44 protein-coding genes (1 of these 44 running past the window's edge) are annotated in these 57,671 nt (G+C 61.9%); 29 read left to right on the top strand and 15 right to left on the bottom strand.

Annotation, left to right across the window (positions count from 1 at the left end; genetic code table 11):
• The 3 genes in view from KW825_RS03180 to KW825_RS03170 are tightly spaced (at most 52 nt apart) and all read left to right on the top strand, a layout consistent with a single transcriptional unit that may run on beyond the window.
• Positions 1-115, top strand: the 3' portion of a protein-coding gene (locus KW825_RS03180; protein WP_042654687.1) for a FeoA family protein. The gene continues 113 nt to the left of window position 1, outside the view; the window shows 115 of its 228 coding nt (coding positions 114-228); the start codon falls outside the window, past its left edge; the stop codon is at positions 113-115.
• 52 nt (positions 116-167) lie between these two features.
• Positions 168-2,438: a Fe(2+) transporter permease subunit FeoB gene (gene feoB, locus KW825_RS03175; RefSeq protein ID WP_218328197.1), complete on the top strand. Its 2,271-nt coding sequence runs from the start codon at positions 168-170 to the stop codon at positions 2,436-2,438.
• Positions 2,439-2,463: 25 nt separating this feature from the next.
• Positions 2,464-2,706: a FeoC-like transcriptional regulator gene (locus KW825_RS03170; protein ID WP_042654689.1), complete on the top strand. Its 243-nt coding sequence runs from the start codon at positions 2,464-2,466 to the stop codon at positions 2,704-2,706.
• Positions 2,707-2,799: 93 nt separating this feature from the next.
• Here KW825_RS03170 and glgC read toward each other — a convergent pair whose 3' ends face one another.
• The 3 genes from glgC to KW825_RS03155 form a co-directional block, all read right to left on the bottom strand.
• Positions 2,800-4,071 (bottom strand): glucose-1-phosphate adenylyltransferase, encoded by a 1,272-nt coding sequence (gene glgC, locus KW825_RS03165; RefSeq protein WP_042654690.1) that lies wholly within the window; start codon positions 4,069-4,071, stop codon positions 2,800-2,802.
• Positions 4,072-4,332: 261 nt separating this feature from the next.
• Positions 4,333-5,472 carry a type IVa pilus ATPase TapW gene (gene tapW / locus KW825_RS03160; RefSeq protein ID WP_042654691.1) on the bottom strand — a complete coding sequence of 380 codons (1,140 nt, stop codon included), beginning with the start codon at positions 5,470-5,472 and terminating at the stop codon, positions 4,333-4,335.
• Positions 5,473-5,530: 58 nt separating this feature from the next.
• On the bottom strand, positions 5,531-5,887 hold the full coding sequence (locus KW825_RS03155; protein ID WP_042654692.1) for a DMT family protein: 357 nt from the start codon (positions 5,885-5,887) through the stop codon (positions 5,531-5,533).
• 112 nt (positions 5,888-5,999) lie between these two features.
• On the opposite strand from KW825_RS03155, the gene KW825_RS03150 reads away from it, so the two are divergent.
• The 3 genes from KW825_RS03150 (at position 6,000) to KW825_RS03140 (ending at position 8,586) form a co-directional block, all read left to right on the top strand.
• A complete protein-coding gene (locus KW825_RS03150) occupies positions 6,000-6,731 on the top strand; it encodes an ABC transporter substrate-binding protein (protein ID WP_218291889.1) in 732 nt (243 codons plus the stop codon).
• Positions 6,732-6,818: 87 nt separating this feature from the next.
• The gene (gene btuC / locus KW825_RS03145) at positions 6,819-7,820 is read left to right on the top strand and encodes a vitamin B12 ABC transporter permease BtuC (RefSeq protein WP_042654694.1); all 1,002 of its coding nucleotides are present in this window, start codon (positions 6,819-6,821) and stop codon (positions 7,818-7,820) included.
• Positions 7,807-8,586: an ATP-binding cassette domain-containing protein gene (locus KW825_RS03140; protein WP_218328196.1), complete on the top strand. Its 780-nt coding sequence runs from the start codon at positions 7,807-7,809 to the stop codon at positions 8,584-8,586. The genes btuC and KW825_RS03140 overlap by 14 nt, the downstream gene beginning before the upstream one ends.
• Before the next feature lie 393 nt (positions 8,587-8,979).
• Here KW825_RS03140 and KW825_RS03135 read toward each other — a convergent pair whose 3' ends face one another.
• Entirely contained in the window at positions 8,980-10,047 is a 1,068-nt protein-coding gene (locus tag KW825_RS03135) for a 3-deoxy-7-phosphoheptulonate synthase (RefSeq protein ID WP_218328195.1), read from the bottom strand.
• A gap of 142 nt (positions 10,048-10,189) precedes the next feature.
• On the opposite strand from KW825_RS03135, the gene KW825_RS03130 reads away from it, so the two are divergent.
• On the top strand, positions 10,190-10,570 hold the full coding sequence (locus KW825_RS03130; protein WP_218291886.1) for a diacylglycerol kinase: 381 nt from the start codon (positions 10,190-10,192) through the stop codon (positions 10,568-10,570).
• A gap of 85 nt (positions 10,571-10,655) precedes the next feature.
• Here KW825_RS03130 and serA read toward each other — a convergent pair whose 3' ends face one another.
• The 4 genes from serA to KW825_RS03110 all read right to left on the bottom strand — a co-directional run bounded on the left by serA (position 10,656) and on the right by KW825_RS03110 (position 15,059).
• Positions 10,656-11,888: a phosphoglycerate dehydrogenase gene (serA, locus tag KW825_RS03125; protein ID WP_042654698.1), complete on the bottom strand. Its 1,233-nt coding sequence runs from the start codon at positions 11,886-11,888 to the stop codon at positions 10,656-10,658.
• Positions 11,889-12,097: 209 nt separating this feature from the next.
• Positions 12,098-12,751, bottom strand: coding sequence for a ribose-5-phosphate isomerase RpiA (rpiA, locus tag KW825_RS03120; RefSeq protein WP_042654699.1), 654 nt, complete (start codon positions 12,749-12,751; stop codon positions 12,098-12,100).
• A gap of 225 nt (positions 12,752-12,976) precedes the next feature.
• Positions 12,977-13,585 (bottom strand): 5-formyltetrahydrofolate cyclo-ligase, encoded by a 609-nt coding sequence (locus KW825_RS03115; RefSeq protein WP_218328194.1) that lies wholly within the window; start codon positions 13,583-13,585, stop codon positions 12,977-12,979.
• 127 nt (positions 13,586-13,712) lie between these two features.
• Positions 13,713-15,059 (bottom strand): Na+/H+ antiporter NhaC family protein, encoded by a 1,347-nt coding sequence (locus tag KW825_RS03110; RefSeq protein ID WP_218328193.1) that lies wholly within the window; start codon positions 15,057-15,059, stop codon positions 13,713-13,715.
• A gap of 313 nt (positions 15,060-15,372) precedes the next feature.
• Here KW825_RS03110 and dapB point away from each other — a divergent pair, with 313 nt between their 5' ends.
• The 6 genes from dapB (at position 15,373) to KW825_RS03080 (ending at position 25,861) form a co-directional block, all read left to right on the top strand.
• Positions 15,373-16,185 carry a 4-hydroxy-tetrahydrodipicolinate reductase gene (gene dapB / locus KW825_RS03105; protein ID WP_218328192.1) on the top strand — a complete coding sequence of 271 codons (813 nt, stop codon included), beginning with the start codon at positions 15,373-15,375 and terminating at the stop codon, positions 16,183-16,185.
• 650 nt (positions 16,186-16,835) lie between these two features.
• A complete protein-coding gene (gene carA / locus KW825_RS03100) occupies positions 16,836-17,972 on the top strand; it encodes a glutamine-hydrolyzing carbamoyl-phosphate synthase small subunit (protein ID WP_042654703.1) in 1,137 nt (378 codons plus the stop codon).
• Positions 17,973-17,990: 18 nt separating this feature from the next.
• A complete protein-coding gene (gene carB / locus KW825_RS03095; protein ID WP_042654704.1) occupies positions 17,991-21,215 on the top strand; it encodes a carbamoyl-phosphate synthase large subunit in 3,225 nt (1,074 codons plus the stop codon).
• Positions 21,216-21,767: 552 nt separating this feature from the next.
• Positions 21,768-23,426: a 2-isopropylmalate synthase gene (gene leuA, locus KW825_RS03090; protein WP_218291880.1), complete on the top strand. Its 1,659-nt coding sequence runs from the start codon at positions 21,768-21,770 to the stop codon at positions 23,424-23,426.
• 188 nt (positions 23,427-23,614) lie between these two features.
• Positions 23,615-24,517 carry a GGDEF domain-containing protein gene (locus KW825_RS03085; protein WP_218328191.1) on the top strand — a complete coding sequence of 301 codons (903 nt, stop codon included), beginning with the start codon at positions 23,615-23,617 and terminating at the stop codon, positions 24,515-24,517.
• A 174-nt stretch (positions 24,518-24,691) separates the two neighbouring features.
• Entirely contained in the window at positions 24,692-25,861 is a 1,170-nt protein-coding gene (locus KW825_RS03080) for a DUF1615 domain-containing protein (protein ID WP_218328190.1), read from the top strand.
• Between the two features lie 146 nt (positions 25,862-26,007).
• Here the strand turns inward: KW825_RS03080 and KW825_RS03075 are convergent, their stop codons facing one another.
• From KW825_RS03075 to KW825_RS03060, 4 genes are all read right to left on the bottom strand, one after another.
• Positions 26,008-26,865, bottom strand: a complete 858-nt coding sequence (locus KW825_RS03075) for a nuclease-related domain-containing protein (protein WP_218328189.1) — start codon at positions 26,863-26,865, stop codon at positions 26,008-26,010.
• 213 nt (positions 26,866-27,078) lie between these two features.
• Entirely contained in the window at positions 27,079-27,651 is a 573-nt protein-coding gene (locus KW825_RS03070; protein ID WP_042654708.1) for a DUF4256 domain-containing protein, read from the bottom strand.
• A 402-nt stretch (positions 27,652-28,053) separates the two neighbouring features.
• Complete coding sequence (locus tag KW825_RS03065; protein WP_218328188.1) at positions 28,054-28,578, bottom strand: hypothetical protein; 525 nt, start codon at positions 28,576-28,578, stop codon at positions 28,054-28,056.
• Positions 28,579-29,040: 462 nt separating this feature from the next.
• Positions 29,041-30,000: a hypothetical protein gene (locus tag KW825_RS03060; protein WP_218328187.1), complete on the bottom strand. Its 960-nt coding sequence runs from the start codon at positions 29,998-30,000 to the stop codon at positions 29,041-29,043.
• A gap of 335 nt (positions 30,001-30,335) precedes the next feature.
• Between KW825_RS03060 and KW825_RS03055 the strand changes: the two genes are divergently transcribed.
• From KW825_RS03055 to KW825_RS03035, 5 genes are all read left to right on the top strand, one after another.
• On the top strand, positions 30,336-30,986 hold the full coding sequence (locus KW825_RS03055; protein ID WP_218328186.1) for a DedA family protein: 651 nt from the start codon (positions 30,336-30,338) through the stop codon (positions 30,984-30,986).
• A 332-nt stretch (positions 30,987-31,318) separates the two neighbouring features.
• Positions 31,319-32,614, top strand: a complete 1,296-nt coding sequence (locus tag KW825_RS03050) for a DEAD/DEAH box helicase (protein WP_218328185.1) — start codon at positions 31,319-31,321, stop codon at positions 32,612-32,614.
• A 101-nt stretch (positions 32,615-32,715) separates the two neighbouring features.
• Positions 32,716-33,360 (top strand): DUF2913 family protein, encoded by a 645-nt coding sequence (locus KW825_RS03045; protein WP_218328184.1) that lies wholly within the window; start codon positions 32,716-32,718, stop codon positions 33,358-33,360.
• 277 nt (positions 33,361-33,637) lie between these two features.
• Positions 33,638-34,681: a M35 family metallo-endopeptidase gene (locus KW825_RS03040; protein ID WP_218328183.1), complete on the top strand. Its 1,044-nt coding sequence runs from the start codon at positions 33,638-33,640 to the stop codon at positions 34,679-34,681.
• Between the two features lie 45 nt (positions 34,682-34,726).
• A complete protein-coding gene (locus tag KW825_RS03035) occupies positions 34,727-35,161 on the top strand; it encodes a protease (protein ID WP_218328182.1) in 435 nt (144 codons plus the stop codon).
• Here the strand turns inward: KW825_RS03035 and KW825_RS03030 are convergent.
• The gene (locus KW825_RS03030; RefSeq protein ID WP_218328181.1) at positions 35,158-36,135 is read right to left on the bottom strand and encodes a questin oxidase family protein; all 978 of its coding nucleotides are present in this window, start codon (positions 36,133-36,135) and stop codon (positions 35,158-35,160) included. The two genes, KW825_RS03035 and KW825_RS03030, sit on opposite strands and share 4 nt — an antisense overlap.
• Positions 36,136-36,207: 72 nt before the next feature.
• Here KW825_RS03030 and soxR point away from each other — a divergent pair, with 72 nt between their 5' ends.
• The 4 genes from soxR (at position 36,208) to KW825_RS03010 (ending at position 39,213) form a co-directional block, all read left to right on the top strand.
• Positions 36,208-36,666: a redox-sensitive transcriptional activator SoxR gene (gene soxR / locus KW825_RS03025; RefSeq protein WP_218328180.1), complete on the top strand. Its 459-nt coding sequence runs from the start codon at positions 36,208-36,210 to the stop codon at positions 36,664-36,666.
• Between the two features lie 301 nt (positions 36,667-36,967).
• Positions 36,968-37,741 carry an amino acid ABC transporter substrate-binding protein gene (locus KW825_RS03020; RefSeq protein WP_218328179.1) on the top strand — a complete coding sequence of 258 codons (774 nt, stop codon included), beginning with the start codon at positions 36,968-36,970 and terminating at the stop codon, positions 37,739-37,741.
• Positions 37,742-37,798: 57 nt separating this feature from the next.
• On the top strand, positions 37,799-38,455 hold the full coding sequence (locus tag KW825_RS03015) for an amino acid ABC transporter permease (RefSeq protein WP_218328178.1): 657 nt from the start codon (positions 37,799-37,801) through the stop codon (positions 38,453-38,455).
• Positions 38,452-39,213, top strand: coding sequence for an amino acid ABC transporter ATP-binding protein (locus tag KW825_RS03010; RefSeq protein ID WP_218328177.1), 762 nt, complete (start codon positions 38,452-38,454; stop codon positions 39,211-39,213). Before KW825_RS03015 ends, KW825_RS03010 begins: the two co-directional genes overlap by 4 nt.
• Positions 39,214-39,308: 95 nt before the next feature.
• Here the strand turns inward: KW825_RS03010 and KW825_RS03005 are convergent, their stop codons facing one another.
• Together KW825_RS03005 and gltB are read right to left on the bottom strand one after the other, a co-directional pair.
• The gene (locus KW825_RS03005; protein ID WP_218328176.1) at positions 39,309-40,724 is read right to left on the bottom strand and encodes an FAD-dependent oxidoreductase; all 1,416 of its coding nucleotides are present in this window, start codon (positions 40,722-40,724) and stop codon (positions 39,309-39,311) included.
• A 12-nt stretch (positions 40,725-40,736) separates the two neighbouring features.
• Positions 40,737-45,194 (bottom strand): glutamate synthase large subunit, encoded by a 4,458-nt coding sequence (gltB, locus tag KW825_RS03000; RefSeq protein ID WP_218328175.1) that lies wholly within the window; start codon positions 45,192-45,194, stop codon positions 40,737-40,739.
• Positions 45,195-45,807: 613 nt separating this feature from the next.
• Here gltB and KW825_RS02995 point away from each other — a divergent pair.
• The 7 genes from KW825_RS02995 to KW825_RS02965 form a co-directional block, all read left to right on the top strand.
• Positions 45,808-46,752, top strand: coding sequence for a TIGR01212 family radical SAM protein (locus KW825_RS02995; protein WP_218328174.1), 945 nt, complete (start codon positions 45,808-45,810; stop codon positions 46,750-46,752).
• A 373-nt stretch (positions 46,753-47,125) separates the two neighbouring features.
• Positions 47,126-49,270, top strand: coding sequence for a type I secretion system permease/ATPase (locus KW825_RS02990; protein ID WP_218328173.1), 2,145 nt, complete (start codon positions 47,126-47,128; stop codon positions 49,268-49,270).
• The gene (locus KW825_RS02985; RefSeq protein ID WP_042654725.1) at positions 49,263-50,672 is read left to right on the top strand and encodes an HlyD family type I secretion periplasmic adaptor subunit; all 1,410 of its coding nucleotides are present in this window, start codon (positions 49,263-49,265) and stop codon (positions 50,670-50,672) included. Before KW825_RS02990 ends, KW825_RS02985 begins: the two co-directional genes overlap by 8 nt.
• A gap of 35 nt (positions 50,673-50,707) precedes the next feature.
• Positions 50,708-52,039, top strand: coding sequence for a TolC family outer membrane protein (locus KW825_RS02980; RefSeq protein ID WP_218328172.1), 1,332 nt, complete (start codon positions 50,708-50,710; stop codon positions 52,037-52,039).
• Between the two features lie 148 nt (positions 52,040-52,187).
• The gene (locus tag KW825_RS02975) at positions 52,188-52,907 is read left to right on the top strand and encodes a transglutaminase-like cysteine peptidase (RefSeq protein WP_042654727.1); all 720 of its coding nucleotides are present in this window, start codon (positions 52,188-52,190) and stop codon (positions 52,905-52,907) included.
• Positions 52,908-52,910: 3 nt separating this feature from the next.
• Positions 52,911-54,836 (top strand): EAL domain-containing protein, encoded by a 1,926-nt coding sequence (locus KW825_RS02970; protein WP_218328171.1) that lies wholly within the window; start codon positions 52,911-52,913, stop codon positions 54,834-54,836.
• Between the two features lie 268 nt (positions 54,837-55,104).
• On the top strand, positions 55,105-57,671 hold a 2,567-nt coding region (locus tag KW825_RS02965; protein ID WP_256353754.1), incomplete at its 3' end, for a retention module-containing protein.

Here is a 57,671-nt window from a genome sequence, read left to right as displayed (position 1 = left end):
AGTCATCTACCTGCGGGCGGCGCCGCTGGGTGACCCGCTGCAGATCCAGTGCCAGGGCATCTGTCTCTCCATGCAGAAGAGCCTTGCGCAGCAGATCGAGGTCGAACCGGTATGAGCCACTTGCAACAGAAGAAGAGCCTGATTCAACTCATCGAGGTCGAGCCGGTATGAGCTACTCCCTGGTAACCGTCGGTAATCCCAACAGCGGCAAGACCTCCCTGTTCAACGCCCTGACCGGCTCCCGCCAGCAGGTGGGCAACTGGAGCGGGGTCACGGTCGACAAGAAGATGGGCGAGTTCTCCGCCGCCGGTCATGACTATCAGCTGATGGACTTGCCCGGCATCTATGCCCTGGCCAACCAGGAGGCGAGCCTGGACGAGCAGATCGCCAGCCGCTTCGTGCAGGGCCAGCAACCGGATCTGCTGCTCAACGTCATCGATGCCGCCAATCTGGAACGCTCCCTCTACCTCACCCTGCAGCTGCGTGAGCTGGGCCTGCCCATGGTGGTGGTGCTCAACAAGATGGATCTGCTGCAAAAGCGCCGGGTCACCATAGACGAGACGCTGCTCAGCCAGGCGCTCGGCTGCCCCGTGGTGTCGCTGTCGGCCCACAATCGCCAGCAGGTGGCGGCCTTCAAGGCGCAGATCCACCAGTTCATCGGTCAGGCGCAACCCGCCCTGGTGCTCGATTATGGCCAGCCGCTGGAGCATGACATCGCCGAGCTGGAGAGCCTGCTCGCCCCCCATCACCTCGCCTCGCGCGGTCGCGCCCTGCGCCTGCTGGAGGAAGATGACATCATGCAGGAGACCCTGCTGCCGGGCCAGCAGGCCGCGGCCAGCAACCTGGTCAAGCGGGCCCATCATACCCAGGACATCGACCTGCAGCTGGCGGATCTGCGCTACGGCCACATCCATCACTGGAGCCAGCAGGCCTGCCAGCAGAAGGGCCGGCTCACCATAGCCCAGAGCGAGCGGCTGGATCGGGTGCTGCTGAACCGCTGGGCCGGTATCCCCTTCTTCCTGCTGGTGATGTACCTGATGTTCATGTTCGCCATCAAGGTGGGCAGCGCCTTCATCGACTTCTTCGACATCATGGGGGGCGCCCTGTTCGTGGACGGGGTGCACCACCTGCTGGGGCTGATCGCGGCCCCCGACTGGCTGGGGGCCGTGCTGGCGGACGGCATAGGCGCCGGCCTGCAGACGGTGGCCACCTTCATCCCGGTGGTGGGCTGCCTGTTCCTGTTCCTGGCAGTACTGGAGAGCTCCGGCTACCTGGCCCGCGCCGCCTTCGTGGTGGATGCCCTGATGCGTCGCCTCGGCCTGCCCGGCAAGGCCTTCGTGCCCATGCTGATGGGCTTTGGCTGCACCGTGCCGGCGGTGATGGCCACCCGCACCCTCAACTCGGAGCGGGAGCGGCTGATGACCACGACCATGGCGCCGTTCATGTCCTGCGGCGCCCGTCTGCCGGTCTATGCCCTGTTCGCGGTGGCCTTCTTCCCGGCATCCGGCCAGAACCTGGTGTTCGGTCTCTACCTCATCGGCATCCTGGTGGCGGTGCTCACCGGCTTGCTGCTGCGCAGCACCCTGCTGCCGGGCAAGAGCGACTCCCTGGTGATGGAGATGCCGGATTACGAGTGGCCCCGTCCGGTGGACGTGGGGATCCGCACCTGGCAGAAGCTCAAGGCGTTCATCTTCGGGGCGGGCAAGACCATAGTGCTGATGGTGGCGGTGCTGAGCGTGCTCAATTCCCTGGGGACAGACGGCAGCTTCGGCAACCAGGATCAGGAGCGCTCGGTGCTGAGCAAGCTCAGCCAGGCGGTGACCCCGGTGCTGCACCCCATAGGCGTGCGGGAAGAGAACTGGCAGGCCACGGTCGGCATCCTGACCGGCATCTTCGCCAAGGAGGCCGTGGTCGCGACCCTCAACAGCCTCTATGCCGGCGGCGGCGATGACGAGGAGGCGGCGGAATACTCCCTGCTGGGCAGCCTGCAGGAGGCGCTCGCCACCATCCCCGCCAACCTGGCGGACATAGACCCGACCGATCCCATGGGGCTCAAGGTCGGGGAGCTGGAGGATCAGCAGGCCGCCGCGCAGGCGCAGGAGGTCGACACCTCCACCTACGGCAACATGCAGACCCACTTCGACGGTGCGGCCGGTGCCTTCGCCTACCTGCTGTTCGTGCTGCTCTACATGCCCTGCGCCGCCGCCATGGGCGCCCTGGTGCGGGAGACCGGCCGCCAGTGGGCCCTGTTCACCGCCGCCTGGTGCAACTACATGGCCTTCCTGTGCGCCACCGTCTTCTACCAGGCGGCCACCTTCGCCGCCCACCCCGAACAGAGCCTGCTGTGGATCGCCAGCTACGGCCTCTCCCTGCTGCTGCTGTGGTGGTTCGGTCGGCGCCACGGTGACATAGTCGCCCGCAAGGTGGTGGCCCTGTGATGGATTATCGACGGGAGGTGCGACCATGATATTGCGAGAGTTGGGAGACTACCTGGCCACCCAGAAGAGGGTGAGCCGACGGGAGCTGGCTCGCCACTTCCACACCTCGGAAGATGCGGTGGAGGCCATGCTCGGGGTCTGGATGCGCAAGGGGCGTGTCACCAAGCAGGAGAGCCAGCAGTGTGGCGGCAGTTGCTGCGGCAAGAGCCTGGAGGTGATGTTCGAGTGGTGTGAACCCGGCCGGATCGGCCTGATCCAGCGGTGTTGATCCCCGAACATCTGCGCGCTTCATCAGTAAAAAAGGACCCGCCGATGGCGGGTCCTTTTTGTTTTCGTGCCGTGCCCGGAGGGTGGCCCGGGCTCACAGCGCGGCCAGCATCTCCTGGGTGACCAGCACTATGCCCTGCTCGGAGCGGTGGAAGCGGCGGGCATCTTCGCAGGCGTTTTCACCCACCACCAGCCCATCCGGCAGCTTGCAACCCTTGTCGATCACCACCCGGCGCAGCCGGCAACCGGCCCCTATCTCGACCCCGGGGAAGATCACCGCCTGATCCAGGGTGCAGAAGGAGTCGACCCGCACGTTGGTGAACAACACCGAGCTCACGATGAAGGAACCGCTGACGATGGTGCCGCCGGAGAACAGGGAGTTGATGGTCATGCCGTGCTGGCCGTTCTGATCCTGCACGAACTTGGCGGGGGGCGTCATCTTCTGGCTGGTCCAGATGGGCCACTCCTGATCGTAGATATCGAGCTCCGGGGTCACCGAGGCGAGATCCATGTTCGCCTCCCAGAAGGAGTCCACCGTGCCCACATCGCGCCAGTAGGGGCGTTGTTGCGGGTCGCCACCGACGCAGGAGAGGCCGAACGGGTGGGCATAGGCGGTGCCCTCCTTGACCACCCGCGGGATCACGTCCATGCCAAAATCGTGGTGGGAGTCGTCGTTGGCGAGATCCTCTTCCAGCAATTGGTAGAGATACTCGGCCTCGAAGATGTAGACCCCCATGGAGGCCAGCGCGGTGTCGGCCTTGCCGGGCATGGCGGGTGGGTCGGCGGGTTTCTCGACGAAGGCGTGGATCTTGCGATCCTCATCCACCGCCATCACGCCGAAGGCGCTCGCCTCCTGGCGGGGCACCTCGATGCAGGCCACCGTCACCCTGGCACCCAGGTTGACGTGATCGAGCAGCATGGCGGCGTAGTCCATCTTGTAGATGTGATCCCCCGCCAGCACCACCACGTATTTGGGGCCGTGATCGCGAATGATGTCCAGGTTCTGATAGACCGCATCGGCGGTGCCGCGATACCAGTTGACCTCATCCACCCGCTGCTGGGCGGGGAGCAGGTCGATGAACTCGTTCATCTGGTAGCGCAGGAAGGACCAGCCCGATTGCAGGTGACGCAGCAGGCTGTGGGACTTGTACTGGGTGACCACGCCGACCCGGCGGATGCCGGAGTTGATGCAGTTGGAGAGCACGAAATCGATGATGCGGAACTTGCCGCCGAAGTGCACCGCCGGTTTCGCCCTGTTGTCGGTCAACTGCTTGAGGCGACTGCCCCGCCCTCCTGCGAGAACCAGGGCCATGGTCTCGTTCAGCAGCTGTCTGGATTTTGCTGTATTGGCAGGTTGTAACAACATCGAGTACCCCTTTGTTGATATATCCCCTTGATTGTGCCTCCTTTGAAGCCTACGCGAAAGGGCTTTCATGCGAGCTCGGGATTCAAATTGATTTTTTTGTCATTTATGTGAGCGAGCGACACTGCCGAGAGGGGGATTGCGCGCCCAGTGGGCGTATGGAGAGTAAAGGGGCGTGCGCAGAGGTGGGGCGTCAGCGACGCCGTTGTTGAACACATAGCCGTCATGGCGGCTATGTGTTCACGGGGGAGGGGCAGTTCCTGACTAGAACAGCTCGTCCTTGTCATCCTTGGTGGGCTCCAGGCTCCAGCCGCTGGCATCCGCACTGTTGGCGAGAGAGCCCTTCTCCTGCCACAGCTTGATCTTGAGGCGCAAGTTGTTGGCCGAGTCGGCGTTCTTCACCGCCTCCTCCTCGTCGATCACCCCCTCGACCACCAGATCGAACAGGGTGCTGTCGAAGGTGACCATGCCGAGCGCCCTGGATTTCTCCATGATCTCCTTGAGGCTGCCAAACTCGCCACGCTTGATGAGGTCGCGGATGGTGTGGGTGCCGAGCATGACCTCCACCGCCGCCCGCCGGCCGCCATCCGTGGTCTTCACCAGCCGCTGGGAGACGAAGGCCTTGAGGTTGTTGCCCAGATCGTTGAGCAGCTGGGGGCGGCGCTCCTCCGGGAAGAAGTTGATGATGCGATCCAGCGCCTGGTTGGCGTTGTTGGCGTGCAGGGTGGAGATGGCGAGGTGCCCGGTCTCGGAGAAGGCCAGCGCATGCTCCATGGTCTCGCGGTCGCGGATCTCGCCGATCAGGATCACATCCGGTGCCTGGCGCAGGGTGTTCTTCAGCGCGGCGTGGAAGCTGCGGGTATCCACCCCCACCTCCCGCTGGTTGATGATGCTCTTGCGGTGGCGATGGACGAACTCCACCGGATCCTCGATGGTGATGATGTGGCCGCTGTGGTTGCGGTTGCGATGGTCGATCAGCGCCGCCAGCGAGGTGGACTTGCCGGAGCCGGTGCCGCCGACGAACAGCACCAGGCCGCGTTTCTCCATGATGGTGTCGAGCAGCACAGGGGGCAGCTTGAGATCCTCGAAGCGCGGGATCTCGGTCTTGATGTTGCGCGCCACCAGGGAGACCTCGTTGCGCTGCTTGAAGATGTTGATCCGAAAGCGCCCTATCTGGGGCAGGGAGATGGCGAGATTCATCTCCAGCTCCTTCTCGAACTGCTGCTTCTGCTCCGAGTCCATGAGATCGGCGGCGATCCTGGCCACCTCACCCGGCTCCAGGCTGGTCTCGCTCAGGGGGCGCAGGGCGCCGTTGAACTTGGCGCAGGGAGGCGCACCGGTGGAGAGGTAGAGGTCTGAGCCATCCTGGCTGGCCAGCGTCTGTAGCATGTCTCGCAATTCCATGTTTTGCCTCGTCGCTCAAAGGGATGCGGTGGTTATCGATGTGGTTGAGTGTATAGCGTCAGGCACCGGTGAGTTTCTCGCGAAACACAAAAAACACCGCCCCCAGGATGCAGAGCCCGGCCCAGAGGTAGTCCCACTTCAGGTCCTCTTTCAGATAGAAGATGGAGAAGGGGACGAAGACCGTCAGGGTGATCACCTCCTGCAGTATCTTGAGCTGGCCGACCGTCAGCACAGTGTGGCCGATGCGGTTGGCGGGCACCTGCAACAGGTACTCGAACAGCGCGATGCCCCAGCTCACCAGGGCGGCGATGATCCAGGGTTTGTGATTCATGCTCTTGAGATGGGCATACCAGGCGAAGGTCATGAAGACGTTGCTGCAGATCAGCAGGCCTATGCTGGTGATGATTGGGTTCATTAGGTTCTCCTTTAAAATCAATCGCATTTTATCTCTTCTTTGCGGGTTTCCATAAGTGGGGCCAAGGGGTATTTTTAGCTCACAAGGATGGCACAACAAAGGTTGGACAGGGATGGGCAAGGCAAGCTGGGGAGTGCTTGGTCTGCTGTTTAGTTGCCTGGCGCAGGGAGCGCCGACGCTGACGGTGGCGACCGACGTCTGGCCGCCGTTTCGCATGCTCGGCCAGGATGGGGAATTTCAGGGCCTGGATATCGATATCCTGCGCCAGTTGCAGGCCCGCAGCGGCATCCGGCTGGAGATCAAGCGGGTGCCCTGGGGACGGGCCCTCAAGCAGATGCAGAGCGGTCAGGCCGACTTGATGATAGGGCTGGCCCATACCCGGGAGCGGGCCGCCTTCATCGACTACCTGCAACCGGCCTACTACCAGTGTCGCCCGGCGTTCTACGGCAAGGCCGCGGCGGTCTCCGCCCTGCACCGCTACGACGATCTGCAGGGGCAGGAGGTGGGCTATGTACTCAACTCGGCCTATTTCGCCGCCTTCGACGGTGACGAGCGGCTCGACAAGCACGGGGTGCCGACCGAGGATCAGCTGCTGCGCATGGTGGCGCGCGGCCACCTGCCGCTGATGATAGGCACCGACTGCCAGGTGGACTACGCCCTGCGCCAGCACAACGAGGCCGGCCTCATCAAGGCGGCCTATCGCCCGCCGCACCCTGTGATGCTCTATCTGGGGATGAGCAAGCACTCACCCCATCAACCCCTCAGGCAGCCGCTGGCGCTGGCGCTGCAGCAGATGATCGCCAGCGGCGAGATAGAGGCGCTGGCACGGGCTTACCATCCTTGACCTCGGGTGGCAACTCGCTGTTATCATGCACCTTTCGCGCCTGCTCCCGACTCGGAGCCGGCCCTTGTCTCACTCCGGGGATCCCCTGTGTATCTCGCTCTCGTCCATCGCCAGCAGCGCTGGCAGCGCCGCTGGCTGCTCGTCCTGTCGCTGCTCGTCCTGTCGCTGTTCCTGCTCTCCCTCGCCTGGGGGGAATTCCTGCTGCTGCCCTGGCACCCTCTGGGTGAGCTGGAGCAGCGCATCCTGCTGGAGTTGCGCCTGCCGCGGGCCCTGTTGGCCCTGCTGGCGGGGGCGGCGCTCGCCTGTGGCGGCGCCGTGCTGCAGGTGATGCTGCACAATCCGGTGGCCGAGCCCGGCCTGCTCGGCGTGTCGAGCGGGGCCGGACTCGCGGCCATGGTGGCGATGGCAGTGGCGAAATCCCTCGGCGTCTACCTGCCAGGCTGGGGGCTGTCGCTGGCCGCCTTCGGCGGCGCCCTGCTGGTGACCATGCTGCTGATCCGCCTCGCGCGGCGGGCCAGGCTCGGCCACACCAAATTACTGTTGTTCGGGGTCGCCATCGGCATCCTCACCAACGCCGCCATGACCTGGCTGATGTACTTCGCCGACGATGGCTCCCTGCGCGAGTTCATGTTCTGGATGATGGGCAGCCTCTCCTATGGCAGCCAGCAGCTGGCCTGGTGGTGGCTGGTGCTGCCGCTGACCCTCGGCTGGCTCTGCTGGCAGGGGCGGGCCCTGCAACAGCTGCTGCTGGGGGAGGCCCAGGCGCGGCTGATGGGGCTGGATGTGGACAGGGTGCGGGTGCGACTGGTGCTGGCGGTCTGCCTGCTCACCGGCCTCGCGGTCTCTTTGTGCGGCGTCATCGGCTTCGTCGGCCTGGTGGTGCCCCATCTGCTGCGGCTGTGCGGCGGCAGCGATCAGCGCTTCCTGCTGCCCGCCTCGGCGCTGGGGGGCGGCGCCCTGCTGCTCGGCGCCGATCTGCTGGCCCGCTCCGTGCTGAGCGCCGGCGAGCTGCCCATCGGCGTCATCACCGCCTCGGTCGGGGCCCCGCTCTTTATCTATCTGCTACTGAGGCAAGATGCCGATGCCTGATCTGGCTGGATCCCCCCTGCTCGAGGCACGAGGCCTCAGCATTCCCGCGCGCCTGGCGCCGCTCGATCTCGACTGGCAGGGCGGCCAGCTGGTGGCCCTGCTCGGCCCCAACGGCAGCGGCAAGTCGACCCTGCTCGGCGCCCTGGCCGGCATACTGCCCGCCGAGGGCAGGGTGCGGCTCGGCGGGGAGGCGATCGCCGACCTGAGCTGGCCAGAGCTGGCCAGGCGCCGCGCCATGCTGCCCCAGCGCCAGCCCCAGCTGTTCCACATCCCGGTGTTCCAGGTGCTGAGCCTGGGGCTGGATGAAGGCACTGAGCCCGAGGTGCGCAACCGGGCGGTGGTGAGCCTGTGCGAGGCGCTCGAACTGGAGGCGCTGCTGGCACGGGACTTCAGCCGCCTCTCCGGCGGCGAGCAGCAGCGGGTGCTGATCGCCCGCACCCTGCTGCAGCTGTGGCCCAGCCTCAACCCGGACGGGCGGGTGCTGCTGCTGGACGAGCCGCTGGCAGGGCTGGATCTGCATCATCAGCTGGCGCTGCTGCGCCTGCTCAAGAGCCTGGCCCGGCAGGGCTTGCTGGTGGTGCTCGCCATCCACGACATCAACCTGGCCATCGACTGGGCGGATCGCATCCTCTGTTTGCAGCAGGGGCGGCTGGTGAGCGAGGGGGGGATCGCGCTTATCGACGAGGCCCTGCTGGAGCGGGTGTTCCAGATAAGGACGGATCGCATCGAGGCCGGTGGCCGGGTCTGGTTTATGCCGAGCCTGTGAGGGGTGGCTTGGCGTAGGTTGGTGCTGAGCCCAACGTTGATTAACAGCGAAGCCCAACGTTGGTCGACAGCGAAGTCCAATGTATCTGGGTTCGCCGGGCAAAACAGGTACGAGTGGTGGGTTACGCCGCTGCGCGGCTAACCCACCCTACGACAATGACGACAGCAGCTTCACGCCGCAGCGAGAGCTTGCGGTGAGGTGAGCCGGAAAAGAGAAAGGGCCAGGCATCTATGATGCCTGGCCCTTTCGTATTGAGCCGCTTGCTTAGCTTGAATGCTTGCTCAGCCGCACCTGCGCCGCCTGGGCCAGCATGGCCAGCAGGGTCTCGGTGTCGGTCCACGCAAGATAGACAGGCATCGGTGATGCGCTGGCTGAAGGGTGATGACGCAGCCGTTACCGCAGGTTTGCTTTGTTCAACCGTACCTGCGCCGCCTCGGCCAGCATGGCCAGCAGGGTTTCTGTGTCTTCCCACGACAGGCAGGCATCGGTGATGCTCTGGCCGAAGGTAGCGGCGCAGCCATTCTCCACGTCCTGACGCCCTTCCACCAGGAAGCTCTCGGCCATGATGCCGGCGATGCCGGTGCGGCCACGGCGCAGCTGATCGCAGATGTCCTGCGCCACCAGCAGCTGGCGGCGGTGATCCTTCATGCTGTTGCCGTGGCTGAAGTCCACCACCAGCCGCTCGGGCAGGCCGACATCGGCCAGGGCCTCGCAGGCCTCGTCGACGCTGGCGGTGTCGTAGTTCGGCCTGTGGCCGCCACGCAGGATCACGTGGCCATAGGGGTTGCCGGCGGTGCGGTAGATGGTCATCTTGCCGTCCTTGTCCGGGGAATAGAAGATGTGGCTGTGGCGGGCGGCGCGCACCGCATCGATGGCGATGCGGGTGTTGCCGTCGGTGCCGTTCTTGAAGCCGACCGGGCAGGAGAGGGCGGAGGCCATCTCGCGGTGCACCTGGGATTCGGTGGTGCGTGCGCCAATGGCGCCCCAGGTGATGAGGTCGCTGATGTACTGGCCGGTCACCATGTCGAGGAATTCGGTGGCGGTGGGCATGCCCATAGCGTTGATGTCCACCAGCAGCTGGCGGGCCAGTTTCAGCCCCGAGTTGACGTCGAAGCTGCCGTCGAGGCGCGGATCGTTGATCAGCCCCTTCCAGCCGACTATGGTGCGCGGCTTCTCGAAATAGGTGCGCATGACGATGCAGAGGCTCGCCTTGTATTGCTCGCGCAGCTGGTTGAGGCGCTGGGCGTATTCGCGGGCGGCGGCCGGGTCGTGGATGGAGCAGGGGCCGACGATGACCAGCAGGCGCTGATCCTCACCGGCCAGAATGGCTTCTACATCGCGGCGGGCATCCAGCAGGTTCTGGGCAATGCGGTCGTTGATCGGGAAGGCGTGCGCGAGTTCGCTCGGAGTGATCAAAGACTCCAGACGGCGGGTGCGCAATTCATCGGTGTGAATGGACATACGACTCAATTCTCGGGTGGTGGCGTGGATAGGGATGCCAAAAATGCAAGGGGATAAAATAAAGCAAAACACGCCGGATGGAAACCTTGGCGGGCTCTGTTAGGATGTGGGCCCAAAAGCCATTTCAAATGAGGTAGTTATCGTGGCAAAGCCAGGTGCGACCGGGGTTACCCGCATCATCAATGCAACCGGTTACAGCATGAAAGGGCTCAAGTCGGCCTGGATCAACGAGGCCGCCTTCCGCCAGGAGCTGGTGCTTGTGCTGCTGTTGATGCCGCTGGCCTGCTGGCTCGGTGACTCCCTCAATCAGATCCTGCTGCTTATCGTCATCAGCTGGCTGGTGGTGATCGTCGAGGTGCTCAACTCCGCCATCGAGGCGGTGGTGGACCGCATCGGCTCCGAGCATCACGAGCTGTCGGGGCGTGCCAAGGATCTCGGCTCCGCCGCCGTCTTCATCGCCTTAGGCTTGAATGCCCTGGTGTGGGGCGCCTTGATTGGCCGCAATCTGCTCGGCTGGTGGTAGCTTGCGAAGCAAGCTTCCTCCTGACATGAAAAAAGCCCGTCATCGAGACGGGCTTTTTGTTGGCTGAGCGCAGGGGCTCAGGCCATCAATGCAGGATCCGGGCACGGATGGTGCCGTTGATCTCCTTGAGCTTGGCGAGCGCCTTCTCGCTGTGCTCGGTTTCCACATCGATCACCACGTAACCGATATGGCTGCTGGTCTGCAGGTACTGACCGGCGATGTTGATCCCCTCTTCGGCGAAGATCTGGTTGATCTGGTTCATGACGCCCGGCTGGTTGCGGTGGATGTGCAGCAGCCGGCTGGAGCCCTTGTGGCCCGGCAGTGAGACTTCCGGGAAGTTGACGGCGGAGAGGGTGGAGCCGTTGTCGGAGTACTTGACCAGCTTGTTGGCCACCTCCAGCCCGATGTTCTCCTGCGCTTCCTGGGTCGAACCGCCGATGTGCGGGGTCAGGATCACGTTGTCCAGGCCGCGCAGCGGGGTCAGGAACTCCTCGTCATTGGACTTGGGCTCGCTCGGGAAGACGTCGATGGCGGCGCCGGAGAGATGGCCGCTCTTGATGACGTCGGCCAGGGCCTCGATGTCCACCACGGTGCCGCGGGAGGCGTTGATGAAGATGGCGCCCGGTTTCATCATGCGCAGCTGCTCGGCACCGATCAGATCCTTGGTGGAGGCGGTCTCAGGCACGTGCAGACTGATGACGTCAGACATGTTGAGCAGCTCCACCATATTTGGCACCTGGATGGCGTTGCCGAGGGAGAGCTTGTTCTCGATGTCGTAGTAGTAGACCTTCATGCCGATCATCTCGGCGATGATGCCAAGCTGGGTGCCGATGTGGCCGTAGCCGATGATGCCGAGCTTCTTGCCACGGGCTTCCACCGAACGGTTGGCGAGCTTCTCCCACACGCCGCGATGGCACTTGGCATTTTTCTCCGGGATGCCGCGCAGCAGCAGCAGGATCTCTCCCAGCACCAGTTCGGCCACGGAGCGGGTGTTGGAGAAGGGGGCGTTGAACACCGGAATGCCGCGCACATGGGCGGCGTCGAGCGCGACCTGGTTGGTGCCGATGCAGAAGCAGCCGATGGCGACCAGCTTGCCGGCGGCATCCAGCACCTTCTCGGTGAGCTGGGTGCGCGAGCGCAGGCCGACGAAGTGTACGTCACGAATGCGCTCGATCAGATCCTCTTCCGACAGGGAAGTCTTGAGATATTCCACACTGGTGTAACCGGCTGCACGGAAGGTCTCTACCGTGTTGGGATGGACTCCCTCCAGCAGCAGTACCTTGATTTTGTCCTTTTCCAGCGAAAACTTGGCAGTCATGACGATCCCTCTATATGTGCAAAGAATGAGTGCGGATATGGCGTGTGAAGAAAACCGTAAAGTAGCAAAAACGTGTGGGAGAGGGAATATTTGTGACGAAAGTCAAATTCTTTGAAGTTTTCAACGTTTGTTGTAGACGGGGACGGGCAACTTGTTGAGCCATAAATAGAAACGGCGCCATCGGGCGCCGTCATCCATTCATGCTGTGATTATTGGGTCACAACCCCATCCGGGGTGCCGATCAACACAACGTCCGCGCCACGGTGGGCGAACAGACCATTGGTGACCACGCCCACTATGCCGTTGAGCTGAACTTCCAGCCCCTTGGCATCTTCGATGGCCATGCCCTTGACGTCCAGGATGATGTTGCCGTTGTCGGTGACCACCCCTTCACGCCACACAGGATTGCCGCCAAGCTTCTTGATCTCGCGGGACACGTATTCGCGGGCCATGGGGATCACTTCCACCGGCAGCGGGAAGGTGCCGAGCACCTCGACCGTCTTGGTGTTGTCGATGATGCAGATGAACTTGTCGGCCACGGCCGCCACTATCTTCTCGCGGGTCAGGGCCGCGCCGCCGCCCTTGATCATGTCGCGGCTGGCGTTGATCTCGTCGGCGCCATCCACGTAGACGCTGAGGGCATCGATGTCGTTGAGGTCATAGACGGTGATGCCGAGGCCCTTGAGGCGCTCGGTGGAGGCAACCGAGCTCGATACCGCGCCCTTGATCTCGTCCTTCATGGTCGCCAGTGCGTCGATGAAGTGATTGACGGTAGAGCCGGTGCCGACCCCGACTATGGTGCCGGGAATCACGTATTTGAGCGCAGCCCAACCGGCCGCCTTCTTCATTTCATCTTGAGTCATGATGGATCCTTATGGAAAAAGCGGGCGCATTATATCCAAGCATCCGCCCCAGAGCGACCTTGGCGCTCACGTTCCGGGCCAAAAAGCCCCAAGATGTAAATCGTTTGCCTGTTTATTGGTCATAGGGACGAGCAAATGCGGCCGACGGCGACTGAGGGCATCAGCCGGGCCGCTGTTTGGCCTCATTCGCCCGGCGCCGACCGGGCGAATGAGGAGCCGGGCGAGTCAGGAGAACTGCCAGCAGCGGGCGGGGGTGATGATCTCGGGCAGCGGCACGTCCCACTGCTCCTGCGGCACGGCATCCACCCGCTGGCAGTCGTGGGCGAGGCCGAGGGGCTTGGGGCCGAGCCGGTGCTCGTGCCAGCAGGCGAGGGTGCGATCGTAATAACCCCCCCCCATGCCGAGCCGGTTGCCCCCGGCATCGAAGGCCACCAGCGGGGTACAAATAAGGTCGAGCGTGCTGTGGGGCACCACCTGGAGCATGTCGAGCTCGGGCTCGGCGATGCCGTAGCGGTTGTGGGTCATGGGGCTGGTGGGGGTATAGCGCTGGAACAGCAGGTGACCCGGGGTGAAGGGGTGCAGCACCGGCAGGAACACCTCTTTTTGCTGGGCCCAGAGCCAGTGAATGGTCGGCAGGGGATCGAGTTCACCGTCGTTGGCCAGATAGAGCGCGATGCGTCTGGCCGCCAGGATCTCGGTATGCTGCTGGAAGCGAAGGACCAGCTGCTGGGCCGCCGCCTGTTGCTCGGCCTGGCTCAGGCTCTTTCTGCGTTGGCGGATGAGTTGACGCAGACTCTGTCGCTCATCGGGATGCGCGGGCTGATGATCTGGCATGGGGGCTCCTGTGAGGGGTTGGGCTCTGAGGCTACCTTAACAAGGGCAAAACGGGATGAAAAGCGGGAGGGGACAGGTTGGCATCTGGCCGGACACGCAGGGCGCGTGCCCGGCCAGGGGAGGTGGCTTAGGCCTGTGCCGACGGCTCGGCCGCCGCGCGCAGCTGGTGCTTGACGAACACCGCCACTATGGCGGCCAGCGCCAGCGCCATGGGGTAGAAGCTCATGCTCACCACCGAGAGCGGCGACAGTGCGAAGATGGAGCCGAGCAACAGCGCCTGGGCGCCCCAGGGGATTAAGCCCTGCACCACGCAGGAGAAGATATCCAGCATGGAGGCGGCGCGGCGCGGGGTGACGCCGTGCTGCTCGGCCAGATCCCGTGCCACCTTGCTGGCGACTATGATGGCCACAGTGTTGTTGGCGGTGCAGAGGTTGGTCAGCCCCACCACCCCGGCGATGCCGAGCTCGGCCGCCTTCTCGTTCTGCTCGCCATCGTGCGCGCGGGTGAAGCGCGCGATGAGGGCGGCGATGCGGGCGCTGATCCAGGCCAGCCCACCCTGGCGCTCCATCAGGGCGCCGAGGCCGCCGATCAGCATGGAGAGCAGGAAGATCTCCTGCATGCTGGTGAAGCCCTGATAGATATCCTTGCTGAACTGGCCGAGGGGATAACCGCTGATCATGCCGACCGCGCCAGCGGCCAGGATACCCAGCCCCAGTACCACGAACACGTTCATGCCGGCCAGCGCCAGCACCAGGATCAGCAGGTAGGGCATCACCTTGAACAAGTCAGCGCTGGCGGTGGCGGCGGGGGCCTCCCCGGTGGAGCCCAGCAGCAGGTAGAGCAGGATCACCAGCACGGCGGCGGGGGCGGCAATCTTGACGTTCTCGCGAAACTTGTCCTTCATCTCGCAGCCCTGGCTGCGGGTCGCGGCTATGGTGGTGTCGGAGATGATGGAGAGGTTATCGCCAAACATGGCGCCGGAGAGGATGGTGCCCGCCATCAGCACGGGATCGATGCCGGTCGCCTGGGCGACCCCGAGCGCCACCGGTGCCACTGCCCCTATGGTGCCCATGGAGGTGCCCATGGCGGTGGCAATAAAGGCGGAGATGAGGAATAGACCCGGCAGCAGGAACCAGCCCGGGATCAGGGAGAGGCCGAGGGCGACGGTGGCATCCACCCCGCCGGTGGCCTTGGCCACGGTGGCGAAGGCGCCCGCCAGCAGATAGATGAGGCACATGGCCATGATGTTGCTGTCACCCACCCCCTTGAAGAAGGTCTCAAGGTTGCGGTTGAAGCCTTCCTTGCCCAGCATCAGCGCCAGCATGACGGCGGGCAGGGCGGCCACGGGGGCGGGCAGTTGATAGAAGGCGAATTCGACCCCCTGCAGGGTGAGCCAGGTACCGGTACCGATGAAGAGAGCGAGAAAGACCAGGAGGGGCAGCAGGGCTCTGGCACTGGGTTGGGTCTGGATCATGTGTTCCTCTGTGGTTGAACATGACCTCCCTGTCGCAGCCAGCCCGGATAATGGGTGAGCGTGGCGGGCTTCCTGCCGCTATGGGGCGCCCACAGTAGTGAGTCGGGGCCTGTCGGTCAAGATAGACGTCCAGATGGATAACTGTTTTTGTGTTGTGATTCTGTGTTTTTAATTAAATCTGTTTGATATTCGGATTTTATTAAAAATACCGTCTATTCGTTGGCTTCATAACGACGGCCACGCCGGGCTTTTCAAAGGGTGCGCAGGCTGGTAAAACGGTCATCTTTCCATAAAAACAGATGAGAGGGTGGAGATGGACAATCCGATCCGTGTGGCCGTGATGGGCTGTAATGGTCGTATGGGCAAGGTGCTGCTGGAGGCCATCACCAACGCCGAGGGCGCCGTGGTCGGTGCGGCGCTGGAGCGGCCGGGCTCTGCCGTGATAGGGCTCGATGCCGGTGAGCTCAACGGGCTCGGCAAGCTTGGGGTGAGCATCAGCGACAGCCTGGACAAGGTGCGCGATGAGTTCGATCTCATCATCGACTTCACCCGCCCCGAGGTGACCCTGGCCAACCTGGCGTTCGCCCAGGCGCACCACAAGCAGATGGTGATCGGCACCACCGGCTTCGACGAGGCCGGCAAGGCCGCCCTGAAACAGGCCGGCAGCCAGATCGGCATCGTATTCGCCTCCAACTACTCGGTGGGTGTCAACCTGGTGTTCAAGCTGCTGGAGCAGGCCGCCAAGGTGATGGGGGACTACACCGACATCGAGATCATCGAGGGGCACCACAGGCACAAGGTGGATGCACCGTCCGGTACCGCGCTCTCCATGGGGGAGGTGGTGGCCAAGACGCTCGGACGTGACTTGAAAGAGTGCGCCGTCTATGGCCGCGAAGGGATCACCGGCGAGCGGGATCGTAACACCATCGGTTTTGCCACCATTCGCGCCGGCGATCTGGTGGGGGAGCACACCGTCATGTTCGCCGATATCGGCGAGCGGGTGGAGATCAGCCACAAGGCCTCCAGCCGTCTCACCTTCGCCAATGGCGCGGTGCGGGCGGGCAAGTGGCTCAGGAGCCAAGCCGCCGGACTCTACGACATGCAGGATGTGCTCAACCTGAAGTAAGGGGCCGGGCGCGCTACGCGCGAGATCTTGCCAAACCCCGGTGCGCCGGGGTTTTTTGTACCTTTTTGTATAAATGATGGTTACACATCAATTTTTCTTCGAATAAGCCTAAATCCCACCTTTATCAAATCCCCCTCCCGCCCTCATTGCGCAGATGTCATCAAAGGGTAACGGGATAGGGTCTCAATCTCCCCTGTACCCGCATTTTTTTACATGACGCAAAAAAGACTAAAAATTCAAAACCAGAAAAACGTTTTCTATTTTTATCTGTCAATCTTCTGCCATAAAATGGCCTTTTTAATGTCTGGTGAGTTTTTTTTGTAAATCGTAGATAGTTGTTTTGTAAGGTTTAAATATTAGTTTTTGTACTTTGAGTGGCACAGGGTGCCGCTTTTGCAGCAGGTTTTGGCTTTTCTTTTGCGGGAGGGGGTTGCAAAGCAATCAAGTGCATAGATAATGGGTAATGTTGCTTTTTTATTGAATTTAGATGCATTTAAAACGAGAAAAGACGTTGAAATGCGATCGTTTTTAAGTAGAATGCGCCCAATTTGCCAGAAATCTGCCGGGTTTGAGCCCTGTTTCAAACAGCGTCCGGACCCGCAACACCCAGGTAAATTGCTGAATTTAAAGCTAAATAACTGGAGGTTGTCTTGAATCACACTGCATTGCTAGTGCTGGAAGATGGAACTGTGTTCAAAGGCGTGTCGATAGGCGCCGAGGGATGTTCCGTTGGTGAAGTGGTTTTCAACACGTCGATGACGGGCTATCAGGAAATCCTCACCGATCCCTCTTATTCCCGTCAGATAGTCACCCTCACTTATCCTCATATAGGCAACACCGGCACCAACAGCGAAGATGAAGAGTCCAGTCAAATCCATGCACAGGGATTGATCATCCGGGACCTTCCGATACTTGCCTCCAATTTCCGCAGTCAGCAATCCCTCTCCGATTACCTCAAGTCTCACAACATCGTTGGCATCGCCGACATCGACACCCGCAAACTGACCCGCATCCTGCGCGAGAAGGGTGCCCAGGCCGGTTGCATCCTGGCCGGCAAGCAGGCTGATGAAGTGTTCGCCCTCGAGCAGGCGCGCGCCTTCCCCGGTCTCAAGGGGATGGACTTGGCCAAGGAAGTGACGGTTAGCGAAGCCTACGCCTGGACCGAAGGCAGCTGGCAGCTCGGCAAGGGACACATCACCCCGGCGGCCGATGAGCTCAAATACCACGTGGTGGCCTACGACTTTGGCGTCAAGCGCAACATTTTGCGCATGCTGGTGGACCGTGGCTGCCGCCTGACAGTGGTGCCGGCCAAGACCCCGGCCGCCGAGGTGCTGGCGATGAATCCGGATGGCATCTTCCTCTCCAACGGCCCGGGTGATCCCGAGCCCTGCGACTACGCCATCGAGGCCATCAAGGCCTTCCTGAATACCAACACCCCGGTGTTTGGCATCTGCCTGGGCCACCAGCTGCTGGGTCTGGCCTCCGGTGCCAAGACGATGAAGATGAAGTTCGGCCACCACGGTGCCAACCACCCGGTGAAGAGCCTGGATGACAACACCGTGATGATCACCGCCCAGAACCACGGTTTCGCGGTCGATGAGCACAATCTGCCGGATTGCCTGCGCGCCACTCACGTCTCCCTGTTTGACGGGTCGCTGCAAGGCATCCACCGCACCGACCGTCCGGCCTTCAGCTTCCAGGGTCACCCCGAGGCGAGCCCGGGCCCGCACGACTGTGCCGGTCTGTTCGACCACTTTATTGAATTGATCAAGCAGTATCGCGCCTAAGAGGAAAAGAGAGAGACCATGCCAAAACGTAACGACCTACAGAGCATTCTGATCCTCGGCGCCGGCCCCATCGTCATCGGTCAGGCCTGCGAATTCGACTACTCCGGCGCCCAGGCCTGCAAGGCCCTGCGCGAGGAGGGTTACCGTGTCATCCTGGTGAACTCCAACCCGGCCACCATCATGACCGACCCCGAGATGGCCGATGCCACCTACATCGAGCCCATTACCTGGGAAGTGGTGCGCGAGATCATCAAGAAAGAGCGTCCGGATGCCGTGCTGCCCACCATGGGTGGCCAGACCGCGCTGAACTGCGCGCTGGATCTGGAGAAGCACGGCGTGCTGGCCGAGTTCGGTGTCGAGATGATCGGTGCCACCGCCGACGCCATCGACAAGGCGGAAGATCGCCGCCGCTTCGACATCGCCATGAAGAGCATCGGTCTGGAGTGCCCGCGCGCCGGCATCGCCCACAACATGGAAGAGGCTTGGGGCGTGCAGCAGATGGTCGGCTTCCCCTGCATCATCCGTCCCTCCTTCACCATGGGTGGCTCCGGTGGCGGCATCGCCTACAACACCGAAGAGTTCGTCGAGATCTGCGAGCGCGGTCTGGATCTCTCGCCGACCAAGGAGCTGCTCATCGATGAGTCGCTGATCGGCTGGAAAGAGTACGAGATGGAAGTGGTGCGGGATCGCAACGACAACTGCATCATCGTCTGCACCATCGAAAACTTCGACCCCATGGGCATCCACACCGGTGACTCCATCACGGTCGCGCCAGCCCAGACGCTGACCGACAAGGAGTTCCAGATCATGCGCAACGCCTCCATGGCGATACTGCGCGAGATCGGGGTCGAGACCGGTGGCTCCAACGTCCAGTTCGGCATCAACCCGAAAGATGGCCGCATGGTCATCATCGAGATGAACCCGCGGGTGTCCCGCTCCTCCGCGCTGGCCTCCAAGGCGACCGGTTTCCCCATCGCCAAGATCGCCGCCAAGCTCGCCATCGGTTACACCCTGGACGAGCTGATGAACGACATCACCGGCGGTCGCACCCCGGCCTCCTTCGAGCCGGCCATCGACTACGTGGTCACCAAGGTGCCGCGCTTCAACTTCGAGAAGTTTGCCGGCGCCAACGACCGTCTCACCACCCAGATGAAATCCGTCGGTGAAGTGATGGCCATAGGCCGCAACTTCCAGGAGTCCCTGCACAAGGCGCTGCGCAGCCTCGAGACCGGCAAGACCGGCTTCGACCCCATGGTCGACCTCAATGCCCCTGACTCCCTGACCCGCATCCGCCACGAGCTGCAGGATGCTGGTTGCGACCGGATCTGGTACATCGCCGATGCGTTCCGCGCCGGTCTCTCCATGGACGGCATCTTCAAGCTGACCAAGATTGACCCCTGGTTCCTGGTGCAGATAGAAGATCTCATCAAGCTGGAAGAGCAGGTGAGAGAACGCGGCATGGCCGGCCTCGATGCCGACTTTCTGCGCGCCTTGAAGCGCAAGGGCTTCGCCGACGCGCGGCTGGCCAAGATCCTCGGCGTGGCCGAGGGCGAGGTGCGCAAGTTGCGTGCCCGCCACAACATATTCCCGATCTACAAGCGGGTCGATACCTGCGCGGCCGAGTTCGCCACCAACACCGCCTACATGTACTCCAGCTATGACGAGGAGTGCGAGGCGGCCCCGACCAATCGTGACAAGATCATGATCATCGGCGGCGGCCCGAACCGCATCGGTCAGGGCATCGAGTTCGACTACTGCTGCGTGCACGCGGCGCTGGCCCTGCGCGAAGACGGTTACGAGACCATCATGGTCAACTGCAACCCGGAGACCGTCTCCACCGATTACGACACCTCCGACCGCCTCTACTTCGAGCCGGTGACCCTGGAAGACGTGCTGGAAATCGTGCGCATCGAGAAGCCCAAGGGCGTCATCGTGCAGTACGGCGGCCAGACCCCGCTCAAGCTTGCACGGGCATTGGAAGCGAACGGCGTGCCTGTCATCGGTACCAGCCCGGATGCCATCGACCGCGCCGAAGACCGCGAGCGTTTCCAGTCTGCGGTCGAGCGCCTCGGCCTCAAGCAGCCGGAAAACGGCACCGTCACCAACCTGGAACAGGCGGTACTGACCGCCGAGCGGATCACCTACCCGCTGGTGGTGCGCCCCTCCTACGTGCTGGGTGGCCGCGCCATGGAGATCGTCTATGACGAGACCGACCTGCGCCGCTACTTCGCCGAGGCGGTGAGCGTCTCCAACGAATCGCCAGTGCTGCTGGATCGCTTCCTGGATGACGCCACCGAGGTGGACGTGGACGCCATCTGCGACGGCGTCGATGTGGTCATCGGCGGCATCATGGAGCACATAGAGCAGGCCGGTATTCACTCCGGTGACTCGGGTTGTTCCCTGCCGCCCTACACCTTGTCCAAGAAAATTCAGGACGAGATGCGCGAGCAGGTACGGAAATTGGCGCTTGAGCTCGGCGTGGTGGGCTTGATGAACGTGCAGTTCGCGGTCAAGGAAAACGACATCTACCTCATCGAGGTGAACCCGCGCGCCGCCCGTACCGTGCCCTTCGTCTCCAAGGCGACAGGGGCGCCGCTGGCCAAGATCGCCGCCCGTGTCATGGCCGGTCAGTCCCTGCAATCCCAGGGCTTTACCACCGAGATCATCCCGCCTTACTACTCGGTGAAAGAGGTGGTACTGCCCTTCGCCAAGTTCCCGGGCGTGGATCCGCTGCTGGGGCCAGAGATGCGCTCTACCGGTGAGGTGATGGGGGTGGGCAGCAGCTTCGCCGAGGCCTATGCCAAGGCCCAGCTGGGTGCCAGCCACGCCGTGCCAAAAGAGGGCCGCGCCCTCTTGTCGGTGCGTCACAGCGACAAGGCGCAGGTCGTTGATCTCGCCGCCAAGCTGCTGGAGCTGGGCTATGAGCTGGATGCCACCCACGGCACCGCCGTCGCCTTGGGCGAGGCGAGCATCAACCCGCGCCTGGTCAACAAGGTGCACGAGGGTCGCCCGCACATCCTGGACCGCATCAAGAATGGCGAGTACACCTACATCGTCAACACAGCCGAAGGGCGGGTGGCGATTCAGGACTCCAAGCAGCTGCGCCGCGCGGCCTTGCAGCACAAGGTGGCTTATACCACCACCCTGAATGAGGCGTTCGCCACCTGCATGGCCATCAGCGTCGATGCCACCGCCAACGTGAACTCGGTGCAAGAGTTGCACCAGAAGGTGAAAAACCGCTAAGGATTGCGCAACAAGGGCAGGGGAGTCTCCCCTCCTTCTTTGCACAAGACACGCGAACCCTGAAAAACCCCGCCAGCGATGGCGGGGTTTTTGTTTTTGGCCGGGCTGGTCAGCCCTCTGGCATGGAGGCGGAGGTGAGCAGGGGAGAGGGAATATCGTCCTTGATGGGATATATTCGCCCTTTTAATGGCATAAAAAACACAATGATTGCGCCTTTGTGACTTTTACTCGCAATCTTTGCAATCACTCACCCGCCCCGCCTCTATATACTGGTTTCTCATCACATAAGGTCGTCTGCGCCTGCAACAGCGGGGTGCGAGGATCAGGGCCAGCTGCTTATCCGGCAGCGCAGGCCGGCCCCTCTTATCAAGAAGGGCCACAGGAAACCGGTTGTGGGGTTACCACCCGCGCAACCGTCAGGGCCAGCGTTACCGCGCCAGCCCGCTTCCCCCTCCTTACCCCGTCTGCTTGCCTGCCCAGTCGCGTCGTTGCTCATCCTCACCGCCCGCAACGGCGCCGCGCCTCAAGGACATCAGCCAAGGGAATCTGAATATGAGCTTCGATCACCGCAAATACCGCCCCGCTCCCGTCATCGCCTTGGCGGACCGTCAATGGCCCAACCGGGTGATGACGCAGGCGCCGCTCTGGTGCGCCGTGGACTTGCGCGACGGCAACCAGGCGCTGGTCGAACCCATGACGGTGGCCCAGAAGCTGCAGATGTGGGCGCTGATGGTCCATGTGGGCTTCAAGCATATCGAGGTGGGTTTCCCGGCCGCCTCCCAGCCCGACTTCGACTTCGTGCGGGAGCTTATCGAGCGCAACCTGATCCCGGACGACGTGACCATACAGGTGCTGGTGCAGGCCCGCGAAGATCTGATCGCCCGCACCTTCGAGGCGCTCAAGGGGGCCAGGCGCGCCATCGTCCACGTCTACAACTCGGTCAACCCGACCCAGCGCAACTATGTGTTCAACAGCGGGCGCGAGGGGGTCAAGGCCATCGCCGTGCAGGGGGCGCGCTGGGTACGCGAGCATGCGGCGCGCAACCCCGGCACCGAGTGGAGCTTCCAATATTCCCCCGAGAGTTTCAGCAGCACAGAGGTGGAGTTCGCGGTGGAGGTGTGCGACGCGGTGATCGACGAGTGGCGGTCCGCCGCCCGCCCCATGATCCTCAACTTGCCCGCCACGGTCGAGGTGAGCACCCCCAACGTGTTCGCGGATCAGGTGGAGTGGTTCTGCCGCCACCTCAAGGCGCGCCCCGAGGTGAGCATCTCCATCCACACCCACAACGACAGGGGCTGCGGCGTGGCCGCTGCCGAGCTGGCGGTGCTGGCGGGGGCCGATCGCATCGAGGGCACCCTGCTCGGCAACGGTGAGCGTACCGGCAACATGGACATAGTCACCATGGCCATGAACCTCTACAGCCAGGGCATAGATCCCGAGCTGGACTTGTCGGACATGGATGCCATCGTCGCCACCGTGGGCGCCTGCACCCAGATAGCCCTGCATCCGCGCCACCCCTACGCGGGGGAGCTGGTCTACACCGCGTTTTCCGGCAGCCACCAGGATGCGATCCGCAAGTCCCTGGCGGCCCCCAAACCCGATGCCTTCTGGGATGTGGCCTACCTGCCCATAGACCCGGCCGATCTCGGCCGCAGCTACGAGGCGGTGATCCGCATCAACAGCCAGTCCGGCAAGGGGGGCGTCACCTACCTGCTGGAGCGAGATCTCGGCCTGCAACTGCCGCGCTGGCTGCAAATTGACTTCAGCCGCCGGGTGCAGGCCCAGGCGGAGGCGAGCAGCAGCGAGATCAGCCCCGAGCAGATCCGCGCCCTGTTCGAGCAGCATTACCTCGAGCCGCTGCACGGCTATCGCATCGGCCGCTTCCAGCTCGGTCACGACAGTCAGGAGAGCCTGCGCCTCGAGTTGCAAACCCCGGACGGCACGTTGCAGCTGTGTGGTGAGGGGGAGGGGGCCATCACGGCGCTGGTCAACGGCTGGGAGCGCCAGACCGGGATGCACATCGACGTGCTCGACTACTCGGAGCATGCCCTCTCTGCCGGCACCGAGTCCCGCGCCGCCGCCTATGTGCTGCTCAGCGTCGATGGCGTGCGGATGTGCGGGGTCGCCATCGGCCGCGACGTGGTCAACGCCTCCCTGCAGGCGGTGATCAATGGAGCGGCCCAGATCCGCGCCCTGCGGCAGAGTGCCTGAGGTCATGGGGAGGGTGTCCGTGGCATGACCCGGCGCAGCGCATCCTCGTCTCGCTCACAGTTCCCCTCGCCCCTGTGGTGAGGGGATTGTTTTTTATGGAAATATCGGCTCACAATGGGCACTGGCCTGGCGGTCCGAAAGCGGTCGCATCGGGATAGGGACAGTGACGTTCAGGAGCCAGAAAGACGATGAAGACTCTCCCCAGTTTATCCATACACCCGGCCAGACTGTTTTCCCTCTCCCCCTGCCGCCGCTTAGTCCTCCTTGCCCTGCTGGGCTCCTTGCTGCTGGTCGCCAGTCTGGATGCTTACTGTTTCGACAGGCTGGTGCAGAATCATCTGCGCACCATAGGTGCCCTGGCCGAGGCCATCAACGTGGTGACCCTGCTGTTCATGTTCTGGGTGGTGCAGTGCGCCCAGATCTCCAGCAAGACCTACTTCTTCCTCTCTGCCGGCCTGGGGGTGTGGCTCGTCTCGGGGGCCATCGACGTGATGGACGAGGCCTACTTCCAGCCCTGGTGGCTCTCCACGGTCGAAGACAGCCTGCGCTCCCTCGGCATGCTGGCCACGGCCTGGGGAGTGCTGTTGTTGCTGCAACAGATGCACGGCACCCACCTTAGGCTGGCGTCGCTTGCCATGTCGGATGAACTGACCGGGCTCTCCAATCGCCGCTCGTTTCGCTCCGTGCTGGAGGCCCGTGCAGAGGCGGGGACCCCGCTGCTGCTGCTGGATCTGGATCACTTCAAGCAGATCAACGATCGTTATGGCCACGGCATAGGTGACAACGTGTTGCGGGAGTTCGGCTGCCTGCTGCGCCAGCACTGTCCGCCGAATGGGGTGGTGGCGCGGCTGGGCGGGGAGGAGTTTGCCCTCTGGCTGCCCGGCACCCCGGCCGAGCAGGCCCATGCCCTGGCGGAGCAGATGAGGCGCGCCACCGAGGCGCTGGTCTCGGGGGACGGGGTGCGGTTTACCGTGAGCATAGCCGTCGGTGTCTGCCATGCCGGGGAGGCTGTCGAAGCCCTTTTCCGGCGCACCGATCTCGCCCTCTATCGGGCCAAGCACCTGGGTCGCAACCGGGTTGAGCTGGCGTGACGACGGGCCCTGACAGGTGCCGTGGGACGGGCAGCCGAAAATGGACGCGATTGAACGGCTGCCTTCAGATTGCCCACCCGATCCACTACAATGGCCGCCTGTTTGCGTTCGGGGCCCCCTTGCATCGATGATGCGCGAGCCGCCCGGCGCCTTGTCTCTTTAGCGGAAGCCTTCATGATCCCTCTCTCCTCCTTCTCCACGGGGCGCCTGCTCGCCCTGCCGCTGCTGATGGCCGCCTTGCTGGCGGGCTGTGCCAGCGAGCCGACAGCCCCGGCGCAGGACGCCGCCAGCGCTCAGCAACAGGCCAAACAACCCAAGGCCATGCAACCGCGCAAGCCGGCCGACATGAAGAGCCGCATAGTGCGCTTCCTGCCCGCCAACGTGTCCGACAAGCAGGGCTGGGCCAATGACGTGGTGACCGCGCTCTCGACCCAGGGCATAGCGGTGAGCGATCACAACGTCTGCAGCGTGCTGGCGGTGGCGGAGCAGGAGGCGACCTATCAGGCGGATCCCGTGGTGCCCGGCCTTGGCAAGATCGCCTGGAAGGAGATCAACCGGCGGGCGGCCAAGCTGCTGATCCCCGAGTTTGTGGTGCGCACCGCCCTCGGCATCGAGTCCCCCACCGGCAAGTCCTACGCAGAGCGCATCGACAAGCTGCGTACCGAGCGGGAGATGAGCGAGATCTTCGAGGACATGATAGGGGAGGTGCCCATGGGCAAGACCCTGTTTGGCAACATGAACCCGGTGCGTACCGGTGGCCCCATGCAGGTCAGCATCGCCTTCGCCGAGGCCAACGCCCGTGGCTACCCTTATCCCGTCAAGGATTCCATCCGCCACGAAGTCTTCACCCGCCGTGGCGGCATCTGGTTTGGCACCAAACACATCTTCGGTTATCCCGCCGATTACCCTGATACCCTCTATCGCTTCGCCGACTTCAATGCCGGCTGGTACGCGAGCCGCAACGCCGCCTTCCAGGCCGCCGTCAGCCGGGTGAGCGGCAAGACCCTGGCGCTGGATGGGGATCTCATCCGCTACGACTCCGACCAGCCCGGCAACACCGAGCTCGCGGTCCACGGCATCGCCAGCCGGATCAACATGAGCAAGCAGGCGATCCACCAGAGCCTGCGCACAGGGGACAGCGCCGAGTTTGCCCAGACCGACCTCTACCACAGGATCTTCACCTTGGCCGATCAGCAGGCTGGCAAGCGGCAACCCCGCGCCGTGCTGCCCGGCATCCAGCTCAAGAGCCCCAAGATCACTCGCAACCTCACCACCGCCTGGTTCGCCAAGCGGGTGGATGACAGGGAGCAGCGCTGCGTCAAGCGCATGGCGGCCATTCAATGACCACATAGGGGAAAACAAGGGCGGCCAATGGCCGCCCTTGTTTTTGTTGGGGTAGCTCTTGAGCAACGCAGAGTGTCTGTTGGCTCAAGGGTGTTGGAGGCGATGACTCTCTCTATGTTCAGGCAGTTGGCTTTCAGACAGCGTCACTAAGGTGAGGACGAGACAATGCCTCTGCACTTTGGATACCCGCTACAACCCCAAAACGGGTTGCCCTTATTTTCCCCTCGACTGGCGGTACGCAAGATCATGGGGTTGCCGCATTTAGGACATGCGGGGACGGCATGGACGGTCTCGATAGTGCCTTGCTCAGCGGTGCGTTTGTCATGGTCAACTGAGGATGTATTGCGTGCCACGGATTTTATGGGGGCCATGCCATGGCGTGCCTTGAGCCGTGCCACATGTTGTTTATGAGTCTGCCAGTTGGCGGCCAATCGCCCTCGCTGGATGGTCTCGACTATCCTATCCACTTCGTCCTGGCGCAATAGCTGGGTGGTTTTGCTCTTGATGTAGGGAATAAAGCCGCGGTTGAGCACATTCTCCGGCATCGGCGTCTTGAAGGTACAATCGCCGATAAAGTAGACCACCGAATGGAGTTGATGGTCCGCCAGCCCCAGCAGGGACTTGAGCGTCATCACATGCTTGTAGTTCTGGTGCAGGGGGTTCTGGAAGCTGTGCTTGCGGCGGTAGATCTGCTGAGTCCAGTGCTTGTGTGCAGGATTACCGAAGATCCACCCCTTCATGTTCTTGGTTTCAATCACGAAGACCCCGTAGCGGGAGACGATGATGTGATCGATCTGGGTGGAGCCATCTTCGGTCGGCAGGGTCAGGTTCTTGAGTAGTCGGTAGTCTCGCTTGTCGAGAAATAGCCGGATCGAGAGATTGAGAAACCATTCCCCCACCATCCCCTTGAACCAGGGTGTTTTTATCACGGTGGCAATCAGTAACAGTGGCAGCAGATACCAGAGCTGAGCAAGCAGCAAGGTAATGACGGGAGTGAAGTCCATTTCATCGACTCTCCATGGGAGCTTGCTTAAGGGTTAAGCCTCGATAGTAATCAGGCTGCGGCACTTGGGATATCCTGGATAGCCCGGAAGGTATCACCCCGTTTATCGGCTACAAGAAGTGGTGACTGGTGGAATATAGCGGGTAAATAGCCAGTCTATCCGGAGGCATGCCTAGTTTGATCCCAATGCTCGAGGTGCCGCTCTTTAACTGGCTCAGTCGTTGTCGCAGATTTGTACCTGGATCCGCAACAGGCCGCGAAAGCCTCTGGCGGCGTAGTAAGACTGGGCGCCGTTGTGATAGAGGAACACCTGGCCATAGCGGCGATCGCAGAACAGGGCGCCACCTAGTTGCCTGATGTCGGCGGGGGTCTTGACCCAGCTCGAGGTCTTGGCATCGAAGCCGCCAAGCCGTTGCAGTGCCCGATATTCTGACTCCGTCAGCAAGTCGATGCCCATGGCCGCGGCCATCTCCATGGCACTGCCTTCCGGCCGGTTCTCCTTTCTGGACTCCAGTGCCGCTCTGTCATAGCAGAGGCTTCTGCGCCCGGCGGGACTCTCTGCGCTGCAGTCACAGAAGAGGAAGGCCCCGTGCTCATCCTGGCCGATGACGTCCGGCTCGCCGCCCGTATCCTCCATTGCCTGCAGCGAGCGCAACTGCGTGGGCGCCGCCTCCAGCCTGGCTTGTACGGCCGACCACGCCAGCCCGGCATGGCGGTGCATGTTTGCCTCAAAGCGAGTCTGCAAGATGGCGAGCAGTGCCTCTGTCTGCTGCTTGGTCAGGTTCATGATCCATCGTCCTCCGAGATAGGAGCGTCTCGCCGCTCGTGGATAAAGAGTGGATACGGCATAGCATCGCGCCCATGGGGCCGTCCCGTGAAGGGGCATTTGCGGCATGACCCTATCCACTTGTGTCTTTGACGACAGATTATGGCCCAGAGTCGTTGCCGTGGGGCAGGCGCCAACGGCACGCCCTTGCACAGCGAGAGTGTTGGCAAAACCCATGATGGGGTTCGTTGACGCGAGGGGGAGCGGTACTTGTCTGCAGTAGGCGGGAATACCTGAAATGACAAAGCCCCAAAAAGGGGCCCTGGATCTGCACGGCGCTAAGGCCTGACTGGAAAGGGTTGTCTTGCCTATAGGGTCGACGATTCGTCTGGCATGAGTCAGATGGCCTGGCGCCAGGAGCGATTAACCCCGGCTGATGCCCTGTACATGACCCTGGGCATCGCTGACGCAGCGCCACAGCTTGGCATCGTTGGCTACCTTGATGTCGACGCCGGTGGCGGCCTGGGATTCGGCCACATAGTCGATAACCAGCGAGCTCTGGGCGGCGCCGCTCTCCTTGGCCACCGCCTTCAGGCAGGCTTTTTCCGCCGGCTTGGTCTGGCTGTTGCTGCCGTTATAGGCGGCCTGGGCCGTGCTGGCTACCGCGGCCTGCTCGGTCTGGCAGATGCCGTTGCCACCGTGCTTGACGGTGTAGCTGATGCTCAGTCCACCCTCGTTCATGATGGAGAGGGTGGTCTTGCCAGACTTCGCCTCGTAATAGGTGGGGCTGAATTTCTTGACGGTGGCATTCTTGCCATTGATGGAGACGACGCCAGACTCGGCGTGGGCCTTGATATTCCCCGGGCAGCTGGCGCTGAAATCCGGAACCTGGGCCTGGGCAACACCCGCGAGCAGCAACATAGACAGGGTGATCATGGTCTTTTTCATAGAGTAACCTCAAACAGCGAGCAGTTAATAAAACGGGTAATGACATCAATGTGCACGAGGGGGACTGGGCCGGCCTCGTCCATCTATTGCATCCTGTCGGGGGCTCAATCTAGCAGGCGAGGGGAAGAAGTAAAATAAAACGAAATACGCAGAAATAAAAACCTGTGAAAAAATATAAATATTATATATCAGTAGCTTACTGCGTTGTTTCGACTGTGTTAGGGCGACGTCCATTCCACGGTCGCCGCCCTCTTCTCGCCGCAACGGTCAAGCGAAGGCTAGGCGTCGGCCATCATGGCGGCTTGCTGGCGGGGGAACATGAGCCCTGGCCTCGAGGGATGATTGAATGGCGTCCCTCCGCTGAGCAGGCCGGGTGAGGCTCACCGAGATCCGGGGCAAATCGCATCTTACGAATGGCGTAATGGCGCTCTTATGATTGAGACCGGCCAAGGCGCCATTGCGTTAGAAACTCATCGCCAGCCCGACGGAATAGCCGCTGGTGTTGTGGCTGAACATATAACGGCCGACCAGCCGGGTGCGGCTGATGAAGATATCGTATTTGCTGCTGTCGAGTTCGAGCCCGAGGCCGAGCGAGTTGAGGCTGTTGAAGCCGAGCAGGCCGCGCTGCTCACCGAGGTATTCGGTGCGGGCCGCCTCCAGCACATAGCGCAGCGGGCGATCCAGCAGGGTCCAGTCCCACATGGGGGCGCGACGACGCAGATAGAGCCCCAGGTTCTCCGCCTCAGCCTGACCGGCGACGCTGGATGCGGTGCCGGAGTAGCTCTGCAGCTGCTGATAGGAGTAGCGCAGCTCCGCATCTATGTCCTGACTCTTGGAGAACAGCTCGTAGTCGAGCATCAGCGATCCCCCAAGGCCATAGACGTTGAGCCGGCCGCCGTCGAGAAAATCGAGGTTCTTGCCCGTCTTGTGAGAGATGAAGGCGGCGCCGATGCGCAGATCGCTGGCCACTGTCCCCAGGGTGAAGTTGCCGATGGGGCGCAGCACCAGGTTGCCGCCCCAGCGGTCACGGTGCAGGCTGAAGTCCCAGCCGATGCCACCGGTGGCGCTCAGGCTGTTCCACTTGACCGGGATGGTGCGAGTTTCATTGCCGTCGCTGAACACGAACTGGGGATCGTAGCGGCTGTAACCCAGGGTGCCCTCCAGATAGATGGGGAACCCCTCGCTCATGGTGGCGCCGCCGCCGAGCTGGGTGATGGTCAGCGCCGCCTGTTCATTGGTGCTGCTGCCGATATCCAGGTTGCTGGCGGTGATGTCGGGCACCACGGCGAAGCTCATCAGGGAGACAACGGCATTGGCGCGCTGCTGAATGATGGACCCATCGTTGGCCTGGGCCGCCAGGCTGAACAGCCCGAGGCCAGTCAGTGAGAGAATTCTGCCGTAAGAAGAGGGGATCAGCGCCATACCTTGCTCCGTGATGTCCTCGTCCGATGAGGAACTTTTACACTGTAACGGTTTTTATTCCCCTTGGCAGCCAAGTCGTTGTGTCAACTGACAATATTATCGTCCAACGGGGCAGCGCCGCCGTCTGCCGCCCACCGCGCCAGCAGGGCTGGGTGCGCCTTTTGGCGAGGAAATGTGCGCATAACATGACGGACATTAATTTCTTGTTCAGTTCGACCGGTGTATAACGGTCATCCCACAGGAAGTATGGGGTGAGGCAACAGGGACAAACTGCCGGGTGAGGACCCTTGGGTCGTCATGACGGGTTCGCACTATGTTGACGGGAGTCAGACCAGATGCAGGACATGCTGCATGCCATATGGCATCAGGATTTTGAACAGCTTATTCATATGCAGGCCGTGGGTCTGCTCGTCACCTGCCTGGTGGTGATCCTCTTTCTCGAATCGAGTTTCGTCTTCCTGCCGCTGCCCGGCGACAGCGTGGTGCTGCTGGCCGGTGGCCTGGTCGGGCTCGGGGTGGTCGGCCTGGAAGTGCCGCTGCTCTATCTGCCGCTGGCGACCGGCTGCGGCAGTCTGATCGCCTATCTGCAGGGGAGGGCGCTGCAAGGCACCCGTTTCATGCAGAAGGTGGAGAAGGTGATCCCCGATGGCAGCCTGCCCAAGGCGACCCGCCTGCTGGAAAAGTACGGCTTCTGGGCCATGTTCATCTCCCGCTTCATTCCCTTCGTCAGGGTGCTGACCCCCATGCTGATGGGGGTGGGTCATCTGGACAGGTTCAAGCTGGTGATGGCAAGCTTCGCCAGCGCCTTCCTCTGGGCCCTGGTGCTGGGGCTGGTGGGCCGCTTCGTCATGCTCTCCCCCTTCTTCGCCCAGTATCACGAGCTGCTGACCAAGTGCCTGCTGATGACCTCGTGCGTGCTGTTTGTGGTCGCCGTCGCCACCATCGTCTTCCGCTTGTTCAAGCGCTCGAGCGATCGGGCCAGCTGATCCTCCCCCGCGGTGGGCCGCCTGGCCCGCCGCACTTTTGCCTCGTCGCGCGCGTTCAATCCAGCCTCTGGCCGAGGGCAAGTCTGGCCGGCGGGCGAGGCGATCGCGGTGGCTCGCCATCTCCCCTCCCGAACACAATGAAAATACAGGCCATTTGAGGCGGAATTTGTGACGCCTATCTGTTACACTTCGCGCCCGCCATTTTCCGGCTCACTCTCTGACGCTATGTCAGATTCAGCCGTCCTTGGCCGCAAGCCTCGCCGATGCCGCGCCACAAGCCGGCTCAAGCCACTTAAGCCAACTACAGCCCAGCTGGAACACAGGAACCCAATATGAGATTTGAATCGTTCGATTTTGCCCCCGAGATTTTGCGCGCCATCTCAGATTGCGGTTATCAGGAGATGACCCCTGTGCAGCAACAGGCGATCCCGACCATCCGTCGTGGTAGCGACGTGCTGGCCAGCGCCCAGACCGGGACCGGCAAGACCGCCGCCTTCGCGCTGCCGATCCTGCAACGCCTGCTGGACAAGCCGGCCGAGCTGCAGCCGTCCAACGCCCGGGTGCTGATCATGACCCCGACCCGCGAGCTGGCCGAGCAGATCACGAACAACATCAATGACTTCGCCAAGTACCTCGAGATCACCGTGCTGACGCTGGTGGGCGGTGGCAAGCAAGACGTGCAGGCCAAGAAGCTGAAAGCAGGCGCTCACATCATAGTGGCGACCCCGGGTCGTCTGCTGGAGCATCTGACCGCCTGCAACCTCAGCCTCTCCGGCGTCGAGTGCCTGGTGCTGGACGAAGCGGATCGCATCCTCGACATGGGCTTCAGCGCCGATGTGCAGCAGATCCTGCAAGCGGTCAACAAGCAGCGCCAGAACCTGCTGTTCTCCGCCACCTTCTCCGACGCGGTGAAGAAGCTCGCCAACCTGATGCTGGACCGCCCGCAGATCATCAGCGTCAACAAGCAGAACTCCACCGCCGACACCGTCAGCCACACCGTCTATCCGGTGGAGCAGAAGCGCAAGCGCGAGCTGCTGTCCGAGCTCATCGGCAAGCAGAACTGGCAACAGGTGCTGGTGTTTGCCAGCACCCGCGAGAGCTGTGACGTGCTGGTGGAAGAGCTGAACCTGGATGGCATCAAGGCCGCCGTGGTGCACGGTGACAAGGCGCAAGGCAGCCGTCGCCGCGCCCTGCGCGAATTCGTGGAAGGCAAGGTACGGGTGCTGGTGTCCACCGAGGTGGCCGCCCGTGGGCTGGATATCCCGGATCTGGAATACGTGGTCAACTACGATCTGCCGTTCCTGGCCGAGGATTACGTCCACCGCATCGGCCGTACCGGCCGCGCCGGCAAGAGCGGCATGGCGATCTCCTTCGTCAGCCGTGAAGAGGAGCGCACCCTGATCGAGATCGAGCAGCTGATCGGCCAGAAGATCCGCCGCATCATGGTGCCGGGCTACGAGGTGAGCAGCCGTGACGAGCTGATCAAGCAGCTGCACGAGCGTCGCCGCTTCGGCAAGCGTCCCCAGCGCGAGGATAACGCCGCCGCCCAGGCCATGGCCGAAGCCAAGCTGCAGGGTCAGCGCCTCAAGCGCCTGGCGGCCGCCAAGAAGCCCCGTCAGTCGAAATAAGCAGGCAAGCTCTGCGCGGGGGCCAGCAGCCCCCATCCCGTAAAGGCGCCAGTGGCGCCTTTACGCTGTTGATGACCCGCCCGTCTCTCTGAGGATCCGTGATGACCCCTCCCAACTACAATCAGGCCCTGTTCGACATGGCCACCCAGAGCCTGGCCGAGCTGGCGCGCACCGCCGAGCAGAAGGCCGGCAAGCGCACCCCCGCCCAGGAAAGCCACTTCCTCTGCACCTGGATGGCGGATTCCCTCAAGGAGAAGCGCTTCTCCCGGCTGGTGATGGAGGATCTGAAAGGCTGGATCCAGCAGGGCCGCACCCTGGGGGCCGGCGCCGCTCTCAAGGGTCTGCTGGAACGCATCGTCTGCCAGTACGGTCGCGCCATGGCGGAACCCGAGCAACTGGGCGCCAGGCTCGCCGCCCTGCTGGCCGAGTTGGAAAGCATGGGTTGGTTAGTGTTTACCGACAGCGAACTGAACGCCAAGCTGCGGCTGCTGAGTCAGGGTCAGTCCAGCCTGGTGATCTCGGCCAGCGAGTATCAGGGGCATATCGCCGAAGGGGAGCTGCTCAAGCCGCTGACCCTCTATGTGCGCGGTGACGAGAAGCAACTGGCACAGGCGGCCTTTGCACAGGGCCTGCTGCTGAGCCAGGGCGACAAGAAGGCCACCCTGGTCAAGCACCACAAGGCGTATCGACTGGTGCCCGCCAATGCCCAGCCCGCCCTGGCGCTGCTGGCCGAGGCCAATATCTGACGACAGTAGCGTCTCTGCTCCCATGACCCCGGCCCTGTGCCGGGGTTTTTTATGGCCAAAAAACAGGGCAGGAACGAGTGACGGGGCGACGCCTTCATCTGTTTCCGCCCCCAATGCTGTCGCAGGGCGAGGGGGTTGCGAGGTGCCCCCTCCGATGGGGGGCGTCCCCCATATGGTGAGATGGTGGCGCAAAACTTCTGCTCTAGGGTGAGTGGGCCCCAAAGAGGGCCTTAGGGAAGCAAACCGCCTGATGGCGCTACTCAATGAATGAGGAAACATGATGAAAGCAACTCCAATTGCCCTGCTGCTGGCCGCGATGCTGGCCTCTCCGCTCTGCGCCGCCGGGCTCGATGCCAGGCTCACCCTGGTGGATGGCGGCACGGACGATGTGCGGGTCAACCTGACTCTGACCAACACGGGGGATAAGCCCATCCGCCTGCTCAAGTGGCAACTGCCGGGCAGCGAGGACGCGCCCCTGTTCCTGGTGGAGCGCGATGGCCAGCGGGTCGGCTACGAGGGGGCCCTGATCAAGCGGGCGGCACCGACCGACAAGGACTTCCAGCAGCTCAAGGCCGGCCAGAGCCTGACGCTGCAGGCCGAGGTGTCCGGCCTCTACGATATGAGCGCCCAGGGCCAATACAGCATTCGCTACCGGTTGCCGGCCCTGCCGCAGGAGGCGAAGGCCGCCAAGGCCAAGCAGGCCCAGGCCAGCGAGTCCAACGCCGTCAGCCTCTGGGTGGAGGGGGTGAACGATGAGCGGGTGCAGGCCAAGGCCGCTCCCCTGGCCGAGCCGCAGGCCGTCACCGCCTCGGTCAGCTTCAGCGGACGCTGCACCAACACCCAGAAGAGCGACATCCTGACGGCGCTGGATGCGGCCGGCACCATCAGCAACGACTCCAGCAGCTACCTGGCGGTGGACAAGCCGAGTGGCCAGCGCTATCGCAGCTGGTTTGGCGCCTATGATGCCTCCCGCTGGGATCAGGCCGAGACCCACTTCAGCAAGATCAAGGATGCAATAGACAACAAGCCGCTCACCTTCGACTGCGGCTGCAAGCAGAGCTACTTCGCCTACGTCTATCCGGATCAGCCCTACAAGGTCTATCTGTGCAAGAGCTTCTGGACCGCCCCCGTCACCGGCACCGACTCCCGCGCCGGCACCATAGTTCACGAGCTGAGCCACTTCAACCTGGTGGCAGGGACGGACGATCTGGGTTACGGTCAGGCCAATGCCCGCAACCTGGCGAGCACGGATCCGCTGAAGGCGCTGGGTAACGCCGACAATCACGAGTATTTCGCCGAGAATACCCCGAGCGAAAATTGATCCCTACCGGGGCCGCAAGGCCCCCTTTTGAAGGAAGGAGGCGCCATGATGACGCTCTTGCTGACCACGCTCGCGCTCGCCCCCCTGAAGTGCGAACTGTCGGTGCAGGCCGAAAGCCGGGTGAACGAGCCGCTGCCCCTGGTGATGACCCTGACCAACCAGGGGGAGGGGCCCATCGAGGTGTTGAGCTGGTTCACCCCGTTCGAGGGCTGGTTCGCCGATGCCATCGATCTCACCCTGGCGGATCGGCCGATAGCCTACAGGGGGCCGCTCGCCAAGCGGGGCAACCCCGGCGCCGACGACTTCTTCATCCTGGGAGCCGGCCAGCAGAGCCGGGCGGATGCGGAGCTGACCCAGGTCTACGACTTGTCGCGCCCCGGGGTCTATCACCTCAGCTACCACGCCCAGCCGCTGACCCTGACCCAGGGGGTGGCGCCGATCTGCCCCGCCATCAGCTTTAGCCGCATCGCCGCGCCCTAAGCGGCGCTGCGTCCCGTCGCGTCCAGCAGCCCCACGGCGCGGGCGGCGACCGCCAGATAATGGGGCGAGCGCGCCCGCTCCCGCCAGCAGCAGTGCACCAGCTTGATCACATGATCGTCCAGGCTGACCAGCGCCCGCGGCAGCACCAGCTCCCAATCCAGCCCTGTGGCGTCCGGCCAGTGCAGGGAACGCAACGCGGGCGCCCCGACCGTGACGTAGGCGGCGGCTACCCCCTGCCACATCAGCGTTTGCCAGGGGGCTTGCAGTGCCTCTGGCAGGTGGCGTGCGACTATGGCGGCGGCCCGGCTGCCGGTCACCAGGTGCAGCCCTGTGAAGTTGCGGGTCTGCCAATAGAGGGGCAGGGCGACCTCGGCCAGCTGTGCCAGCACATCTTGCCCGCCATCGAGACTGCGTGGCAGCGAGCCTGGCCAGCGTGGATCCGCCACCACCTGCCGCAGGCGCGCGGTGATCCACTCGCCCTGCCAGCGCGATCCCTCCCAGTGAGCCGACAGCCCGGCCAGCAGGCGGGTGACGTCCCGGCAGGGCGCCCCTTCCCCGGCAGGCAGGATCAGGGCCTTGCACTGCCAGGCGGCCAGCGCCGCCGCCTGCTCTCCCAGATGGCCATTTTCCAGCGCGCAGGCGAAGCGGATGAGGGGGTGAAAGGCGCCCCCCGCGGGTGAGCAGCGCCGCGCCAGCAGGGCCTCGAAGCTGGGCAACCAGCCCTCTTTGGCGAAGCGGAGCACCAGCTGCTGGCGCAGCTCCACGAACAGGGTCTCCGCTTCTTCGCCCTGATTGTTCACCCCGGCCGGCAGGGCCTGGGTGGTCTGCCAATGGGTGAAGAAGTGCTGCAACTGTTGGGGACTGGCCCCCATCTCGTGCAGGGCGTGCAGCGCCATGGGGCAGTGGTTGGTGGTGTCCCGGCCATTGAGGGCGAAGGTCTGGTTGGCATCGAGCAGGGCATGCAGGTAATCCATAAGCGTTTGACTCCTTTTATGAGGGGAGACAGGATTGTGCAAGTTAAAGCTAACTTGAGGTCAAGGGTGAAGATGCAGCGCAAGTGGTTGGCCATCGGCCAGATAGTCAAACGCTCAGGCGTCAACGCCAGCGCCCTGCGCTTCTACGAGCAGCGGGGCTTGCTGAGCAGCGTGCGCAACGACGGCGGGCGGCGCCTCTATCCGCAGGATGCGCTGCGTCGCATCGCCTTCATCCGGGTGGCGCAGGGGATGGGACTGAGCCTGGGCGAGATTGGCGAGGCGCTCGCCGGCCTGCCCGATGGCCGCACCCCGGATCGCGGCGACTGGGAGCAGATCGCCAGCCAGTGGCAGGGGCTGCTCGATCGGCGTATCGAGGCTCTGCAACTGATGAAGCGCAAGCTCACCTCCTGCATCGGCTGCGGTTGCCTGTCACTCGATCACTGCGCCCTCTACAACCCGGCCGATCAGGCCGCCGGGCAGGGCAGCGGCCCCCGTTATCTGCTGGGGGATGTGCCGCCATCCGGCGAGTGATCAGAAGATGATAAACATGAACGCTGGCTCGGCATCTGGTGCGCCGAGGCCCCCGTACTTGCCCATCCCTATTTGTTGACCCATCCCCTCGCCATCTTCGTTAGTCATTATCTTGCTTAATATCGCCATATTTCATGGTTCGATAACGGCACCCCCCGCGTTATGTTTTGTCCATGCCGTCAACACCGCATCAATATCGGGTTATTACGATGGCGTCGGGAGCCCTGAATAATAATCACATGGCTTCATCCTATTATCCTTGGCAAGAAGTTGGATGCTCATAAATATAACGAGGTAAATAATGAAACATTTGCGATCCCTGTTTTTATTAGCCGCGCTTCCCCTGGCCGTGATGACCTCGGCCGAGGCCCAATCCAGTCTTGCCTCTATCCAGAGCGCCGGGGTGATCAAGATAGGCACCGAAGGCGCATACCCCCCGTTCACCTATCACGACAAGAGCGGCAAGCTGGTGGGCTTTGATGTGGAGATCGGCGAACTGATCGCCAGCGGTCTCGGGGTCAAGCCGGACTTCGTCGAAGGCAAGTGGGATGGGCTCATCGCCGGGGTGGATGCCAGGCGCTACGACCTGGTGCTGAACGAGGTGGCCATCACCCCGGATCGGCTGAAAAAATATGATTTTTCAGATCCTTACATCATCTCCAAGGCGGTGGTGGTGGTGCACAGCGACAACAGCAGCATCAACAGCTTCGCGGATCTGAGGGGCAAGAAATCCTCCCAGTCCCTGACCAGCAACTTCGCCCAACTGGCGAAGGCATCGGGGGCCGAGGTGGTGGCCACCGAGGGCTTCAACCAGTCGCTGGAGCTGGTGCTGAGCGGGCGGGTGGATGCCACCATCAACGACAGTCTCTCCTACCTGGACTTCAAGAAACAGAAGCCGGATGCCAAGTTGAAGGTGGCGGCAACCGAGGCGAAGGGGGATCAATCGGCCGTGCTGCTCGCCAAGGGACAACCGGAATTGCTGGCCGCCATCAATCAGACGCTGCGCACCGCCAAGCAAGACGGCAGCTATCAGAAGATATCGCTGAAATATTTTGGCACTGACGTCTCGCAATAATATCGCGGCAACATAATAACAACCGAGGAAATTAACGTGCCAGCCTGGTTGCAGTTAATGATCGACTCTTTTTGGCCCCTGCTCAGCGCGGGGCTTATTTTTACCGTGCCATTGACGCTGATCACCTTCGTGCTGGGAATATTGCTTGGATTTCTGGTGGCACTGGCAAGGCTGTATGGTCCGGCTCCCCTGATTGTGCTGGTCCGCTTCTATGTCTGGCTCATTCGGGGCACGCCACTGCTGGTGCAGCTGTTCCTCATCTTCTACGGCTTGCCGAGCGCCGGCATAGTGCTGGATGCCTTCACTGCCGCGGTCATCGGCTTCACCCTCAACATCGGCGCCTACAGCTCGGAGATCATCCGCGCCACCCTGGCGGCTATCCCGAAAGGGCAGTGGGAGGCGGCCCACTCCATCGGCATGAACTGGCCCCAGGTGATGTGGCGGGTGATACTGCCACAGGCGGCGCGCATCGCGGTGCCACCGCTCTCCAACACCTTCATCTCGCTGGTCAAGGACACCTCGCTGGCGGCGGCGGTGACGGTACCCGAGTTGTTTCAGGCCGCTCAGCGGCTCGCCTCCGTCACCTATGAGCCGCTCATCCTCTACACCGAGACGGCCATCATCTACCTGCTGTTCAGCTCGGTGCTCTCCACCCTGCAAGACTGGCTGGAGCGCAAGTTGACCCACAAAGAGACCCGGGAGGTCGCCCCATGATCCGGTTGAGTGGTATCGAGAAGCAATTTGGCGGCCAGCGGGTGCTGAAGGGGGTCGGTCTTGCGCTGGCGGCGGGCAGCGTCACCGCGCTGATCGGTCCCTCCGGCAGCGGCAAGAGTACCTTGCTGCGCTGCGTGAATCTGCTGGAGCGGCCGGATGCGGGGCGACTGGTGCTGGGGGGGATCGAGCTCGACTTCTCCCATCACCTGTCGCGCCAGAGCGTGCTGAGCCTGCGCCAGCAGACCGGCATGGTGTTCCAGAACTTCCAGCTGTTTCCGCACATGACGGTGCTGGAGAACGTGATCGAAGGCCTGGTGACGGTGCTGAAGTGGCCGAAGGCCAAGGCGGTGGCGCGTGGTTTGCTGCTGCTCGACAAGGTGGGGCTCAGCCACAAGGCCGAGACTGTGCCCGCCACCCTCTCCGGCGGCCAGCAGCAGCGGGTCGCCATCGCGCGGGCACTGGCCCAGTCACCCAAGGTGCTGCTCTGTGACGAGCCGACCTCGGCACTGGATCCCGAACTCGCGCTGGAGGTGGTGGCCGTGCTGCGCCAGCTGGCCCGCGAAGGCACCACCATGCTGATCGCCACCCATGATCTGCGCCTGGCGGCCCAGATAGCGCAACAGGTGATCTTCCTCGAGGCGGGGGAGATAGTGGAGGCGGGCAGTGCGCGCCAGATGTTCACCACCCCCAGGCGGGCACGCACCTTCGAGTACATCTCCACCCTGACCGAGCGGTTGCCGGAGAACTGGAGCATCTAGTGGCCGCCGTGGTGAACGGGTGGTTAGCCACCTAAAGAAACAGCCCCGCATCTGCGGGGCTGTTTGCTGGGGGGAGGTGAACCTTGGATGGCAGATTAAACGGCCAGATAGTCCATGATCCCTTCGGCGGCCTTGCGACCCTCGTAGATGGCGGTGACCACCAGATCCGAGCCGCGCACCGCATCGCCACCGGCGAACACCTTGGGGTTGCTGGTCTGGAAGGCGTAGTCCGCCTGCTCGCGGGCCTTGATGCGATCCCGGTTGTCGAGCTCGATGCCGTACTCCGCCATCCAGGGCTGGGGGTTGGGCTGGAAGCCGAACGCCATCACCACCGCATCGGCGGCCAGCACCCGCTCGGAGCCTTCGATCACCACCGGATTGCGGCGGCCGTTGGCATCGGGGGCGGCGAGCTCGGTGCTCACCACCTTGATGCCGCAGGTGCGGCCCTGGGCATCGAGCTCCACGCCGATGGGCTGCAGGTTGAACATAAATTCCACCCCTTCCTCGTAGGCGTTCTTCACCTCCCGCTTGGAGCCCGGCATGTTCTCGGCATCGCGACGGTAGGCGCAGATCACCTTGTCGGCACCCTGACGGATGGCGGTGCGCACGCAGTCCATGGCGGTATCGCCACCGCCGAGCACCACCACCTGTTTGCCGGCGAAGTCGATGTAATCGGCCTGTGCCTTCTCGAAGCCCAGCAGCCGGTTGGCGTTGGAGATGAGGTAGGGCAGGGCGTCGTACACGCCAGGCGCCGTCTCATTCTCGAAGCCGCCCTTCATGTACTTGTAGGTGCCGACCCCGAGGAAGACCGCATCGAACTCACCGAGCAAGTCGGCGAAGGTGACGTCCCGGCCCACCTCGGTCTCGAGACGGAACTCGATCCCCATGCCCTCGAAGATCTCGCGCCGGCGTTGCATCACCTCTTTTTCCAGCTTGAACGAGGGGATGCCGAAGGTCAGCAGGCCGCCGATCTCCGGATACTTGTCGAACACCACGGCGCTGACACCGCTGCGCGCCAGCACGTCGGCGCAGGCGAGCCCGGCCGGGCCGGCGCCGATGACGGCGACCCGCTTGCCGGTCTGGATCACCTTGGAGAGATCCGGGCGCCAGCCCATCTCGAACGCCTTGTCGGTGATGTACTTCTCGATGTTGCCTATGGTGACGGCGCCGAATCTGTCGTTGAGGGTGCAGGCACCCTCACACAGCCGATCCTGCGGGCAGACCCGTCCGCACACCTCCGGCAGGCTGTTGGTCTGGTGGGAGAGCTCCACCGCCTCCAGGATGCGCCCCTCGTTGGCCAGCTTCAGCCAGTTGGGGATGTAGTTGTGCACCGGGCACTTCCACTCGCAATAGGGGTTGCCGCAGTCGAGGCAACGATCCGCCTGCATGCCGACCTGGGCCTGGTTGAAGGGCTCGTAGATCTCCACGAACTGGATCTTGCGGATCTTGAGCGGTTTCTTCGGCGGGTCGACCCGCTGGACATCGATAAACTGGAATACGTTCTGGCTCATAGGGTTCCCTCCTTATTGCGCCTGGATTCTGAGTTCTGCACTAGAGCGGCTGGTGTGGCCAAGCAGGGATTTGACGTCGCTGGACTTGGGCTTGATCAGCCTGAACTTGGGCACATAGGAGTCGAAATTGGCCAGTATCTCCTCGGCGCGCGAGCTGCCTGTCTCGTTCAGGTGCGCCGTGATGATGCCGCGCAGGTGCTCCTGATGGATGGCGAGATCCGCCACGTCCAGCAGTTCCACCAGCTCGGGGTTGGTGCGCTTGGCAAAGTTGCCGCACTCGTCCAGCACGTAGGCGAAACCACCTGTCATGCCCGCCGCGAAGTTGACGCCCGTGGTGCCGAGTATGGTGACTATGCCGCCGGTCATGTATTCACAGCCGTTGTCGCCTATCCCCTCGACCACTGCCAGGGCGCCGGAGTTGCGCACCGCGAAGCGCTCGCCCGCCGTGCCTGCCGCGTAGAGCTTGCCGCCGGTGGCACCGTAGAGGCAGGTGTTGCCGATAATGGCCGCTTCGTGGGACTTGAACGCCACGCCGACGTGGGGTTTGACCACCAGCTTGCCGCCGGTCATGCCCTTGCCGACATAGTCGTTGGCATCGCCGGTGAGTATCATCTCGAGGCCGCCCGCGTTCCAGACACCGAAGCTCTGACCTGCGGTGCCATTGAAGTGAACCCGAACCGGATCCGCCGCCATGCCCTGGTTGCCGTGACGCTTGACGATTTCGCCAGAGAGACGGGCACCCACCGAGCGGTCGGTGTTGCGGATGTCGTAGCGGAATTCGCCGCCAGACTTGTGCTCGACCGCGTCCAGCAGGTCCGCCACCATCTGCAAGTTGAGCGGGCCCTTGTCGAAGGTCGGGTTGTGCTGCTGGCTGAACAGGCTGGAGCCTGCCGGTGCCACCGGGCTCGCCAGTATGCCGGAGAGATCCAGCTTGGCCTGACGGGCGGTGAGGCCGGGCAGGGCCTCCAGCAGATCGGTGCGACCGATCAGATCCGTCAGCTGGGTCACCCCCAGCTGGGCCATCAGTTCGCGAGTCTCTTCGGCGATGAACTTGAAGTAGTTCATCACCATCTCCGGCAGGCCGGTGAAGTGTTCGCGGCGCAGCTTCTCATCCTGGGTCGCGACGCCGGTGGCGCAGTTGTTCAGGTGGCAGATACGCAGGTATTTGCAGCCGAGCGCTACCATGGGGCCGGTGCCGAAGCCGAAGCTCTCGGCGCCGAGGATGGCGGCCTTGATGATGTCCAGACCGGTCTTGAGGCCGCCGTCCACCTGCAGCCGCACCTTGTGGCGCAGGCCGTTGGCCACCAGGGCCTGTTGGGTCTCGGCCAGGCCCAGCTCCCAGGGGGAGCCGGCGTATTTGACCGAGCTGAGCGGGCTGGCGCCGGTGCCGCCGTCATAACCGGAGACGGTGATGAAGTCGGCATAGGCCTTGGCCACGCCGCAGGCGATGGTGCCGACGCCGGGCTCGGACACCAGCTTGACCGACACCAGGCAATCCGGATTGATCTGCTTGATGTCGAAGATGAGCTGGGCCAAGTCCTCGATGGAGTAGATGTCGTGGTGCGGTGGTGGTGAGATCAGGGTCACGCCGGGCACGGAATAGCGCAGTTTGGCGATCTGGGCGGTCACCTTGTCACCGGGCAGCTGGCCGCCTTCGCCGGGCTTGGCGCCCTGGGCCACCTTGATCTGCACCACATCGGCGTTCATCAGGTAGTGGGGGGTGACGCCGAAGCGACCAGATGCCACCTGTTTGATGCGGGAATTCTTCTCAGTGCCGAAGCGCTTGGGATCTTCACCACCTTCGCCCGAGTTGCTCTTGCCGCCGAGGCGGTTCATGGCCACGGCCAGCGCCTCGTGCGCCTCAGGGCCCAGGGCGCCTATGGACATGGCGGCGGAGTCGAAGCGGGGGAACAGGCTGGCTGCGGGCTCAACCTTGTCCAGTTCAACCGGGCTGGTGCCCTGTTTCAGGGCGAGCAGATCGCGCAGGGTGGCCACCGGCCGCTCGTTCACCAGGCGGGCGTACTCCTTGTAATCGGCGTAGTTGCCGGAGCGCACCGCCACTTGCAGGGTCTGCACCACGTCCGGGTTGTAGGTGTGATACTCGCCACCGTGGACGAACTTGAGCAGGCCGCCCTGAGTGAGCTCCTTGCGCGCCAGCCAGGCCTGGCGGGCCAGGTTGATCTGATCCTGCTGGATGTCGCCAAAATCACTGCCCTGGATACGGCTGGCGACGCCGCGGAAGCACAGCTCGACCACGGATTGGGAGAGGCCCACCGCCTCGAACAGCTGGGAGCAGCGGTAGCTCGCCACCGTGCTGATGCCCATCTTGGACATCACCTTGTAGAGGCCCTTGTTGATGCCGTTGCGGTAGTTGAGCATGGCCTGGCGCAGGCTCATCTTGAGCACGCCTTCCTCGACCTGCTTGGCGATGGTCTCGTAGGCCAGATAGGGGTAGATGGCGGTGGCGCCAAAGCCCAGTAGCACCGAGAAGTGGTGCGGGTCGCGCACGCTGGCGGTCTCCACCAGTATGTTGGCGTCGCAGCGCAGGTTGTTGTCGACCAGGGTGCGTTGCACCGCGCCCACCGCCATGGCGGCGGGAATGGGCAGGGTATCGGCACTGACGTCCCGATCCGACAGGATCAGCAGGACGGTACCACCGCGTGCCTTGTCGGCTGCGTCGTTGCACAGCCGCTCAAGCGCCCCTTGCAGCCCCTCTTCGGGCTGGTAGTTGAGGCTCAGCACCGCATGACGGTAGTGTTCCCCCTCCAGCGCCAGCAGCTGATGGAAGTCGGAGTAGAGCAGGATCGGCGACTGGAACAGCACCCGGTGGGCGTGGCCGAAGGTCTCGTTGAACACGTTCTGCTCGCGGCCGATACAGGTGGCCAGCGACATGACGTGATTTTCCCGCAGCGGATCGATGGGCGGGTTGGTCACCTGGGCGAACATCTGGCGGAAGTAGTCGTACAGGGTACGTTGGCTGGAGGAGAGCACCGCCATCGGGGTGTCATCCCCCATGGAGCCCACCGCCTCCTGGCCGTTCTCGCCGAGCACGCGGATGATCTGATCCAGCTCCTCGTAGGAGTAGCCGAACAGTTTTTGATAGGTCTTGAGTTGATCGTCCGAGAACTCGCGGGCGCCGGTACTGGCGTCATCCATCTGCTCGAACGGCACCAGCCGTTTGCAGTGCTTGTCCATCCACTGCTTGTAGGTGTGACGGCTCTTGAGATCGTCATCGATCTCGAAGCTGGTCCACACCTTGCCGTTGCTGGTATCCACCACGAACAGCTCGCCCGGGCCGACCCGGCCCTTCTCCAGCACCTCGTCCGGGGTGTAGTCCCAGGTGCCGACCTCGGAGGCGAGGGTGATGAACTTGTCCTTGGTGATGACGTAGCGGGCCGGGCGCAGGCCGTTACGGTCCAACGCACAGGTGGCGTAGCGGCCATCGGTCATGACGATGCCGGCCGGGCCATCCCAGGGCTCCATGTGCATGGAGTTGAAGTCATAGAAGGCGCGCAGATCGTCATCCATGTTCGGGTGCTTCTGCCATGCGGGCGGGATCAGCAGGCGCATGGCGCGGAACAGGTCCATGCCACCGGCCAGGAACAGGTCCAGCATGTTGTCGAGGCTGGAGGAGTCGGAGCCGGTGGTGTTGACGAAGGGGGCCGCCTCTTGCAAGTCAGGGATCAGCGGGGTGGCGAACTTGTAGCTGCGCGCCTTGGCCCACTGGCGGTTGCCGGCGATGGTGTTGATCTCGCCGTTGTGGGCGAGATAACGGAAGGGTTGCGCCAAGGGCCAGCGCGGGCTGGTATTGGTGGAGAAGCGCTGGTGGAACACGCAGATGGCGGCCTGCATGCGGATGTCGGCCAAGTCCAGATAGAAGCGCGGCAAATCCACCGGCATGCACAGCCCTTTATAGACGGTGACCAGGTTGGAGAGGCTGACCACATAGAAGTAGTCGTCGCTGATGCGCTTCTCGATGCGGCGGCGCACTATATAGAGGCGGCGCTCGAGATCCTTGTCGACCCAGCCTGGCGGCGCGTTGACAAAGACCTGTTCGATGCTGGGCAGGGAGGCCTTGGCGATGGGACCGAGCACATTGGTATCGATGGGCACCTTGCGCCAACCGACCAGACTCAAGGTCTCTCTTTCCAGCTCCTCGTCGATGATGTCGCGGGTCTGCTGGGCCAGGACGGGGTCCGGGTTCAGGAACAGCATGCCGACCGCATAGTTGCGGCCCAGGTGCCATCCCTTCTCCTCGGCGACAGCCCGATAGAAGCTGTCCGGTTTTTGCAGCAGCAGGCCGCAGCCGTCGCCGGTCTTGCCATCGGCGGAGATGCCGCCGCGGTGCTGCATGCGAGCCAAGGCTGACATCGCGAGACGGACAAGTTTGTGGCTGGCTTCCCCTTCCATGTGGGCCAACAGGCCGAAGCCACAGTTATCCCTCTCCAGCTTTGGATCATATAGTGACATTGCATTTCTCCCTTGCTCGGCCTTCCATCGCACTGTCATCAACAGATTGCATAAATTGCGATTGGCTCTTGTGGTTCCGTCCGCCTGAGGTGGCGAATCTCCAAACTAATGGGATTTTCAGGCAAGGTCAATTACACATCCCGGCTGTTTGCAATGTTACATCGTCATAACAAAATGTTGGTTTTAGAGTGTCGATGGGGATTTATCTCAATAAAAATCTTAATATCTTATATTTTGTGGTTTTTTGTGCTGATAACTTTGGCTTTAGTGGTCGACTGCATCGTGCCGGTGAACTGTAGTAATCTTACCAACCCTGGGTCATGAGGTCTGGCAGGGATCACATTTCGGCATTCTGCATCTTGCATTTATCCCCATGCGGGCTATTGAAGAAATTTCAATGTCTTACATAGAGTTATGAGATCCATTTCGGCTCTTCTCTCATCATGCATGTCGACGTAATGGTTTCCAAAAGTACCCTGAACCCCCAGTTGGCGGATACTTATTCGGTATATGATGAATATTTATATGTTTTTGGTTCCCGGCTTCGCTTGATCCAGCTCAGCCTCCCGACTGGCTCCCGCCCGTACAATGGCGCCCCTTTAGCGGAGGTGTCATGCAGTTACACGAACTCGTCAATACATTCGGCCAGGATCTCAAGCAGCGGCACGGCCAGAAGATCCACAAACTCTCCATTCACGGCGCCTTCACCTGCCCGAATAGAGACGGCACCCTGGGGCGCGGTGGCTGCACCTTCTGCAACGTCTCTTCCTTCGCCGACGAGTCGGCTCAGCAGCTCTCCGTGGTGCAGCAACTGCTGGCCCGCCGGGACGAGGTCACCCGGGCCAAACGCTACCTCGCCTATTTTCAGGCCTATACCAGCACCTATGCCGAGGTGGAATACCTGAAGCGCATGTATGAGGAGGCGTTGTCGGTCAGCGACATGGCGGGGATCTGCGTCGGCACCCGCCCCGACTGCGTGCCGGATGCGGTGCTGGATCTGCTGGCCGGCTACCAGGCTCGAGGCTATGAGGTGTGGCTGGAGCTGGGCTTGCAGAGCGCCAGTGACAAGACGTTGCAGCGCATCAACCGGGGTCACGGCTACGCCGCCTATGCCGATGCGGTGCAGCGGGCCCATAGCCGTGGCATCAAGGTCTGTGCCCATCTGATCGTCGGCCTGCCGGGGGAGGTCCCCATGGACAGCCTGGACACCTTGCATCGCATCGTAGAAACGGGGGTGGAGGGGATCAAACTGCATCCGCTCCATGTAGTGGAAGGCAGCACCCTCGGCAAGGCCTGGCAGGCGGGGCGCCTCGAGGTGTTGACGCTGGAGCAGTATGTGGAGGCGGCGGTCGCCATGATCCAGCACACGCCGCCCGAGGTGGTCTATCACCGCATCTCGGCCTCGGCCCGTCGTCCGACCCTGTTGGCACCGGTCTGGTGTGAAAACCGCTGGACGGCGATGGCCGGCATTGCCAGCGAATTGGCCCGTTCCGGAGCCCAGGGATCTCGCCTTGGCAGACCCTTCTCGCTCGCCGGCGTTAATGAGTTGTCACTCTAATTTCATTAAAAAAACAGGGGGTTATTAGATGAAATTCAGTCTTTGCAGTATAGTTTCATTCAAGTCGCCTTGATATGATGGTCGGCTTGAAAAAGATATTGTCATCAATAATTTTATTTCCTAACCGGACAGAGGTTCTTGCACTTGATGTCGCATTCTCATCGTCATCGGGCGCCGAGCATGGACCATCGCTGCCCGGCTTGATGGTATTTGGGTCTGGCGATGACGAGTGACATCATCGCCCTGTGCGCTAATTTGGTTGTCGGCTTTCGGTGACGGGATCCCTGCTCTGTAATTCAAGAGGTCGTCGGCATAATCAGGATGGCGATATTTCCCCGCGACAACCGTCTCAATCATGTTTTGACAGGATGCTATGCAAGCAGAAACTAGCCGTATCGATGAGCTATTGGAATGCCTGGTCTTCTTGACCCGCTTTTATGGCGTGCCCAACAGTCAGGATGCCCTGACCACGGGATTGCCATTGGTATCCGGTCGCCTGAGTACCGCGCTCTTCTCCCGCGCCGCCGAGCGTGGCGGCCTCTCTGCCCGTGAAGTGATCCAGCCGCTCGAGAACATCTCCTCCTTGCTGCTGCCTTGCGTGCTGCAGACCCGCAACGGCGGCGCCTGCATCCTGCTGGAGTGGAATGAGGACCGGACCCAGGGCAGGGTGATATTTCCCCAGGCCGGCGATGCGGCCCAGTGGGTCAGCCTGGCCCAGCTGGGTGACGAATACAATGGCCGGCTGTTCTTCGTCAAGAAGCAGTTCAAGTTTGATGAGCGCTCCCCCAAGGTGCTGGAGACCCGCGACGGTCACTGGTTCTGGAGCACCCTGTTCGAATCCCGGGGTATCTACCGGGATGTGCTGATCGCCTCCATCCTCATCAACCTGTTTGCGGTGGCCAGCCCCCTGTTCACCATGAATGTCTACGACAAGATAGTGCCCAATCTGGCGTTTGATTCCCTCTGGGTGCTGGCGGTGGGCGCCATGGTGGTGTTCACCTTCGACTTCGTGATGCGCCAGCTGCGCAGCTACTTCATCGACATCGCCGGCAAGAAATCCGATGTGCTGCTGTCGGCCAAGATCTTCGCCAAGGTGATGGGGATGAAGATGGAGTCCCGCCCCGCCTCGACGGGGGCCTTCGCCAAGCATCTGCAGGAGTTTGAATCGGTGCGGGAGTTCTTTACCTCGGCCACCGTCTCTACCCTGATTGACCTGCCCTTTGCGATCTTCTTCCTGTTCATCATCTGGCTCTTCGCCGGTGTCATGGTGGTGGTGCCCATCGTCGCCATGCTGATCCTGGTGGCGTACAGCTTCTATATTCAGGAGCCGCTCAAACAGTCCATCGAGGAGGGCTCCCGCCTTGCCTCCCAGAAGAACGCCAACCTGATCGAGAGCATCTCCGGCCTTGAGACCGTCAAGATCTTCGGTGCCGAGAGCATGTTCCAGCATCGCTGGGAGCAGGCAGTGTCCCACATCTCCACCTGGGGTGTGCAGACCCGCCGCATCACCAACTCCATGTCGTCGCTGGCGAGCTACATCCAGCAGGTGGTGACCGTGGGCCTGGTCATCGTCGGGGTCTACCAGATCTCGGAAGGACTGGTGACCATGGGGGGCATGATCGCCGCGGTCATGCTGTCGAGCCGGGCCATCGCGCCCATGGTGCAACTCTCCGTCCTCTCCACCCGCTACAACCAGGCCAAGTCTGCCCTGGATATCCTGGAGAAGATCATGATGACGCCGGGTGAGCAGGAAGAGGGCAAACAATACATCCATCACCCCGTTATCTTGGGCCGCATCGAGTTCGAGAACGTCTCCTTCAAATACCCGGGCATGGAAAGCAGCACGCTGCACAACATCAATCTGCGTATCGAGCCGGGTGAGAAAGTCGCCATCATAGGCCGGATCGGGGCGGGCAAGACCACGCTGGAGAAGCTGTTGATGGGGCTGTATCGCCCGACTGATGGCCTGGTGCGGCTCGATGGCTTCGAGCTGGATCAGCTGCCGCCGGCGGCCATCCGCCGCAACATCGGCTGTGTGCCGCAGGATGTGACCCTGTTCTTTGGCTCGGTGCGAGACAATATCATGCTCGGCAACCCGCTGGTGGACGACATGCGCGTCTTGCGGGCGGCCAAACGCGCCGGGGTGACCAATTTTACCAACCGGGATCCCAATGGCCTGGACAGACAGATCGGTGAGGGCGGACGCCAGCTATCCGGTGGCCAGCGTCAGGCGATCCTGCTGGCCCGTGCCCTGCTCAACGATCCCCCCATACTGGTGATGGACGAGCCGACCTCCAATATGGATAACCAGTCGGAGATGCACGTGAAACAGGAACTGGCACGGCTGGGGCCGGAGACCACCCTGATCCTCATCACCCACAAGACGTCCATGCTGGACGTCGCCTCCCGGGTCATCGTCGTGGAGCAGGGACAGATAGTGGCCGATGGGCCCAAAGAAGTGGTATTGCAACAACTGAAGGAAGGCAAGGTGCGAATGCAGGAGACGGCCAATGCCTAAAAACTGGTTCAAGAAAACGGCACCAGACGCTGTTCTGCCAGAGCATCTCGAGTATGTCGACGATGGCGCCGCCGCCGTTCTGCTGACCACGCCGACCCGGGCCAGGGCACTGCTGTGGTCCTGCTTCCTGTTCTTCATGAGTGCCATCATCTGGGCCGCCTGGGCGGAGCTGGATGAGGTCACCATAGGTCAGGGCAAGGTGATCCCGTCACGCCAGCTGCAGGTGATCCAGAACCTGGAAGGGGGGATCGTCAAGGAAATCTTCGTCAGGGAGGGGGACATAGTCGAGAAGGGGCAACCGCTGCTGCGCATCGATGACACCCGCTTCAAGTCTGACTTTCGCGAGCGTGAACAGGAGCTGGTGATCCTCAAGGGCGACATCGCCCGTCTGCGTGCCGAGATCAAGAGCGTGGTGGTCAAAAGCGAACCCAATCTCGGCTGGCGTGAGCAGGTGGTCATCGATAAGAAGCCCATCGTCTTCCCCGACGGGTTCGAGAACGTCTTCGCCGAGTATGTGACGCGTGAGAAATCGGTCCAGGATGAGCGGCTCAATAACCTGAACAACCAGCTCTATATCCTCGGCCAGCAGATCGAGCAGAAAGAGCAGGAAACCATCGAGCTCAACGCCAAGATCAGAACCGTGGCGCGCAGCGTGGATCTGGCTCGCCAGGAGTTGAACATCAGCCGCCCCCTCGCCAAGGAGGGGATAGTGCCTCAGGTTGAACTGATCAAGCTGGAGCGACAGGTCAACGAGATGCAGGGGGAGCTTGAGGCCAATCGCCTGCTCATCCCCAAACTCAACTCGGTGCTGCGGGAGACCATTTCCAAGCGCAACGATATCGCGCTGAAGTTCCGCGCAGATTCACAGACCGATCTCAACGAGCGGCAAGGAAAACTAAGCCAGCTGTCCGAGGGGCAGGTCGGGCTGCGCGACAGGGTCGATCGGACCAGCGTGATTGCGCCGCTCAAGGGCACCATCAAGAAGCTCAAGATCAATACCCTGGGTGGGGTTGTCCAGCCTGGCATGGATCTGATGGAGATAGTGCCGCTGGAAGATACCCTGCTGGTGGAAGCCAAGGTCTCGCCCAAGGATATCGCCTTCCTGCGACCTGGGCTGGAGGCCGTAGTCAAGATAACCGCTTATGATTTCACCGTTTATGGAGGCTTACATGGCAAGGTCGAACAGATAAGTGCCGACTCGATCCAGGATGAAGAGGGCAACTCCTTCTATCTGGTCCGGGTCCGCACCGAGAAGAGTTACTTGGGGGATGAGCTTAACGCACTTCCCATCATCCCCGGTATGTTAGCCAGTGCAGATATTATTACTGGTAAAAAAAGTGTCCTAGACTATTTGCTAAAGCCCATCCTGCGGGCTAAGCAGTCGGCACTGAGAGAACGATAAGCCAACAATCTAAAAACAACATGACTGGAGATAACATGAAGAAGACGATTGTTGCCATGCTGGTTAGTGGCGCAGCACTGTTTCCGAGCCTGAGCCAGGCTCAAACACTGGAACAGTCAGTGGCACAGTCACTGGCTACCCATCCGAAAATCAAGGAAGCTTTTGACCTCTATCAGGCGCGACTGTACCAGCACGATGGAGCCAAGGGCGGCTACTACCCCACCATCGATCTGCGGGGTGGCGTCGGTTATGAAAAGACCGATAGCCCCTCGACCCGTGCTGCGGGTAACAACTCACAGACCATCGATGATTCAATGACCCGCAAAGAGGCCGGGATCAGCCTGCGCCAGATGTTGTTTGACGGCTTCGATGTCAGCAGCAACGTGGCCCGGACCGATGCCGCAGCCAATGCCCAGCGTCTGGCCATGATCTCCGAAGCGGAGAACACCGCACTGCGTACGGCCGAGGTGTATCTCAACATGTTGCGTCAGCAGGAGATCCTGGAGCTGTCCAAGCAGAACCTGGAAACCCACGAGCAGATCCGCAGCGACATCCAGAAACGGACTGATTCAGGTCTCGGCTCGACCGCCGACCAGACTCAGATCGACGGTCGTGTCGCACGTGCCTACTCCAACCAGGCCGCGGCCGAGAACAACTATCGGGATGCCGAGAGTGAGTTCATCCGGGTCGTGAATGAAGCGCCCAAGGATCTGGTGCAGCCGGCGCCCAATACCCAGATGATCCCTGCCAGCCTGGAGGATGCACTGAAGACGGCCACCGAGGTACATCCGACCCTGCTCTCTTCCCTGCAGGACATCGAAGAGGCCAAGTACCAGCATGAAGGCTCCAAGTCCGGTTTCTATCCGAACGTGGCCTTCGAAGTGGATCAGAACTGGAATGAGGACATAGACGCGGTCAAGGGCCGTAACGATGACCTGACCGCCATGGTCCGGATGCGTTACAACCTGTTCCGTGGCGGTTCCGATCTGGCCGAAAGCAAAGCCACCTCGGCACTCTACTCCCAGGCAAAAGACATCCACCTGAATGCCTTCCGCCAAGTGGAAGAGGGTACTCGCCTGGCTTGGAACGCCAAGGAGTCACTGGCCAAGCAGAAAGTCTTCCTGAAAGAGCACGTGGACGCCAGCTATGACACCGTGCAGGCGTACAAGAAGCAGTTCGGCCTGGGCCAGCGGACCTTGCTGGACGTGCTGAACACGGAGAACGAACTGTTCGAGGCTCGCCGCAGCTACATCACGGCCGAGTATGACTCCCTGCTGGCGGATTACCGCATCCTCAATGCCATGGGGGGGCTGCTCAATGCCATGAACGTGCAGCAGCCGGCCGACTGGCAGGCCAACAACAACTGATGGCGATCGCGCTGACGTGATGTCGAGGCGAGGAATGACTGCAGCTTGCTGCAGTCATTCCTTTCCGCTTTCAGTTTTCAACAGATAACAATCATGAATGCCGCAGGGGAATGATGTGACATTGTGGTGGAAGGCAAGCGCGTGTGAGATGCCCTGGCCGGCTTGGTGCATCTGCCCATCCCTGCGTTGGCTGCGCCATCTGCTGTGGTTGTGTCTGCTTTCGCTCCCCCTGCTGCTGTGTGCCAGCCAACCATTGTCATCCGACGATCTCAAACTGGTGCAAAGGGCGGAGCAAACTTACGGCGCACGTGCAGGCAAACGGGTCACCAGCTGGCGAACGCTGGCCGTACAGAATCAGGCAGCCGGCCTGTCGGAGCGGCAGAAGCTGGAGAAGGTGAACCAGTTTTTCAACCAGATGCGTTTCATCGATGATATCAAGCTGTGGCGCAAGAAAGATTACTGGGCGACCCCGCTGGAATTTCTGGGGGCCGCCGGCGGTGATTGTGAAGATTTCAGTATTTCCAAGTATTTTACGCTGCTGGAACTGGGCATTCCGGATGAAAAAATGCGAATGGTATATGTCAAGGCATTGGATTATAACCAGTTTCATATGGTTGTTGCCTATTATGAGACGCCCGCATCTGTCCCTCTGATCCTGGACAATCTCGTCGGTGCCATTCGCCCGGCCAGCCAGCGGGCGGATCTGATGCCTATTTACAGCTTTAACGGTAGTCACTTGTGGTTGATGAAGGCGCGTGGCCAAGGGGAACTGGCCGGACAGTCATCACGCTTGGGATTATGGACTGATTTACGCAATCGCATGACTTCAGGGCGATTGGCTCGGCCTGTGGTGAATTTGGATGATTAACCTATGACGCTCTACAGACAATTACTGGCAACCATGTTGTTACTGTTCGGGTTGCTGTTTGCTGCCACCTACTGGGTGCAGTTCAATTCGACTCGCAACTATCTGGCACAGCAGCAGGAAACTACCGTCATCAATACCTCCACCGCACTGGGTCTGGCGCTGACGCCTTATCTGGAGAACGGGGACAAGGTGAGTGCCGAATCCGTCATCAAGGCCGTGTTCGACGGCGGCTACTACAAGCTGGTGCGGCTGGATCTGCTGGCGTCCAAGGATGTCATCGAACTCGAGAACAGCAGCGATATCCAGGGGGTGCCGCAGTGGTTCATCGAACTGGGTCTGTTTCCTGAGGTATCCAATGAATCTATTCTGACCTCGGGCTGGCTGCAGCTGGGCAAGCTGAAGATCGTGGGTCATCCGGGGCAAGCCTATTACGAACTCTGGAAGGGGATGAGCGAGCTGGCGACCTGGTTCCTGGTCGGATTCCTGCTCACCACCATCCTGCTGATGCGGGCGCTCAACTACCTGCTCAAGCCGCTCAAACTCATCTGCGATCAGGCGGTCGAGATAGAGCTGCACCATTTCGGGCATGCGATCCCCGAGCCAAAAAGCCGTGAACTGAAACAGGTGGTGCAGGCCATCAATACCCTCTCCAGCAAGTTGGCGCTGCAGTTCAAGGAGCAGGCTGACGAGGCCGAGAACCTACGGGCACGGGTCTATGTGGATGCTGTCTCCGGGCTCGGTAACCGCTCCTATTTCGTCGGCCAGGTCAATGCCTGGATCGCCGAGGCTGGTCAGGGTGGCGTCATGCTGGTGGCCGTCGACATGCTGGATGATCTGTACCGTGAAGAGGGCTTTGCCGCGCGGGACAACATGGTCAAGTCCATCGCCCAGGTTCTGAAAGAGTTGCTGAAAGGTTGGGATGGGGCGGCGCTGGCCCGTATCTCGGCCACCGAGTATGCCTTGCTCTGCCCGACCGATGATCTGTCGCAACTCAAGGACCTGGCGGAGCTTATCAATAACCGCATCGCCGATCTGGTCGTCAATCCCATGGGTGAAGCGGGAGCGCTCTCCGTGATCGGCATCGCCGGTCGTGATGGTGATGACGATCTTTCCGCTCTGTTGACCAAGGCTGACAATGCGCTTGGCAAAGCACGCAACGAGCGGCGCGGCGCTGTCGTCATGGAAGGGGGAGCGGATCAGGGGCTGATGGGACGCCTGGCCTGGCGTGACCTGGTACAGGATGCGATCGCCCGGAACCTGTGGCGTTTCAAGGCACAGCCAGCCTGTCGCTTCGACAACGGGGTGCGCCTGCACGCCGAGTTGTTTGCCTCTATCTCCCGTGATGGAACCGACTACTTTGCCGGCCAGTTCCTGCCTGCCATCGAACAGTTCAAGCTGGGTGGCGAGTTCGATCAGGCGGTGCTGGAGGCTTGTGCCCCGCTGCTCAGGCAGCAACCCGATCTGGTGCTGGCCGTCAACATCACGGCGGGCTCCCTCTGTTCCGATGATTTCCTGACGTGGCTGAGAGGGTATCTGGGCCTGCATGCCGAGTTGAAAGAGCGCTTGCTGTTCGAAATACCCGAGGCCGCCATCATGAAACACAAGGAGCAGGTGACCGCCCTGGTGAATGTGCTGCAGGAGCATGGCTTCCAGTGGGGGGTCGATCACTATGGTCGCCACTTCCAGTCCCTCGGTTATCTGGAGGAGCTGTCACCCGCCTATGTCAAGGTGGACCATGGCTATACCAGCCAAGTCATGGAGCCGGGGGCCGACACGTCCTTCCTGGCGGCCGTCTGCCGTGCCGCACACAATGCGGGCGTCACCACCATTGCCACCCGTGTGGAAGATCAGCAGCAGGTTGAAGTGCTTTCCAAACTGCACATCGACGGTTATCAGGGCTTCGTCCATCCGGCGTTCCCGCTGTCATAAGCGGTGCTCTCGCTCCAGAAAGGCCCCAATGTGGGCCTTTTTTTATACCCGTTTAGAATAAGTCTGGCCATTTCCCTACAGCACATCAATGCGAGATCCAAAAGAGGCCTTGTTAATTTATTGATTTGGTTGTGTAAAAAAACATTGTTCGATTCGCTGCATCGGATGGAGCTGAACAGATTCAATGTTGTACTTTTTTGCAACTGAAACGTACCGGGGACCTATCTAAGGTGTATCCATCAAGATCTGTCACTCTGGAGCAATGGATATGCGCACCCAAATCATCGACAAAACCGTCGTCGTCTCTTCCGTGGAAGGCAATGTTCAGATCCTGCTTGCCGATGGCAGCAGCCGTCCTCTCCAGCCTGGCGAGATATTACAACCGGGCGCCAAGCTCAATATTGCCGACGATGCGAAATTGATGTTGGCACCCTACGATGACAACCCCGGGCAGGCCGCAGCCGCCCCCGCCGAGACAGATATACCGGCCGAAGGGCAACCCTCATCATCGGCCGAGAACAGCAACCTCCCTCCAGAAATTGCGGCCTTGCAACAATCCATTCTGCAAGGGGTTGACCCGACCAAGAGCTTCGAGGCTTCAGCTGCGGGTGGCGCTCCTGCCGCCGGTGGTGGCGGCGGTGGCATTGGCGGGGTCGCCGGGGCCAGCGGTAACGGTGGTTTCGTGACGATCGAGCGGATCGGTGACGCAACCATTGCCGCCGCCGGGTTTGATACCGGCCACGATGCCCTGACGGTGCAGGATCTGCTGCAGGAAGATGATCTCCTGCCTGAGAGTGAGCTGGACGATCAGGATGAATCAGCCACCACCCCGGAAGAGCAGGCCATCAGTGGTGATCTTCTGACCAACAGCACCAACCCGGACGGTCCTCTTGACGCCTCGATCGTTTCCTATAGCTGGGGCAACAGCATCGGCATTCAGGCTGGCGTCGCGACAACCCTGGATGGGATCGGTACATTAATCATCAATGCCGACGGATCCTACACCTTTACCCCGGCCCTCAACTATACGGGCCCGGTGCCTCCTGCCAATTACATAGTGACGGATGGTGCCGGGACGGATCCCTCGACCCTGACTATCACCATCACCCCGGTGGATGAGCCCGTTTCCCTGGGGGGGTTGCAAGCCGACGGTGGTGAACTTGTCCTGAATGAAGCCTCTTTGGTGGATGGCAGTGCCCCCAACGCAGCGATCCTGACTCAGGGTGGTGTTTTTACCTTCAATGCGGCGGACGGTGTCCAGAGCCTGACGCTGGGTGGCGTCACGCTTATCAGCAATGGTCAGGTCATCAGCGGTTTCCCGCAGGCGATCCCCAGCCCTCTGGGCAATCAGTTGCTGGTCACTGGCATCAGCTACAACCCCGTGACCGGGGTTGGCAGTGTCACCTATGACTATACCCTGAGCGATAACGAGGCTCACACTCAACCTGCTACTGATCCCGCTTTGACCGAAAGTTTCAATGTTGTGTTGACGGACAGCGATGGTGACAGCACCAGCGGCAGCCTGGACGCCGTGATCCTGGACGATGTCCCGACGGCCAACAACGATGCGGGCGGCACCACCACCGAGGATGTGGCCGGCAGCCTGAACGGCAACGTGCTGGGCAACGACACCGTGGGTGCCGACACCCCGGCGGTCTTTGTGGGCTGGAGTGCGAGCGGGCATGACAACAGTGCTGCGGTTGCTGCACTGGGCAGCTACGGTACCTTCACCCAAAATCCGACCACCGGCGCCTGGACCTATGTGCTGGACAACAGCAAGGCGGCGACCCAGGCGCTGACGGCGGGCTCCAACCTGAGCTACGACGTCTGGTACACGATGAAGGATGCGGACGGCGATGAGAGCATCGCCAAGCTGACCATCAACATCAAGGGGGCGGATGACAGCTCCAGCGTGGTGACGGCGGCGTCGACGGGTCCGGATCACCTGGTGTACGAGTCTGGCCTCAATCCGAATGGCTCGAATGCTGCGGCCAACAGCGAGACGGTGAGCGGTAGCTTCACGGTGTCGGCCACGGACGGGATTTTGAATGTGGTGATAGGGGGTACCAGCTACACCCTGGCCCAGGTGCAAGGGTTCAACGGTAGCCAGACGGTCAATACCGGCGAAGGGGTGCTGACGCTGCTGAGTTACGTGGGCACGGCCAGTGGCGGGACGGTGAACTACAGCTACACCCTGAGTGCGACCATCGACAACGACAGCAAGCTGGGGGCGACGCCCACCGGGTTTGACGACAGCATCACCATCGGGGTGGACGGGGTGGGTGGCACCAGTGCCAGTGACCAGCTGATAGTGCGCATCGTTGACGATACGCCGACGGCCAACAACGATGCGGGCGGCACCACCACCGAGGATGTGGCCGGCAGCCTGAACGGCAACGTGCTGGGCAACGACACCGTGGGTGCCGACACCCCGGCGGTCTTTGTGGGCTGGAGTGCGAGCGGGCATGACAACAGTGCGGCCCTGGCCGGGCTGAACACCTATGGCGCGCTGGTCCAAAATGGCGACGGCAGCTGGACCTATGTGCTGGACAACAGCAAGGCGGCGACCCAGGCACTGACGGCGGGCTCCAACCTGAGCTACGACGTTTGGTACACGATGAAGGATACGGACGGCGATGAGAGCATCGCCAAGCTGACCATCAACATCAAGGGGGCGGATGACAGCTCCAGCGTGGTGACGGCGGCGACGACGGGTCCGGATCACCTGGTGTACGAGTCTGGCCTCAATCCGAATGGCTCTGATGCTGCGGCCAACAGCGAGACGGTGGCGGGTAGCTTCACGGTGTCGGCCACGGACGGCATCCTGACGGTGGT

Source organism: Aeromonas sp. sif2433 (assembly GCF_019218705.1).
GTDB classification, from domain to species: domain Bacteria; phylum Pseudomonadota; class Gammaproteobacteria; order Enterobacterales; family Aeromonadaceae; genus Aeromonas; species Aeromonas encheleia.
The sequence above is the reverse complement of the archived record's forward strand: the minus strand, read 5'-3'. Positions and strand labels throughout refer to the sequence as shown.

Bases quoted from the DNA above. Each gene is read 5' to 3' on its own strand.
- feoB (WP_218328197.1), top strand. From the start codon at position 168: ATGAGCTACTCCCTGGTAACCGTCGGTAATCCCAACAGCGGCAAGACC.
- KW825_RS03170 (WP_042654689.1), top strand. From the start codon at position 2,464: ATGATATTGCGAGAGTTGGGAGACTACCTGGCCACCCAGAAGAGGGTG.
- glgC (WP_042654690.1), bottom strand. From the start codon at position 4,071: ATGTTGTTACAACCTGCCAATACAGCAAAATCCAGACAGCTGCTGAAC.
- tapW (WP_042654691.1), bottom strand. From the start codon at position 5,472: ATGGAATTGCGAGACATGCTACAGACGCTGGCCAGCCAGGATGGCTCA.
- KW825_RS03155 (WP_042654692.1), bottom strand. From the start codon at position 5,887: ATGAACCCAATCATCACCAGCATAGGCCTGCTGATCTGCAGCAACGTC.
- KW825_RS03150 (WP_218291889.1), top strand. From the start codon at position 6,000: ATGGGCAAGGCAAGCTGGGGAGTGCTTGGTCTGCTGTTTAGTTGCCTG.
- KW825_RS03140 (WP_218328196.1), top strand. From the start codon at position 7,807: ATGCCGATGCCTGATCTGGCTGGATCCCCCCTGCTCGAGGCACGAGGC.
- KW825_RS03135 (WP_218328195.1), bottom strand. From the start codon at position 10,047: ATGTCCATTCACACCGATGAATTGCGCACCCGCCGTCTGGAGTCTTTG.
- serA (WP_042654698.1), bottom strand. From the start codon at position 11,888: ATGACTGCCAAGTTTTCGCTGGAAAAGGACAAAATCAAGGTACTGCTG.
- rpiA (WP_042654699.1), bottom strand. From the start codon at position 12,751: ATGACTCAAGATGAAATGAAGAAGGCGGCCGGTTGGGCTGCGCTCAAA.
- KW825_RS03115 (WP_218328194.1), bottom strand. From the start codon at position 13,585: ATGCCAGATCATCAGCCCGCGCATCCCGATGAGCGACAGAGTCTGCGT.
- KW825_RS03110 (WP_218328193.1), bottom strand. From the start codon at position 15,059: ATGATCCAGACCCAACCCAGTGCCAGAGCCCTGCTGCCCCTCCTGGTC.
- dapB (WP_218328192.1), top strand. From the start codon at position 15,373: ATGGACAATCCGATCCGTGTGGCCGTGATGGGCTGTAATGGTCGTATG.
- carB (WP_042654704.1), top strand. From the start codon at position 17,991: ATGCCAAAACGTAACGACCTACAGAGCATTCTGATCCTCGGCGCCGGC.
- leuA (WP_218291880.1), top strand. From the start codon at position 21,768: ATGAGCTTCGATCACCGCAAATACCGCCCCGCTCCCGTCATCGCCTTG.
- KW825_RS03085 (WP_218328191.1), top strand. From the start codon at position 23,615: ATGAAGACTCTCCCCAGTTTATCCATACACCCGGCCAGACTGTTTTCC.
- KW825_RS03080 (WP_218328190.1), top strand. From the start codon at position 24,692: ATGATCCCTCTCTCCTCCTTCTCCACGGGGCGCCTGCTCGCCCTGCCG.
- KW825_RS03075 (WP_218328189.1), bottom strand. From the start codon at position 26,865: ATGGACTTCACTCCCGTCATTACCTTGCTGCTTGCTCAGCTCTGGTAT.
- KW825_RS03070 (WP_042654708.1), bottom strand. From the start codon at position 27,651: ATGAACCTGACCAAGCAGCAGACAGAGGCACTGCTCGCCATCTTGCAG.
- KW825_RS03065 (WP_218328188.1), bottom strand. From the start codon at position 28,578: ATGAAAAAGACCATGATCACCCTGTCTATGTTGCTGCTCGCGGGTGTT.
- KW825_RS03060 (WP_218328187.1), bottom strand. From the start codon at position 30,000: ATGGCGCTGATCCCCTCTTCTTACGGCAGAATTCTCTCACTGACTGGC.
- KW825_RS03055 (WP_218328186.1), top strand. From the start codon at position 30,336: ATGCAGGACATGCTGCATGCCATATGGCATCAGGATTTTGAACAGCTT.
- KW825_RS03050 (WP_218328185.1), top strand. From the start codon at position 31,319: ATGAGATTTGAATCGTTCGATTTTGCCCCCGAGATTTTGCGCGCCATC.
- KW825_RS03045 (WP_218328184.1), top strand. From the start codon at position 32,716: ATGACCCCTCCCAACTACAATCAGGCCCTGTTCGACATGGCCACCCAG.
- KW825_RS03040 (WP_218328183.1), top strand. From the start codon at position 33,638: ATGATGAAAGCAACTCCAATTGCCCTGCTGCTGGCCGCGATGCTGGCC.
- KW825_RS03035 (WP_218328182.1), top strand. From the start codon at position 34,727: ATGATGACGCTCTTGCTGACCACGCTCGCGCTCGCCCCCCTGAAGTGC.
- KW825_RS03030 (WP_218328181.1), bottom strand. From the start codon at position 36,135: ATGGATTACCTGCATGCCCTGCTCGATGCCAACCAGACCTTCGCCCTC.
- soxR (WP_218328180.1), top strand. From the start codon at position 36,208: ATGCAGCGCAAGTGGTTGGCCATCGGCCAGATAGTCAAACGCTCAGGC.
- KW825_RS03020 (WP_218328179.1), top strand. From the start codon at position 36,968: ATGAAACATTTGCGATCCCTGTTTTTATTAGCCGCGCTTCCCCTGGCC.
- KW825_RS03015 (WP_218328178.1), top strand. From the start codon at position 37,799: ATGATCGACTCTTTTTGGCCCCTGCTCAGCGCGGGGCTTATTTTTACC.
- KW825_RS03010 (WP_218328177.1), top strand. From the start codon at position 38,452: ATGATCCGGTTGAGTGGTATCGAGAAGCAATTTGGCGGCCAGCGGGTG.
- KW825_RS03005 (WP_218328176.1), bottom strand. From the start codon at position 40,724: ATGAGCCAGAACGTATTCCAGTTTATCGATGTCCAGCGGGTCGACCCG.
- gltB (WP_218328175.1), bottom strand. From the start codon at position 45,194: ATGTCACTATATGATCCAAAGCTGGAGAGGGATAACTGTGGCTTCGGC.
- KW825_RS02995 (WP_218328174.1), top strand. From the start codon at position 45,808: ATGCAGTTACACGAACTCGTCAATACATTCGGCCAGGATCTCAAGCAG.
- KW825_RS02990 (WP_218328173.1), top strand. From the start codon at position 47,126: ATGCAAGCAGAAACTAGCCGTATCGATGAGCTATTGGAATGCCTGGTC.
- KW825_RS02985 (WP_042654725.1), top strand. From the start codon at position 49,263: ATGCCTAAAAACTGGTTCAAGAAAACGGCACCAGACGCTGTTCTGCCA.
- KW825_RS02980 (WP_218328172.1), top strand. From the start codon at position 50,708: ATGAAGAAGACGATTGTTGCCATGCTGGTTAGTGGCGCAGCACTGTTT.
- KW825_RS02975 (WP_042654727.1), top strand. From the start codon at position 52,188: ATGCCCTGGCCGGCTTGGTGCATCTGCCCATCCCTGCGTTGGCTGCGC.
- KW825_RS02970 (WP_218328171.1), top strand. From the start codon at position 52,911: ATGACGCTCTACAGACAATTACTGGCAACCATGTTGTTACTGTTCGGG.